Origin of the sequence: Mycolicibacterium iranicum (assembly GCF_014190915.1) — a bacterium.
In the GTDB taxonomy this organism is placed as follows: Bacteria; Actinomycetota; Actinomycetes; order Mycobacteriales; family Mycobacteriaceae; genus Mycobacterium; species Mycobacterium iranicum_B.
Genome location: NZ_JACHVU010000007.1, coordinates 228,110 through 284,849 on the forward strand (window position 1 = coordinate 228,110; position 56,740 = coordinate 284,849).

At 68.6% G+C, this 56,740-nt stretch carries 57 protein-coding genes, 1 tRNA gene and 1 pseudogene (2 of these 59 cut by a window edge); 26 read left to right on the top strand and 33 right to left on the bottom strand.

From position 1 onward, the window contains the following. Positions 1-40 carry the start of a bifunctional 3-(3-hydroxy-phenyl)propionate/3-hydroxycinnamic acid hydroxylase gene (locus FHR72_RS16960; RefSeq protein ID WP_183470092.1) on the bottom strand. It extends 1,727 nt beyond the left edge of the window, so only the first 40 of its 1,767 coding nucleotides appear in the window; the start codon lies at positions 38-40; its stop codon lies off the left edge, out of view. After that, positions 37-903: an alpha/beta fold hydrolase gene (locus tag FHR72_RS16965; RefSeq protein WP_183470094.1), complete on the bottom strand. Its 867-nt coding sequence runs from the start codon at positions 901-903 to the stop codon at positions 37-39. The genes FHR72_RS16960 and FHR72_RS16965 overlap by 4 nt, the downstream gene beginning before the upstream one ends. A gap of 148 nt (positions 904-1,051) precedes the next feature. Here FHR72_RS16965 and FHR72_RS16970 point away from each other — a divergent pair, with 148 nt between their 5' ends. The 3 genes from FHR72_RS16970 to FHR72_RS16980 all read left to right on the top strand — a co-directional run bounded on the left by FHR72_RS16970 (position 1,052) and on the right by FHR72_RS16980 (position 4,064). Further along, positions 1,052-1,753, top strand: coding sequence for an IclR family transcriptional regulator (locus FHR72_RS16970; protein ID WP_183470096.1), 702 nt, complete (start codon positions 1,052-1,054; stop codon positions 1,751-1,753). Between the two features lie 18 nt (positions 1,754-1,771). Then, positions 1,772-3,385, top strand: coding sequence for an FAD-dependent oxidoreductase (locus FHR72_RS16975; protein ID WP_183470098.1), 1,614 nt, complete (start codon positions 1,772-1,774; stop codon positions 3,383-3,385). A gap of 61 nt (positions 3,386-3,446) precedes the next feature. Beyond that, positions 3,447-4,064 carry a TetR/AcrR family transcriptional regulator gene (locus FHR72_RS16980; protein ID WP_183470100.1) on the top strand — a complete coding sequence of 206 codons (618 nt, stop codon included), beginning with the start codon at positions 3,447-3,449 and terminating at the stop codon, positions 4,062-4,064. Here FHR72_RS16980 and meaB read toward each other — a convergent pair. Further along, a complete protein-coding gene (gene meaB / locus FHR72_RS16985; RefSeq protein ID WP_183470102.1) occupies positions 3,986-4,894 on the bottom strand; it encodes a methylmalonyl Co-A mutase-associated GTPase MeaB in 909 nt (302 codons plus the stop codon). The two genes, FHR72_RS16980 and meaB, sit on opposite strands and share 79 nt — an antisense overlap. 103 nt (positions 4,895-4,997) lie before the next feature. Between meaB and FHR72_RS16990 the strand changes: the two genes are divergently transcribed. Together FHR72_RS16990 and FHR72_RS16995 are read left to right on the top strand one after the other, a co-directional pair. Then, on the top strand, positions 4,998-5,762 hold the full coding sequence (locus FHR72_RS16990) for an SDR family NAD(P)-dependent oxidoreductase (RefSeq protein WP_183470104.1): 765 nt from the start codon (positions 4,998-5,000) through the stop codon (positions 5,760-5,762). A 7-nt stretch (positions 5,763-5,769) separates the two neighbouring features. Beyond that, entirely contained in the window at positions 5,770-6,510 is a 741-nt protein-coding gene (locus tag FHR72_RS16995) for an SDR family oxidoreductase (RefSeq protein ID WP_183470106.1), read from the top strand. Positions 6,511-6,737: 227 nt separating this feature from the next. On the opposite strand, the gene FHR72_RS17000 is transcribed toward FHR72_RS16995, so the two are convergent. Genes FHR72_RS17000 through FHR72_RS17015 form a run of 4 tightly spaced genes read right to left on the bottom strand, consistent with a single transcriptional unit; the run spans position 6,738 to position 10,808 of the window. Further along, positions 6,738-7,502: an enoyl-CoA hydratase/isomerase family protein gene (locus tag FHR72_RS17000; protein ID WP_183470108.1), complete on the bottom strand. Its 765-nt coding sequence runs from the start codon at positions 7,500-7,502 to the stop codon at positions 6,738-6,740. A gap of 3 nt (positions 7,503-7,505) precedes the next feature. Continuing rightward, positions 7,506-8,594 carry an acyl-CoA dehydrogenase family protein gene (locus FHR72_RS17005; protein WP_183470110.1) on the bottom strand — a complete coding sequence of 363 codons (1,089 nt, stop codon included), beginning with the start codon at positions 8,592-8,594 and terminating at the stop codon, positions 7,506-7,508. Then, positions 8,581-9,396, bottom strand: coding sequence for an acyl-CoA dehydrogenase family protein (locus FHR72_RS17010; protein ID WP_183470112.1), 816 nt, complete (start codon positions 9,394-9,396; stop codon positions 8,581-8,583). Before FHR72_RS17010 ends, FHR72_RS17005 begins: the two co-directional genes overlap by 14 nt. After that, positions 9,396-10,808, bottom strand: a complete 1,413-nt coding sequence (locus tag FHR72_RS17015; RefSeq protein WP_183470113.1) for a class I adenylate-forming enzyme family protein — start codon at positions 10,806-10,808, stop codon at positions 9,396-9,398. The genes FHR72_RS17010 and FHR72_RS17015 overlap by 1 nt, the downstream gene beginning before the upstream one ends. 112 nt (positions 10,809-10,920) lie before the next feature. On the opposite strand from FHR72_RS17015, the gene FHR72_RS17020 reads away from it, so the two are divergent. Beyond that, complete coding sequence (locus FHR72_RS17020; RefSeq protein WP_183470115.1) at positions 10,921-11,250, top strand: 2Fe-2S iron-sulfur cluster-binding protein; 330 nt, start codon at positions 10,921-10,923, stop codon at positions 11,248-11,250. On the opposite strand, the gene FHR72_RS17025 is transcribed toward FHR72_RS17020, so the two are convergent. The 4 genes from FHR72_RS17025 to FHR72_RS17040 form a co-directional block, all read right to left on the bottom strand. Then, positions 11,238-12,293 (bottom strand): CaiB/BaiF CoA transferase family protein, encoded by a 1,056-nt coding sequence (locus tag FHR72_RS17025; protein WP_183470117.1) that lies wholly within the window; start codon positions 12,291-12,293, stop codon positions 11,238-11,240. The two genes, FHR72_RS17020 and FHR72_RS17025, sit on opposite strands and share 13 nt — an antisense overlap. Further along, positions 12,290-13,246, bottom strand: a complete 957-nt coding sequence (locus FHR72_RS17030) for an LLM class F420-dependent oxidoreductase (RefSeq protein ID WP_183470119.1) — start codon at positions 13,244-13,246, stop codon at positions 12,290-12,292. Before FHR72_RS17030 ends, FHR72_RS17025 begins: the two co-directional genes overlap by 4 nt. Positions 13,247-13,334: 88 nt before the next feature. Beyond that, the gene (locus FHR72_RS17035; RefSeq protein WP_183470121.1) at positions 13,335-13,736 is read right to left on the bottom strand and encodes a cobalamin B12-binding domain-containing protein; all 402 of its coding nucleotides are present in this window, start codon (positions 13,734-13,736) and stop codon (positions 13,335-13,337) included. Further along, positions 13,736-15,325, bottom strand: coding sequence for a methylmalonyl-CoA mutase family protein (locus FHR72_RS17040; protein ID WP_183470123.1), 1,590 nt, complete (start codon positions 15,323-15,325; stop codon positions 13,736-13,738). Before FHR72_RS17040 ends, FHR72_RS17035 begins: the two co-directional genes overlap by 1 nt. A gap of 133 nt (positions 15,326-15,458) precedes the next feature. Between FHR72_RS17040 and FHR72_RS17045 the strand changes: the two genes are divergently transcribed. From FHR72_RS17045 to FHR72_RS17075, 7 genes are read left to right on the top strand one after another with little or no spacing between them, the layout of a single operon-like run. Next, positions 15,459-16,364: an SDR family oxidoreductase gene (locus FHR72_RS17045; RefSeq protein WP_183470125.1), complete on the top strand. Its 906-nt coding sequence runs from the start codon at positions 15,459-15,461 to the stop codon at positions 16,362-16,364. Next, the gene (locus FHR72_RS17050) at positions 16,361-17,887 is read left to right on the top strand and encodes a class I adenylate-forming enzyme family protein (protein WP_183470127.1); all 1,527 of its coding nucleotides are present in this window, start codon (positions 16,361-16,363) and stop codon (positions 17,885-17,887) included. The genes FHR72_RS17045 and FHR72_RS17050 overlap by 4 nt, the downstream gene beginning before the upstream one ends. Beyond that, on the top strand, positions 17,884-18,192 hold the full coding sequence (locus FHR72_RS17055; protein WP_183470129.1) for a hypothetical protein: 309 nt from the start codon (positions 17,884-17,886) through the stop codon (positions 18,190-18,192). Before FHR72_RS17050 ends, FHR72_RS17055 begins: the two co-directional genes overlap by 4 nt. A gap of 2 nt (positions 18,193-18,194) precedes the next feature. Further along, positions 18,195-19,535: an MFS transporter gene (locus FHR72_RS17060; protein ID WP_183470131.1), complete on the top strand. Its 1,341-nt coding sequence runs from the start codon at positions 18,195-18,197 to the stop codon at positions 19,533-19,535. 13 nt (positions 19,536-19,548) lie between these two features. Then, positions 19,549-21,009, top strand: a complete 1,461-nt coding sequence (locus FHR72_RS17065; protein WP_183470133.1) for an adenylate/guanylate cyclase domain-containing protein — start codon at positions 19,549-19,551, stop codon at positions 21,007-21,009. 29 nt (positions 21,010-21,038) lie between these two features. Continuing rightward, positions 21,039-21,878, top strand: coding sequence for a putative hydro-lyase (locus FHR72_RS17070; RefSeq protein ID WP_183470136.1), 840 nt, complete (start codon positions 21,039-21,041; stop codon positions 21,876-21,878). Further along, positions 21,875-23,203 (top strand): MFS transporter, encoded by a 1,329-nt coding sequence (locus FHR72_RS17075; RefSeq protein WP_183470138.1) that lies wholly within the window; start codon positions 21,875-21,877, stop codon positions 23,201-23,203. The genes FHR72_RS17070 and FHR72_RS17075 overlap by 4 nt, the downstream gene beginning before the upstream one ends. Before the next feature lie 4 nt (positions 23,204-23,207). Here the strand turns inward: FHR72_RS17075 and FHR72_RS17080 are convergent, their stop codons facing one another. Genes FHR72_RS17080 through FHR72_RS17105 form a run of 6 tightly spaced genes read right to left on the bottom strand, consistent with a single transcriptional unit; the run spans position 23,208 to position 29,322 of the window. After that, on the bottom strand, positions 23,208-24,020 hold the full coding sequence (locus FHR72_RS17080; protein ID WP_183470140.1) for an SDR family NAD(P)-dependent oxidoreductase: 813 nt from the start codon (positions 24,018-24,020) through the stop codon (positions 23,208-23,210). Next, positions 24,017-24,427: a nuclear transport factor 2 family protein gene (locus FHR72_RS17085; protein WP_183470142.1), complete on the bottom strand. Its 411-nt coding sequence runs from the start codon at positions 24,425-24,427 to the stop codon at positions 24,017-24,019. The genes FHR72_RS17080 and FHR72_RS17085 overlap by 4 nt, the downstream gene beginning before the upstream one ends. A 10-nt stretch (positions 24,428-24,437) precedes the next feature. Next, positions 24,438-24,857, bottom strand: coding sequence for a Zn-ribbon domain-containing OB-fold protein (locus FHR72_RS17090; protein WP_183470262.1), 420 nt, complete (start codon positions 24,855-24,857; stop codon positions 24,438-24,440). Between the two features lie 8 nt (positions 24,858-24,865). Next, positions 24,866-26,074 carry a thiolase family protein gene (locus FHR72_RS17095; protein WP_183470144.1) on the bottom strand — a complete coding sequence of 403 codons (1,209 nt, stop codon included), beginning with the start codon at positions 26,072-26,074 and terminating at the stop codon, positions 24,866-24,868. A gap of 12 nt (positions 26,075-26,086) precedes the next feature. Beyond that, on the bottom strand, positions 26,087-28,309 hold the full coding sequence (locus FHR72_RS17100) for an acyl-CoA dehydrogenase family protein (protein ID WP_183470146.1): 2,223 nt from the start codon (positions 28,307-28,309) through the stop codon (positions 26,087-26,089). Continuing rightward, a complete protein-coding gene (locus FHR72_RS17105; protein ID WP_183470148.1) occupies positions 28,306-29,322 on the bottom strand; it encodes an NAD-dependent epimerase/dehydratase family protein in 1,017 nt (338 codons plus the stop codon). Before FHR72_RS17105 ends, FHR72_RS17100 begins: the two co-directional genes overlap by 4 nt. Before the next feature lie 72 nt (positions 29,323-29,394). Between FHR72_RS17105 and FHR72_RS17110 the strand changes: the two genes are divergently transcribed. After that, a complete protein-coding gene (locus FHR72_RS17110) occupies positions 29,395-30,021 on the top strand; it encodes a TetR/AcrR family transcriptional regulator (RefSeq protein WP_183470150.1) in 627 nt (208 codons plus the stop codon). A gap of 18 nt (positions 30,022-30,039) precedes the next feature. Here FHR72_RS17110 and FHR72_RS17115 read toward each other — a convergent pair whose 3' ends face one another. Continuing rightward, positions 30,040-31,302, bottom strand: a complete 1,263-nt coding sequence (locus FHR72_RS17115; protein ID WP_183470153.1) for an amidohydrolase family protein — start codon at positions 31,300-31,302, stop codon at positions 30,040-30,042. Positions 31,303-31,328: 26 nt separating this feature from the next. On the opposite strand from FHR72_RS17115, the gene FHR72_RS17120 reads away from it, so the two are divergent. Then, a complete protein-coding gene (locus FHR72_RS17120; protein WP_183470155.1) occupies positions 31,329-32,180 on the top strand; it encodes an AraC family transcriptional regulator in 852 nt (283 codons plus the stop codon). A 3-nt stretch (positions 32,181-32,183) separates the two neighbouring features. Here the strand turns inward: FHR72_RS17120 and FHR72_RS17125 are convergent, their stop codons facing one another. Continuing rightward, positions 32,184-32,819: a TetR/AcrR family transcriptional regulator gene (locus FHR72_RS17125; protein WP_183470157.1), complete on the bottom strand. Its 636-nt coding sequence runs from the start codon at positions 32,817-32,819 to the stop codon at positions 32,184-32,186. Between the two features lie 95 nt (positions 32,820-32,914). On the opposite strand from FHR72_RS17125, the gene FHR72_RS17130 reads away from it, so the two are divergent. Continuing rightward, complete coding sequence (locus FHR72_RS17130; protein WP_183470159.1) at positions 32,915-33,187, top strand: WhiB family transcriptional regulator; 273 nt, start codon at positions 32,915-32,917, stop codon at positions 33,185-33,187. Between the two features lie 6 nt (positions 33,188-33,193). On the opposite strand, the gene FHR72_RS17135 is transcribed toward FHR72_RS17130, so the two are convergent. Beyond that, entirely contained in the window at positions 33,194-34,075 is an 882-nt protein-coding gene (locus FHR72_RS17135) for an alpha/beta fold hydrolase (RefSeq protein ID WP_183470161.1), read from the bottom strand. Positions 34,076-34,271: 196 nt separating this feature from the next. Here FHR72_RS17135 and FHR72_RS17140 point away from each other — a divergent pair, with 196 nt between their 5' ends. Beyond that, a complete protein-coding gene (locus tag FHR72_RS17140; RefSeq protein ID WP_183470163.1) occupies positions 34,272-34,523 on the top strand; it encodes a hypothetical protein in 252 nt (83 codons plus the stop codon). 342 nt (positions 34,524-34,865) lie between these two features. Beyond that, the gene (locus FHR72_RS17145; RefSeq protein WP_183470165.1) at positions 34,866-35,477 is read left to right on the top strand and encodes a hypothetical protein; all 612 of its coding nucleotides are present in this window, start codon (positions 34,866-34,868) and stop codon (positions 35,475-35,477) included. A 53-nt stretch (positions 35,478-35,530) separates the two neighbouring features. Here the strand turns inward: FHR72_RS17145 and FHR72_RS17150 are convergent. Beyond that, positions 35,531-35,613: transfer RNA gene (locus FHR72_RS17150), tRNA-Leu, on the bottom strand. 157 nt (positions 35,614-35,770) lie between these two features. Between FHR72_RS17150 and FHR72_RS17155 the strand changes: the two genes are divergently transcribed. From FHR72_RS17155 to FHR72_RS17165, 3 genes and pseudogenes are all read left to right on the top strand, one after another. Next, positions 35,771-36,172, top strand: coding sequence for a hypothetical protein (locus FHR72_RS17155; protein ID WP_183470168.1), 402 nt, complete (start codon positions 35,771-35,773; stop codon positions 36,170-36,172). Further along, positions 36,169-36,513 carry a DUF3817 domain-containing protein gene (locus tag FHR72_RS17160; RefSeq protein WP_183470170.1) on the top strand — a complete coding sequence of 115 codons (345 nt, stop codon included), beginning with the start codon at positions 36,169-36,171 and terminating at the stop codon, positions 36,511-36,513. Before FHR72_RS17155 ends, FHR72_RS17160 begins: the two co-directional genes overlap by 4 nt. 55 nt (positions 36,514-36,568) lie before the next feature. Beyond that, positions 36,569-37,675: pseudogene (locus FHR72_RS17165) on the top strand (acyltransferase family protein); the annotation flags it as partial. A gap of 26 nt (positions 37,676-37,701) precedes the next feature. Here FHR72_RS17165 and rdgB read toward each other — a convergent pair. Genes rdgB through clpS form a run of 11 tightly spaced genes read right to left on the bottom strand, consistent with a single transcriptional unit; the run spans position 37,702 to position 45,201 of the window. Next, entirely contained in the window at positions 37,702-38,310 is a 609-nt protein-coding gene (rdgB, locus tag FHR72_RS17170) for an RdgB/HAM1 family non-canonical purine NTP pyrophosphatase (RefSeq protein WP_183470264.1), read from the bottom strand. Further along, positions 38,307-39,089 carry a ribonuclease PH gene (gene rph / locus FHR72_RS17175; RefSeq protein ID WP_183470172.1) on the bottom strand — a complete coding sequence of 261 codons (783 nt, stop codon included), beginning with the start codon at positions 39,087-39,089 and terminating at the stop codon, positions 38,307-38,309. Before rph ends, rdgB begins: the two co-directional genes overlap by 4 nt. Before the next feature lie 49 nt (positions 39,090-39,138). Then, positions 39,139-39,912: a cyclic nucleotide-degrading phosphodiesterase gene (locus FHR72_RS17180; RefSeq protein ID WP_183470174.1), complete on the bottom strand. Its 774-nt coding sequence runs from the start codon at positions 39,910-39,912 to the stop codon at positions 39,139-39,141. A 58-nt stretch (positions 39,913-39,970) separates the two neighbouring features. Next, on the bottom strand, positions 39,971-40,807 hold the full coding sequence (murI, locus tag FHR72_RS17185) for a glutamate racemase (protein ID WP_183470176.1): 837 nt from the start codon (positions 40,805-40,807) through the stop codon (positions 39,971-39,973). Then, positions 40,804-41,481, bottom strand: coding sequence for a rhomboid family protein (locus tag FHR72_RS17190; protein WP_183470178.1), 678 nt, complete (start codon positions 41,479-41,481; stop codon positions 40,804-40,806). Before FHR72_RS17190 ends, murI begins: the two co-directional genes overlap by 4 nt. Next, positions 41,478-42,452 (bottom strand): cysteine synthase, encoded by a 975-nt coding sequence (locus tag FHR72_RS17195; RefSeq protein WP_183470180.1) that lies wholly within the window; start codon positions 42,450-42,452, stop codon positions 41,478-41,480. Before FHR72_RS17195 ends, FHR72_RS17190 begins: the two co-directional genes overlap by 4 nt. 9 nt (positions 42,453-42,461) lie before the next feature. Further along, a complete protein-coding gene (locus FHR72_RS17200; protein WP_183470182.1) occupies positions 42,462-42,743 on the bottom strand; it encodes a MoaD/ThiS family protein in 282 nt (93 codons plus the stop codon). A gap of 11 nt (positions 42,744-42,754) precedes the next feature. Continuing rightward, the gene (locus FHR72_RS17205; RefSeq protein WP_183470184.1) at positions 42,755-43,177 is read right to left on the bottom strand and encodes a M67 family metallopeptidase; all 423 of its coding nucleotides are present in this window, start codon (positions 43,175-43,177) and stop codon (positions 42,755-42,757) included. A gap of 43 nt (positions 43,178-43,220) precedes the next feature. Further along, positions 43,221-44,246, bottom strand: a complete 1,026-nt coding sequence (locus tag FHR72_RS17210; protein WP_183470186.1) for a P1 family peptidase — start codon at positions 44,244-44,246, stop codon at positions 43,221-43,223. A gap of 60 nt (positions 44,247-44,306) precedes the next feature. Beyond that, entirely contained in the window at positions 44,307-44,891 is a 585-nt protein-coding gene (gene aosR, locus FHR72_RS17215; RefSeq protein WP_183470188.1) for an oxidative stress transcriptional regulator AosR, read from the bottom strand. Positions 44,892-44,898: 7 nt separating this feature from the next. Then, entirely contained in the window at positions 44,899-45,201 is a 303-nt protein-coding gene (gene clpS / locus FHR72_RS17220) for an ATP-dependent Clp protease adapter ClpS (protein WP_183470190.1), read from the bottom strand. A 53-nt stretch (positions 45,202-45,254) separates the two neighbouring features. Between clpS and FHR72_RS17225 the strand changes: the two genes are divergently transcribed. The 3 genes from FHR72_RS17225 (at position 45,255) to FHR72_RS17235 (ending at position 50,196) form a co-directional block, all read left to right on the top strand. Beyond that, a complete protein-coding gene (locus FHR72_RS17225; RefSeq protein WP_311736175.1) occupies positions 45,255-46,619 on the top strand; it encodes a nicotinate phosphoribosyltransferase in 1,365 nt (454 codons plus the stop codon). Between the two features lie 6 nt (positions 46,620-46,625). Further along, a complete protein-coding gene (locus FHR72_RS17230) occupies positions 46,626-48,632 on the top strand; it encodes an ATP-dependent DNA helicase (RefSeq protein WP_183470192.1) in 2,007 nt (668 codons plus the stop codon). 106 nt (positions 48,633-48,738) lie between these two features. After that, the gene (locus FHR72_RS17235) at positions 48,739-50,196 is read left to right on the top strand and encodes a neutral zinc metallopeptidase (protein ID WP_183470194.1); all 1,458 of its coding nucleotides are present in this window, start codon (positions 48,739-48,741) and stop codon (positions 50,194-50,196) included. Between the two features lie 6 nt (positions 50,197-50,202). Here the strand turns inward: FHR72_RS17235 and glgP are convergent, their stop codons facing one another. After that, complete coding sequence (gene glgP, locus FHR72_RS17240) at positions 50,203-52,833, bottom strand: alpha-glucan family phosphorylase (protein WP_183470196.1); 2,631 nt, start codon at positions 52,831-52,833, stop codon at positions 50,203-50,205. A gap of 210 nt (positions 52,834-53,043) precedes the next feature. Between glgP and FHR72_RS17245 the strand changes: the two genes are divergently transcribed. Both FHR72_RS17245 and glgB read left to right on the top strand, forming a co-directional pair. Next, positions 53,044-55,134, top strand: a complete 2,091-nt coding sequence (locus tag FHR72_RS17245) for an alpha-1,4-glucan--maltose-1-phosphate maltosyltransferase (RefSeq protein ID WP_183470197.1) — start codon at positions 53,044-53,046, stop codon at positions 55,132-55,134. 3 nt (positions 55,135-55,137) lie between these two features. After that, positions 55,138-56,740, top strand: partial view of a 1,4-alpha-glucan branching protein GlgB gene (gene glgB / locus FHR72_RS17250; RefSeq protein WP_183470199.1) — the 5' portion only. It continues 638 nt past the right edge of the window; 1,603 of the gene's 2,241 nt are visible here — the first part of the coding sequence; the start codon lies at positions 55,138-55,140; its stop codon lies beyond the right edge, outside the window.

Consider the following 56,740-nt stretch of genomic DNA (forward strand, 5'->3'; position numbering starts at 1 on the left):
CCTCCTTGGCGCCGGGGCCGCCGGGGTTGCCCACCGTCATGCGCGCCCCAGCAGGAAATCCAGATGCAGCCTGTCGAAGGTCTTGGGATCCTCGTACTGAGGCCAGTGCCCGCAGCCAGGCATCACCTCGAAGCGCGCCCCGGGGATCATCGAGGCGATCCGGCGGCCCTCCTCGACATCGGCCGTCGGGTCGTCGCTGGTCCAGACCACCAGGGTGGGCGCGGTGATCGAGCCGTATTCGGCTGCGCCGAGAAGGTTTCGGGCACGGATCTGCGGGTCCTGCAGCGCCATGATGTCGCGCATGGCATCGGCGAAGCCCGGTTGCTGGTAGACGCGTTGCCGGCTGGCCACGATGTCGTCGTAGTCCTTCGACTTGTCCGCCATCAGCCATTTGATGCGGGCCTGAACCGTCTCCCATGTCGGGTTCTCGGCGGCCGCCATCGACAGGGTGATGATGCGCTTCATCACCTCCGGGTCGGCCTGCGATCCACCGGCCGTGTTGAGCACGAGGCGCTCGACGCGGTCAGGATGATCCGCGGCGATCCGTGCCGCGACCCAGCCTCCGAGCGATTCGCCGCTGATGTAGGCGCGCGGCGCGTCGATCGCATCGAGAAAGTCGACGAGATGTCTGACGTAGTGCGGTATTTCGAGCGGGTGACCGGGCTTGTCGGTGTAGCCGTGACCCAGCATGTCGATCGACCAGGTGGAGAAGTGCTCGGCGTGCGCCTCCAGGTTGCGGACATACGCCTCGGCGTGACCGCCGGACCCGTGCAGGAACACCAGCGCGGGCTTGGCCGGGTCGCCGGCGTGCAGATAGCGGGTGCGGACGCCGCCGGCATCGAGGTAGCCCTGCGAGAACGCGACGCCCTGCAGGTCGCTCCACACGCTCTCGAACTCCGTCACCACTGCACTCCTTCCCGGGAGGCGTTGAAACCCAGCCGCGAGAATCGTATTCTCATTTTTTGTAAGCACTTTGCTCACTTATCGCACATCCATGTGCACTATAGTCAGAGCATCACTCTCGCGACAGCGTCTGTCAAGGAAGGTCTCCATGGCTGATCCCGGAAGCACGCAGTCGGGTTCCGGCGCCCCCGGATCGCAGACCCTGGCCCGCGGACTCAACGCCCTACAGTTGGTGGCCAACGCTCCGACAGGCCTGACCGTGGCCCAGGTGGCCGAGGACATCGGTGTGCACCGCACCATCGCGTACCGCCTGCTCAGCACACTGGCCCAGTACCGGTTCGTGGCCAAGGGAGAGGACGGTCGCTACCGTTCCGCGGCGGCACTGGCGGTCCTGGGCGCATCGTTCGACAACAACGTCCGCCAGCTGTGCGTGCCCACGCTGCGTGGTCTGGCCGACGAACTCGGCACCACGGTGTCACTGCTGGTCGCCGAGGGCGATCAGCAGGTCGCTGTGGCGGTGATGGTGCCCAGCAACGTCTACTACCAGTTGGCTTTCCATGAGGGCAGCCGCTATCCACTGGACCGCGGCGCGGCCGGAATCGCCCTGCTCGCCAGCATGCCCCCGCGGCCAGGCGAGCGGGACCTGGTCCGCCAGGCGCGCCAGCAGGGATGGGTCATCACCCACGGGGAGGTCGAACCCAACACCTACGGCCTGGCCGTGCCCGTCCGGCGCCGGCCACCGTCACCCCCCACGTGCATCAACCTGATCTCCCACCGTGAGGACGTCGTCCTGGACGGACGGGACTCGGTGATCAAGGCAGCCAATGAATTGTCGGCGATTCTGAGCTGACGCAGGAAGGAGACAGCGGTGACCGACTGGGACCACGAGGTCGATGTCGTCGTGCTCGGCAGCGGAGGCGCGGGTCTGACCGCGGCGCTGGCCGCCGCCGTCAACGGCGCCACCGTCGAGGTGTACGAGAAGGCGTCGACGATCGGCGGCACGACCGCGGTGTCGGGCGGGATCGTCTGGATCCCCGCCCACGAGCGGTCCGCCGACGGTGACCTGACCCCCGATGACGCCATGGCCTACCTGCGCGCGCAGTCGCTGGGGTTCATGGACGACGAGCTGGTCGAGACGTTCGTGAGCACCGGTGCTGCGATGCTCGACTTCGTCGAGGCGCACAGCGATCTGGTGTTCGAGGTGGCCGCCGGCTTCCCCGACTACAAACCCGAGCTGCCCGGCGGCAAGCCGGGCGGCGGACGGTCCCTGAACGCCAAACCGTTCGACCTGTCGCTGCTCGGCGAATGGAGCGACAGGATCTCGGCGTTCCCCGCAGACTTCAGCAACGTCGGAATCGACGCCGAGACCCGCGCCCGCATCCATGCCTCCGTCGACAGCGAGTCCGGCGACTTCTGCGTCGCGGGAACGGCGTTGATCGCCGGTCTGCTGAAGGGTCTGCTCGACCACGGCGTCACGCCGCACACCGGGGCCCGGGCGACGGATCTGATCGCCGATGCCCTGGGGATCACCGGCGTTCTGATCCGCCAGGGTGACAACGAGATCCGGGTGCGTGCGCACAGGGGCGTCATCCTGGGCACCGGCGGTTTCGAGTGGGACCGCCGCCTCGTCGAGGCCTACCTGCGCGGACCGATGCGGGGCGCGGTGTCCCCGCCGAACAACACCGGCGACGGGCTGCGCATGGCCATGGCCCACGGCGCCGACCTCGCCAACATGGGCGAGGCGTGGTGGGTGCCGATCGTGCAGATTCCCGGCGACACCTTCGACGGGCATCCGCGCAGCCGCAGCGTGCGACTCGAGCGCACGCGGCCACGCAGCATCATCGTCAACCGTGCGGGTAGGCGGTTCCTGAACGAGGCCGGCGAATACAACTCGATGGCCGGGCCGTTCCACTTCCTGGACCCCAAGCTCGGGTATGCGAACGACCCGGCGTGGATCGTCTTCGACTCGCTGCACCTCAAGCACTACGGCTTTCTCGGCGTCGACCCGGACGGACCCATCCCGGACTGGTTCTGCCAGTCGGCCGACCTCGACGAACTCGGCGAGAAGACCGGCATCGACCCGCAGGGGCTCGCGGCCACGCTCGCTGCGTGGAACACGAACGTCGCCGACGAGCAGGACCCCGAATTCGGCCGTGGCGCAAGCGCATACGACGGGTACTGGGGTGACGACAAAGCATCGACCGCCGCGGGCCGGACCCTCGGCCCGATCGACACGGCACCGTACTACGCCGTGCCGGTCTCCGTCGGCGCCATGGGCACCAAGGGTGGCCCACGCACCGATCGCGACGGCCGGGTGCTGCACGTCAACGGGACCGCGATCACCGGGCTTTTCGCAGCCGGCAACGCGATGGCGGGCGCCACCGGCAAGGCCTACGGCGGGGCGGGGGGCACCATCGGTCCGGCCATGGTGTTCGGCTACCGCGCGGGCTACACCGCGGCCACCGGAACGTCGCTGTCTTGACGGGTTCGCCTCGGTAGCCGATCGGCAACCCACGGTGGTGGGGTCGGCTACCCTCGTCGGTGTGACCACACCGGAGAGGTTCGGGGCGATCGCGCGCACGGCGGCCCAGACCCGCGTGTTGGACGCGGCGCTCAAACTCATCGCCGAATTCGGTGTCAGCGGTACGTCCCTGCAGATGATCGCCGATGCGATGGGGGTCACCAAGGCCGCGGTGTACCGGCAGTTCAAGACGAAAGAAGAGATCGTCATCGCGATCACCGAGCGGGAGTTGAGCCGGCTCGAGGATGCCGTCGAGGCTGCCGAGGCGCAGGGCCACGGCGTCCGGTCGCGCGAGATCCTGCTCAACCGGATGCTGGATCAGGCGATCGAGCGGCGCGGGGTGGTCAGCGTGCTGCAGTTCGATCCGGTCATCATCCGTCTGCAGGCAGAGCACGAGCCGTTCCAGCGGTTCGTCGAACGGCTCTACGCCGCGCTCCTAGGCACCGAGGCGGGGGTGGAGGCCCGGGTGCACGCCGCGATGCTGTCGAGTGCCATCAGCGTGGCGGTCATGCACCCGCTGGTCGCGGACCTCGACGCCGAAACCTTACGCGCACAACTTCTTCAGATGTCGCGGCGGATGCTCGACCTCCCGGCCGACGACTCCGCGTCGACGACGAAGAGCCGTTCGGCGGCGGTGTAGGCGTCCTGACCGCCGTCGGCGACCGACGCCGCCAACCGGTCCAGCTCAGGGTGGGTGCGCAGCAGCGTCTGCGCCAGCGACAGGATCTGCGAGCGCGCCCGTGCCGTCCGGCGATCCGCGCTGTCGGCCCGGTGGTGGGCGTCGATCACCTCGACCAGTTCGGCCAGTCCCACCCCTTGTGCGGCAACGAGTTTGAGGATCGGCACCGCGGTCTCGGCCCGCAGGTCGCGCACCGTCTGATCGGCGCCGTCGCGGTCCGCCTTGTTCACCACGACGATGTCGGCGACCTCGAGCAGCCCCGCTTTGGCCGCCTGCACCGCGTCGCCGGCACCCGGGTTGAGGACCACCACCGTCGGATCGGCGACCGCGGCGATCTCGATCTCGGACTGCCCGACCCCGACCGTCTCCAAAATGATCACGTCGTACCCGAGGGCCGACAGCAGCCGGATCGCAGCGGGCACCGCCGCGGCGAGACCGCCGAGGTGGCCACGCGTTGCCACCGAGCGGATCAGGACGTCGGGATCGTTGATGTGCGCGGACATTCGGATTCGATCACCCAGCAGCGCCCCGCCGCTGTACGGCGACGACGGGTCGACCGCCAGCACCGCGACCTTCATACCGGTGGCGCGGTAGGCGCCCACGAGCGCACCGACCGTGGTGGACTTGCCCGCGCCCGGCGGTCCGGTGATGCCGACCACCCGGGCGGGGTCCACGGCGGCCAGGGCGGCGAGCACCTCGCTGCGGCGCGCGCTCTCCACGAAACTGAGCAGTCGGCCGGTCGCGCGCGGTGACCCGCCGCGAGCAGCGTCGATGAGCTCGTCGATGGTCACCTCAGACAGATTACGCAGGCGATTCCCCTCCTGTGCGGCCGGCCGTTCCGATATCGAGAATGTTATTCTCTGTGCAAGAGAGCCACAGTTTCAAGGAGGGTCCATGGATATCGCCGGAAACTCAGCCCTGGTCGTCGGTGGGGCCGGCGGACTCGGCGAAGCGACAGTGCGACGGCTGGTGAGCGCCGGCGCCAAGGTCGTGGTCGCCGACCTCGCCGACGACAAGGGCAAGCAACTGGAATCCGAACTCGGCGTTCGGTACGTGCGCACCGACGCGACGAGCGAGGAGTCGGTCAACGCCGCCATCGCGGAGGCGGAAGCCCTGGCCCCGCTGCGGATCTCGGTCGACACCCACGGCGGCCCCGCCAGCGGTGGTCGCCTGATCGGCAAGGACGGGTCGCCGCTGGACCTCGAGGGATTCAAGAAGACGATCGAGTTCTACCTGACCGCTGTCTTCAACGTGCTGCGGCTCTCGGCGGCGGCGATCGCCAAGACCGATCCGCTCGACGAGGGCGCCCGCGGTGTCATCGTCAACACCGCCTCGATCGCAGGCTACGAGGGGCAGATCGGCCAGCTGCCGTACTCGGCCGCCAAAGGCGGGGTCCTCGGCATGACGCTGGTGGCCGCACGTGACCTGTCCCCGTTGGGAATCCGCGTCGTGACCATCGCGCCGGGCACCATCAACACGCCCGCCTACGGCAAGGCCGCCGACCAGCTCGAACAGTACTGGGGACCGCAGGTGCCGTTTCCGAAGCGCATGGGCCGCTCCACGGAATACGCGCGCCTGGCGCAGAGCATCATCGAGAACGACTACCTCAACGGCGAGATCATCCGCCTCGACGGAGCGCTGCGGTTCCCCCCGAAATGACCGGGAAGTGACCCTCGCGGGCAAGACGGCGTTCGTCGCCGGCGCCAGCCGCGGTATCGGCGCCACCGTCGCGGCGGCGCTGGCACGCGCCGGCGCGAACGTCGCCGTCGCGGCTCGGTCCGAGCACGAGGGCAGGCTCCCAGGCACCATCGGCTCGGTGGCCCAACGCATCACCGCCGACGGCGGGCGGGCTCTCCCCGTCGTGTGCGACGTCACCGACGAAGAGTCCGTCGACGCCGCGGTGGCCACCACGGTCGCCGAGTTCGGCGGCCTCGACATCCTGGTCGCGAACGCTGGCGTGCTGTGGCTGGGGCCCGTCGAATCGACGCCGTTGAAGCGTTGGCAGCTGTGCCTCGACGTCAACACTACGGGGGTGTTCCTCGTGACGAAGGCCGCGATCCCCCACGTGCGCGCCCGCGGTGGCGGGTCTCTGATCGCGATCACCACGACGGGCGTGGCGATGACCGACCACGGCGCGAACGCCTACTGGGTGTCGAAGGCGGCGACCGAGCGGCTCTATCTGGGGTTGGCCGCCGATCTGCGTACTGACAACATCGCAGTGAATTGCCTCAGCCCGTCACGGGTCGTCCTCACCGAAGGCTGGCAGGCCGGCGGCGCAGGCATGCAGATCCCACCCGAGATGGTCGAGCCCCCAGAGGCCATGGGCGACGCTGCGGTTTTCCTTGCCGGGCAGAACGCTTCGGGCATCACCGGCACGATCCAGCGCTCCGAGGAACTCGCTCGCTAGGCCTGCACCGCGAGGCTGCTCTGCGGGCCTGCACCGGCCTGCACCGCGAGCGCGCGTGTCTGCACGCCGACACGCCGCACCGTCCGTACTTTTCAGCGCGGTCGCGGCGTCGCGAGCGCGCGCCAAATGCCACCTGCAACGGCGCGCCGCTGTGCAGACCCGCGCGCTCGCGGTGCAAGGTTCCCAGTGCAAGGTTCCCAGTGCAAGGTGTAGTGCAAAGGGGCCAGTCAGTTCTTGGCGATCAGGCCGTCGACGATCTTGTTGAAGTCCGCCGTCCCGAACGACACGTATTCGGCGAGGTTGGCATAGTCCAATGACGCCATCACCGAGCGCTCGAGCTGGATGTTCATCAACCGCTTGGTGGCCTCGACGGCCTGCTGCGGGAGCGCCATGATCTTCTCGGCGCACGCGATCGCATCGGTGACCGGTTCCGCGACAACGTGATTGGCCAGCCCGAGCTCCAGAGCGCGGGGCGCCTTGATGCGCACACCGGTCAGCGCGAACTCCTTGGCCTGCAGCAGGCTGATCTGCGAACCCCACACCAGCGGACCGCCGTCAGCGGCGACCAGCCCGATCTGGACGTGCGGGTCGGCGAAGTGCGCGGTCTCGGCCATGTAGACGATGTCCGACAGCGCCGCGAGGCTGCAGCCCAGCCCCACCGCCGGGCCGTTCACCGCGGCGATGACCGGGATGCGGCAGCGCACCATGCCGATGACCAGATCGCGGCCGTGCTTGATCGTCTTCTGCCGCAACGCCTCATCGCGTCGGAGTTCGTCGAGGTAGTTGAAGTCACCGCCGGCCGAGAAGGCCCGCCCCGCGCCGGTGATCACCGCGGCGCGTGCGCCGACGTCCTCGTTCAGTGCCTCCCAGATCCGCGCCAGCCCGACATGCAACGCGTCGTTGACGGCGTTGAGCGCGTCGGGACGGTTGAGCGTGATGATGCGCAGACCGCCTTCGGCGCGGACGTCGATCTCTTCTGGCATGTCGTACATGGCTCAGCCTCCCAGTCCGAGGATGCGTTGGGCGATGATGTTCTTCTGGATCTGCGATGTCCCGCCCATGACGCTCTGGGCACGGCTGTACATGTAGGCGCCGAACAGCTCCTCGTCGCCGGTGCCCACGGTCTTGAGGGCCGCGTGCCCCACGGACTGCTCGACCCAGGTCATCAACAACTTGTCGAGCGATCCCTGGGGGCCGTGGGTGAGCCCGTCGAGTTGTTCGGACAACCGCCTGCGGACGTGCAACCGCAACATCTCGGTCTGTACCCATGCCCAGAGCAATTCCTCGGGCGGCGTTTTGTCGACACCGGATGCCATCTGGCGCACAGTTTTTCCGTACCGGGCCGAGAAGCCGAGCGTCGAGGGTTCCCGCTCATGGCTGACCACCGTCATGGCGAGCTTCCAGCCCTCGCCCGGGGCGCCGACCATGTTTTCGGCGGGCACCCGCGCACCGTCGAAGCTGACCTGCCCGAATTCCTTGGTGACACCGCTGATCATCTTCAGCGGCCGCTGTTCGATCCCGGGCTGGTGCATCGAGACGATGAACGCCGAGATGCCCTTGTGTTTGGGCACGTCCTTGTCGGTGCGAGCCAGGACAAGACACCAGTCCGCGACGTCGGAGTAACTCGTCCAGATCTTGTGGCCGTGGATGACGTAGTCGTCCCCGTCCCGGACAGCGGTCGTCGTCAGTGACGCCAGGTCGGACCCGGCGCCCGGCTCGGAGAAGCCCTGGCACCACCGTTCGCTGCCGTTGATCATTCCGGGCAGGAACCGTTGCCGGAGTTCCTCGCTGCCATGGTGACTCAGCCCCACGACCAGATAGCCCAGACTCGGTCGCGCCGGCGCCCCGGCCTTGGCGATCTCCTCGTCGACGATCACGTCGTAGACCGGCGGTAGATCCTGGCCGCCGTACGCCGTGGGCCACGACGTGCCGAAGAACCCGGCCTGGAAGAGCGCCTGGTGCCACTCCCCCGCCTTGGCCCAGTACGCGTCGCCCGACGTCGGGAACTTGCCCTTCTGCTCGATCAGCCAGCCGCGCAACCGATCCCGGAATGCGGCTTCGTCGGATGAGTCACGAAAGTCCAATGGTCAGCTCCTCCAGCTTGGCCGGCCAGGCTTCGGTTGCGGCCAGCACTCGGCGCAGGTAGATGTGCGCCAGACACTCCCAGGTGTTGCCGATCCCTCCGTGGACCTGAATCGACGTTTCGCACACCGTCATCGCGGCGCGCGCACAGTAGATCTTCGCGATGCGCGCCGCCTCGACGGCTTCTGCCACCGGGAGTTCGTCGACGGCCCACGCGGCGTGGCGCGACACGCTGATCGAACCCTCGATGAGTGCCAGGCTTTCGGCGAGCAGATGTGCCACGGCCTGGTAGGAGCCGATCGCCGCACCGTACTGCTCGCGGACCTTGGCGTACTCGGTGGCCAGAGCATGGGTGCCCCGGGCGGCGCCGACGATGTCGGCTGCGGTCGCAGCCAGGGCCAGCGCGTACCAGCGCCCCGAGTCCTCCTCGGAGAGCTCGCTCAGCTCGGCCGGGGACTCGACCACGCCGGTGAGGCTCCCGGTCAGGTCAACCGACTGTGGCGCCGTGTCGGCGACCGCCACGTCCCGTCCGAGGCGGCGCTGCAGATCGTCGGAGAGCACGGGGCCCAGGTAGGGCACGTCGACCAGGCCGCGACCGAACTCCTCGGCCACGATCGCGACCTCCACGGCTGAGGCGCCGTCGGAGCGCAGAGTCCGGAATCCGGTGGCGTCGACGGCCTTTTCGAGGCGCGCCAGCCGCCCGGAGTCATCGAGGTCGGCCACCGAGCCGGGGCCGAGGTCTCCGGCCACCTCCGCGGCGGCATCACGCAGCTGTCGCTGCTCACTGGTCAATCGGACGTCCATCAGATCTCTCCGCTCTTCGCGTGAGCGCTCATCTCGCGCTCCCGTAACACTCGCCGCAGCACCTTGCCCGAGGGCAGGCGCGGGATGTCGTCGACGACGACCACCCGGCTCGGTCGCTTGTAGGACGCGAGGCGCTCGGCGACCAGGCCGGCGAGCTCCTCGGGGTCGACGGCGCAACTCGTGGTGACCGCGGCGACGATCGCTTCACCGTCGGCCGCGGGGACCCCGAAGACCGCGCAGTCCGCGACCGCGGGATGTCCGTGCAGCACGGCCTCCACCTCGGCCGGTGCCACCTGGAATCCGCGGACCTTGATCATCTCCTTGGTGCGGTCGGTGATCCGCAACCATCCGTCCGAGTCCATCGACCCCACGTCGCCGGTGCGATACCAGCCGTCCGAAAACGCTTGCGCCGTCCACTGTTCGGGTAGATACCCGGCCATGGCCGATGCCGAGCGCACCTGGATCTCGCCCTCCTGCCCCGGCCCCACGACCTCGCCGGTCTCCAGCGAGACGATCCGCAGCCCGACCCCGGCCACGGCGCGACCGACGGTGTCCAGCCGGGCGTCCTGCAGGTCGTTGCAGGAGATCACGGGCAGTTCACTGGCCCCGTAGGCCGTCACCCACGAGACGCCGGTGCGGGCGGACACCGCCTCGGCGACACTGCGTGTCACCGGAGTGGCACACCACATGATGTAGCGCAGCGAGGAGAGGTCGTGGTCTTCCAGCTTGGGATGGCGGGCCAGCGCGAGTGCGATCGGCGCGACGGCCATCTCGATGGTGATGCCGTCGGACTCGATGTGGCGCAGCATGGTGTCGATGTCGAAGCGGCGGTGGAGCCGGATCCAGGTACCGGTGTCGAGCGCCATGATGATGTTCAGCAGGCCGAGGATGTGCGAGGGCGGGGTCATGACCTGCATGCGGTCGTCGGCGGTCAGTCCCAGCGCATCCCGCCAGTGCCTGATCGCCACAGCCAGGGACCCATGGGTGTGACGCACCGCCTTCGGCATCCCGGTGGTGCCGGAACTGAAGACGAATACCGCATCGGTGTCCGGATCGACCGCTGCGGCGAGACCGCGCCCGGGGGTGATCTCCTCGTCGAGCGACACCATCGGCATGGCCTCGGCGAGCACCGGGTGATCTCCGATCGCATGGGTCGGCCCCGTCAACCCCAGCGCATGGTCCACCTCGGTCCGCTTCCACGCCGGGCTCAGGAGCACCGCCGCGGCACCGAGGCGCCAGATCGCGCGCAGTGCAATGACGAACTCGGGCCGGTTCGACGACATCACCGCGACGCGAGACCCCGTCCCGACGCCGCGGGCTGCCAGTTCGGCGGCCATACCCCCGGACAGCGCGTCGAGTTCGGCGAGGGTGTACTGCCGCTCCTCGAAGGCGAGCGCAGTCGGCTCACTCACGTTGCGCGCGCCCCTTCCGGAAGTAGTGGATGATGTTCGCGAGAGGATTACGGTTTGTCCAGGAGAATAGTATTCTCCTATTATCAGAATGACAATGTCGAGAGAGGGTCATATGACCGACCCGCAGACACCGGGAACGGGGTCCGCAGTGACCGAGGCAAGTGCGCCGGGGACCATCACCGTCAAGCTCGACGGCAGTACGGCGTCGGTCGCGCAACGATCCGGCGAGACGCTGCTCGAAAGTGCCCGCCGCGCGGGCATGGGCCCGCCGTTCTCGTGCGAAGCAGGCAACTGCGGTACCTGCATGGCGCTGCTGACTGACGGCACGGCCACCATGCGGGTCAATGACGCGCTGACCGAGGACGAGGTGGCCGAGGGTTACGTGCTCACCTGCCAAGCCGTCCCCGACACCCCGGCTGTGACGGTCGATTACGACCAGTGAACCGACGCGCCGGCGTGCTCATCGAGCGCCGGCGCCGGCCGGTACTCGGGCTCGTAGCCTGCGATCTTGATGGGGCTTCCCACCAGACGGAAAGCTCCTGCGGTGACCAATGCCTCCGGAGTCGCCCGGAGCGCCTCCGGCAGTGTCCGCACCGCGGCGACCGGAAGCCCCAGCGGCCGCAACCGCTCCTGCCAGTTCACCGCGGTGTCGGTTGCCAGGACAGCGCTGACCAGTTCGAGCACCTCGTCGCGACGGGCCGCGCGTTCGGCCAGCGTCGCGAAGCCCTCGATACCCGCCTCGGCGGCGAACGCCGACCAGAACGCGTCATGGGTGATGAACAGAGCCAGGTACCCGTCGGCGGTCAGGAACAGCTGCGCCGGAACGTAGAACGAGTGCGCGCCATGGGGATACCGTTTCGGCTCGACTCCGTCGTTGAGGAACGCCGCCGCCCGATAGTTCAGCTGCGAGAGCATCACATCCTGCATGGACACGTCGACCTGTCCGCCGCGGCCCGAGACGATCTGGGCCAGCAAGCCCAGCGCCGCGGTGAGACCCGTCGAATTGTCCACCGACGAGTACCCCGGCAGCGTGGGCGGACCTTCCGGATCGCCCGTCATCGCCGCCACGCCCGTCGCCGCCTGGATCACGTAGTCGAACGCGGGATCGTCGCCGCCGTCGAGCCCGAAACCCGTCAGCGCGACGCACACGATCGCCTCGTTGAACTCTTTGAGCGACTCGTAGGTCAAGCCCAGCCGCTTGATCGCCGACGGCTTCATGTTGACCAGTAGCGCATGCGAATTCGCGACCAGGTCACCCAGTTGCTGCCGCCCTTCGGCCGAGCGCAGGTCGAGCAGCACACTCTGCTTGTTGCGGTTCAGGCTCGCGAAGTAGCTGTCGCTGACCTGCCGGGAGATCTCGCCGCCCGGCGGCTCGATCTTGATGACCTCGGCGCCGAGGTCGGCCAGCATCATCGTCGCGTACGGCCCGGCCAGCATGACGCCGACTTCGAGAATCCGGATGCCCGCCAGCGGGCCTGCGCTCATCGCACGGCCTTCGCGAGCTCGCCGATCACCTCTCGCGTCCGGTACTTCGATGCGACGAGCTCGTCGCGCGTCTCGCCGATCGGGAGCAGGCGCACCGACAGGTCCGTGACACCGGCGTCGGCGAACTGCTTGAAACGAGCCAGGATGGCGTCCTCGTCGCCGGCCGCGCACAGGTCCCCGACGTTGCGGGCATCGCCCCGGTCGAGCAGCTTCTGATAGTTCGGCGAGGTCTCGGCTTCGGCGAGGATGCGGTTCGCGCGCTCCTTGGCCGCGTCGATCTCCGAGTTCGCGCACAGGCACACGGGGATACCCGCGACGATGCGCGGCGCGGGGCGGCCCGCCTCCGCCGCAGCCTTGGTGATCTTCGGCGCGATGTGGTCACCGATCGCCTTCTCGTCAGCCATCCACAGCACGGTACCGTCGGCGCGCTCGCCGGCGATCTGCAGCATGACCGGGCCCAGCGCCGCCACGAGCACGGGCAGCGGTTGTTCTGCCCCCAACACCGTCGGGTTGTGCACGGTGAACGACGCGTTCTCGACGTCGACGTCGCCCGGACCGGACAGCGCCGCGTTGAGCACGTCGAGATAGTCGCGGGTGTAGGCGGCCGGCTTCTCGTACGGGATGCCGAGCATGTCGCGCACGATCCAGTGATGCGACGGGCCCACGCCGAGCGCGAGGCGCCCGCCAGCCATGGCGTGCACCGACAGAGCCTGCCGGGCGAGGGCGATCGGATGCTGGGCCTGCAACGGGACCACCGCGGTGCCGAGCTCGATGCGTGACGTGTGCGCGGCCATCAGCGCGACCATGGTCAGGCAGTCGAAGTCGTTCGGCACCTGGGGCATCCACGCGGTGTCGAGACCGGCGGACTCGGCCCACTCGATGTCGGACACCAGCTTGGCGACCTTGCGCGCCATGTCGCCGCGCTCGGCCCCGATCATCACGCCGAGCCTCATGTTCGATCCAACTCCTTCACCGAGAGTGCGCTCAGATCGCGCCCGAGGCCCCGGTGGCGCTCTGAGCGCACTATCGGCGATCGTGCGATCACGACTGGTCCACCTTTTCGGTCAACGCGCGGACGTCGCGGACGAGGTCGTCGAGCGACGTGCCGGTCGGGAAGACCGCCGCCGCCCCGGCGTCGAGGAGCTTCTGCACATCGCCCTGGGGGATCGTGCCTCCGACGACGACCGCGATGTCACCGGCGTCGGCGGCCCGCAGCGCCGCGACCGTTCTCGTCGTGAGCGTCACGTGCGCCCCGGACAGAATCGAAAGGCCCACCAGCGCAACATCTTCCTGCAACGCGATCGACACGATGTCCTCGATGCGCTGCCGGATGCCGGTGTAGATCACCTCGAAGCCGGCGTCACGCAGCGTGCGGGCGACGATCTTGGCTCCCCGGTCGTGACCGTCCAGACCCGGTTTGGCCACCAGAACACGCGCGCTCACTAGAAGACCACCGGCTGCTGGAATTCGCCCCACACCGATTTCAGAGTCGACACCATCTCTCCTACTGTGCAGTACGCGTTCGCGCAGTCGATCAGGTTGTGCATGAGGTTGCCGTCGCTCTCGGCGGCACGGGCCAGCGCGGCGAGCGCCTCCTTGACAGCGACGTCGTCGCGGTCGGCCTTCACCTTGGCCAGCCGTTGCAACTGCTTGTCCCGGCCCTCGGCGTCCAGCTCGTAGGTGGCGAGGTCGGGCGCGGGTTCGTCGACGACGAACTTGTTCACACCGACGACGGGCCGCTCGCCGGACTCGACCTCCTGGTGGATCTTGAACGCCTCGTCGGCGATCAGGCCCTGCAGGTAACCGTCCTCGATGCAGCGCACCATGCCGCCGTGGGTCTCGAGGTCGTGCATGATCTCGATGATCTTCTCTTCGGTGGCGTCGGTGAGCGCCTCGACGAAGTAGGAACCGCCCAGGGGGTCAGCGACTTTCGTGACGCCGGTCTCGTACGCGAGGATCTGCTGGGTGCGCAGCGCGAGCGTGGCCGATTCCTCGCTGGGCAGCGCGAACGGTTCGTCCCAGGCGGCGGTGAACATCGACTGCACGCCACCCAGCACGGCGGCCATCGCCTCGTAGGCCACGCGCACCAGGTTGTTCTGCGCCTGCGGCGCGTAGAGGGAGGCACCGCCGGCCACACAGCCGAAGCGGAACATGGACGCCTTGTCGGTGGTGGCACCGTAGCGTTCCCGCACGATCGTGGCCCAGCGCCTGCGCCCGGCGCGGTACTTGGCGATCTCTTCGAAGAAGTCGCCGTGGGTGTAGAAGAAGAACGAGATCTGCGGGGCGAACTTGTCGATCGTCATGCGGCCGCGCTCGACCACGGTGTCGCAGTAGGTGACGCCGTCGGCGAGGGTGAACGCCATCTCCTGCACGGCGTTGGCCCCCGCGTCGCGGAAGTGCGCGCCCGCCACGGAGATCGCATTGAACCTCGGCACCTCGGCCGCACAGAACTCGATCGTGTCCGCGATCAGGCGAAGCGACGGCTCCGGCGGCCAGATCCACGTCCCGCGGGAGGCGTACTCCTTGAGGATGTCGTTCTGGATGGTGCCGGTGAGCTTCTCGCGCGGCACCCCCTTCTTCTCGGCGGCCGCGACGTAGAACGCCAGCAGGATCGCTGCGGTGCCGTTGATCGTGAAGCTGGTGCTGATCTTGTCCAGAGGGATGGAGTCGAAGAGGATCTCGGCGTCGGCGAGCGTGTCGACCGCGACGCCGACCCGGCCGACCTCCTCGCCGAACTCCTCGTCGTCGGAGTCGTACCCGCACTGCGTGGGCAGGTCGAGGGCCACGGACAGACCGGTGCCGCCCTGGTCGAGCAGGTAGCGGTAGCGGCGGTTGGACTCCTCGGCGGTGCCGAACCCCGAATACTGCCGGAACGTCCAGGTCTTGCCGCGGTAACCGGACGCGAAGTTCCCCCGCGTGAAGGGATACTCGCCGGGTGGCGGCGGATCGGCTGCACGGTCGCCCGGGCCGTACACGGGTTCCAGCGGGATGCCCGACGGGGTCTCCACCCGGGGACTGACATGCTCGCTCATCGATGGATAACGTACTTGCAAAAAATGAGAATGCCAATACCGTCTGAGGGAAAGCTGCACGCAGCGATACGTGCGACACCCCGTACGGGCGGCCCGACGCCCCGGTACACAGCGATTATGGGATTCCCCTAAAATGAGAACGGCACTATCTGGCGCCGATGAGGAGGGCCGACGTTTGCCTGAGCACAACCAGAGCGACGCGACATCGTTCACCGACCGCACCCTCGTGGTCTCGGGGGGCAGTCGCGGCATCGGACTCGCGATCGCGCTCGGCGCCGCGCGCCGGGGCGCCAACGTCGTCCTGCTCGCCAAGACCGCCGAGCCCCACCCCAAGCTGCCCGGCACCGTGCACACCGCCGTCGCCGAGGTCGAGGCGGCCGGCGGCAGGGGCGTCGCGGTGGTCGGGGACGTCCGTAAAGAGGAAGACGTGGCGCGCGCCATCGACACCGCGGTCGACCAGTTCGGCGGGGTGGACATCGTGGTGAATAACGCCAGTGCGATCGCCACCGAGCCCACCGAGGCGCTGTCGGCCAAGAAGTTCGATCTGATGATGGACATCAACGTCCGCGGCACGTTCCTGCTGACGAAGGCGGCGCTCCCCTACCTGAAGAAGTCCGCCTCGGCGCACGTGGTGACGCTCGCCCCGCCGATGAACATGAATCCCCAGTGGCTCGGCGCACACCCGTCCTACACGCTGTCCAAGTACGGGATGACGCTGCTGACCCTGGGCTGGGCCCAGGAGTACGGCGCGGAACCGGATGCCGCCCTCGGGTTCAGCTGCCTGTGGCCGGAGACCTACATCGCCACGTCGGCGGTGACGAACATGGCCGACGGCGGCGAACTGGTCGCATCGTCGCGCAGCCCTGAGATCATGGCCGACGCCGCCGTGGAGATCCTGTCCCGGCCCCCCGCGGCGGTCAACGGCCGGTGCTTCATCGACTCGGAGGTGCTGACCGAGGCCGGCGTGACCGACCTGTCGCGCTACGGAGGCGGCGACGATCCCATCCTCGACATCTTCGTCGACGAGCGCACCTCATGAGCATCTCGCTGCTGCTGGAGATGGCGCTCGACGCCGGCGCCGACCGCACGGCCGTCGTCTCGGACGAACTGCGCCTCACCACCGCCGACGTCAGTGCCCTGGCCGACGGCGGGGGCGGGCTGATCGCCGCGTCGGGCGCCCGGCATGTCGCCTACGTGGGTACCGGCGGTGCACTCCTGCCGCTGCTCCTCTTCGCCTCGGCACGTGCGGCCATCCCGTTCACGCCGCTGAACTACCGGTTGTCGGCCGACGGTCTGCGGGCGCTGCTCGATCGGCTCCCCGACCCACTGGTGGTCGTCGATGACGAATACCGCGAGGCTGTCGGCGACGGGTACCGCACGATGGGGTCGACCGAATTCCTCGACGCCGCGCGGACCGCCGAACCCGCCGCCGAGTTCGCCGACCCGGATTCGGTCGGGGTCGTGCTGTTCACCTCCGGCACCACCTCGAAGCCGAAGGCTGTCGAGCTGACGCACACCAACCTGACCAGCTACATCATGGGCACCGTCGAGTTCGCGTCGGCCGAACCCGACGATGCCGCACTGATCTGTGTACCGCCGTACCACATCGCAGGCGTCAGCGCGGCGCTGTCGAATCTGTACGCGGGCCGAAAGATGGTGTACCTGAGGCACTTCGACGCCGACACGTGGGTGCGGCTGGTCGCCGAGGAAGGGGTCACCTCCGCCACCGTGGTGCCGACGATGCTCGACCGCATCGTCTCGGTACTGGAGGCGACGGGGACGACACTGCCGACGCTGCGCACGTTGGCCTACGGCGGATCCAAGGTGCCCCTGCCGTTGGTCCGCAAGGCGCTGTCGCTGCTGCCGACCGTCGGCTTCGTCAACGCCTACGGGCTCACCGAGACCAGCTCGACGATCGCCGTGCTCACGCCCGACGATCACCGCGCCGCCCTCGCCGGCGCCGACGAAGCGGCCGCCCGCAGGCTCGGCTCTGTCGGTCAACCCGTCCCGGGTATCGAGGTCGAGATCCGCGGCGAGGACGGATCGGTTCTCGGCGCGGGTGAGACGGGCGAGCTGTTCGTGCGCGGCGAGCAGGTGTCCGGCAAGTACACCGACATCGGCTCGGTTCTCGACGAGCAGGGCTGGTTCCCGACCAAGGATGTCGCCTACCTCGACGAGGAGGGTTACCTCTTCATCGGCGGGCGCTCCGACGACACGATCATCCGGGGTGGGGAGAACATCGCCCCGGCCGAGATCGAAGACGTCCTGGTGGAGCATCCGGACGTCCGTGACTGCGCGGTGGTCGGGGCCGACGATCCGGAGTGGGGTCAGATCATCGTCGCCGTCGTGGTCACCCACGCCGACGCCGAGCCGGACGTCGAAGACCTGCGGGCTTATGTGCGAGCGCAGCTTCGCGGGTCCCGGACCCCCGACCGCGTGGTGTTCCGGGACGAACTGCCCACCAACGCGACCGGCAAGGTGCTGCGCCGTGAACTCGTCAGCGAACTGAACCAGGACCGATCGCCGGCACAGCCGGCCGCGACACAAGGAGCCCCCGCATGATCAAGAACGGCACGCGACTGCAGAGCCAGGTCTGCGACACACAGGTGATCGTGGTCCGAAGCGCGGACAGCCTCGACGACCTGCGGGCGGGCGGGGCCCCCATGGTGCAGATCGGCGCCGAGGGCGGGGCGGATTCGAACCTCACCCTCGACGAAAGCCTCGCCGACGGGAACCTGATGGGTAAGCGCTACGTCGACGACGGGGGCGCCGAGGTTCTGGTCACCAAAGCCGGGAAGGGCACGCTCAGCATCGGGTCGACTCCGCTGGCCCTCAAGGAAGCCAAGCCGCTGCCCGCCTCGGACTGAGCATGGCCGACGGACGCCCGGGCGGGGAGCAGACACCGGCGGTGTCGCCGCGACGGGTCGCGTTCGCCAGCTTCATCGGCACGACCGTCGAGTTCTACGACTTCCTGATCTACGGCACCGCCGCGGCCTTGGTCTTTCCGAAGCTGTTCTTCCCCAACGCTTCTCCGGCCGCCGGGGTGCTGCTGTCGTTCGCGACGTTCGGCGTGGGCTTCTTCGCCCGCCCGCTGGGCGGAATCGTGTTCGGGCACTTCGGCGATCGTCTCGGGCGACGCCGGATGCTGGTCTACTCGCTCGTGGGCATGGGGGTGTCCACGGTCCTGATCGGGCTGCTGCCGACCTACGCCCAGATCGGTATCGCCGCACCGGTGCTGCTCACACTGCTGCGCCTGGCGCAGGGATTCGCGGTGGGTGGCGAGTGGGGCGGCGCGACACTGATGGCCGTCGAACACGCCTCGGCGGGCCGGCGAGGGTTCTACGGGGCCTTCCCACAGATGGGCGCGCCGGCCGGCACCGCGGCGGCCACCCTGGCGTTCTATGTCGCCGCCACGCTGCCCGACGATCAGTTCCTCTCGTGGGGCTGGCGGCTGCCCTTCCTCGTCAGTGCGATTCTGATCGTCATCGGTCTCGTCGTGCGCCTGACCGTGACCGAGAGCCCGCATTTCGCCGACCTGGAACGCCGTGCCCGGGTCGCCCGCACGCCGATCGTCGCGGCGTTCCGGCGGCACTGGCGGGAGATCCTGCTGGTGGCCGGCGCCTACCTGTCCCAGGGCGTGTTCGCCTACATCTGCGTGGCGTACCTGGTGTCCTACGCCACCTCCGTCGCCGGCATCCCCCGGGACTGGGCGCTGTTCGGAGTCTTCATCGGTGCGGTCGTCGCGGTGGCGACCTATCCGCTCTTCGGTGCGCTGTCGGACCGGGTCGGTCGCAAACCGCTGTTCCTGGCCGGGGTGGTGGCGATGGCCCTGGCCGTGATCCCGACGTTCGCGTTGATCGACACGGGCGAACCGGCACTGTTCGTGCTCGCGCTGGTGCTCGTCTTCGGCCTGGCGATGGCCCCGGCCGCAGGAGTCACCGGGGCGCTGTTCTCGATGGCGTTCGACGCCGACGTCCGCTACAGCGGCGTCTCGATCGGCTACACCCTCTCGCAGGTGATGGGCTCGGCATTCGCGCCGACCATCGCCACGGCGCTCTACGGCGCCACCGGGTCGAGCAACGCGATCGCCGCGTATCTGATTGCGGTGTCGGTGGTCTCGGCGATCGCGGTGTGCTTCATGCCGGGCGGGTGGCGAGCGGCCTCGGCGGCAACCGAGTCCGAAGCGGCGCAGATCCGGGCGGGCGGCTGATACCTTCGGCCGTGTGAGGCCACGCCGCCTGCTGATCCGGTACGCAGCAGGTCTGACGTCGGCGTACCTGCTGACGGTGGCCGAGGTCGTCGCCATCGTCGTGGCGCTGGCGGGGCGCAGCGTCATCACTGCCGGCAACGTGATCACCCTGGTCGCCGTCACCCTCGTCGGGGGCGCGACCGTCGCGGTCGGTGCGGTCGTCATCGTCAGACCCTCGCTGCGGTGGCTCAAGGAAGGTCGCAGACCCAGCCCTGACGAGGTCAGGACCACCGCGAAGACCTCGATGCGTCAGACCGGCATCACGCTGGCGCCGTGGCTGGTCACCGCCGCGGTCCTGGTACCGCTGAACCTGCGGGCCGACGCCACGGTGTTCGTCGTGTTGACCACCGCCCTGCTGTTCGGAGCGATCGCGACCGTGGCGACCGGTTTCCTGTTCACGCTGCGCACCCTGCGGCCCATCCTGGCGGGGGTGCCCGCCGACGCCGAGCATCGGGCCGCCCCGGGCGTTCGGGCCCGCCTGCTGATCATGTGGCTGGTGTGCACGGCGCTGCCCGGGTCGGCGATCGCGGTGCTGTTGATCCTGCGGTCGCGCGGCTGGTTGCTCGACGAGTCCACCCCGATCGAGTTCGCGTTGCTGATCCTGGCCCTGGTCGCGGTGATCCTCGGGTTGCGCGCGATGCTGCTGGTGTCGATGTCCATCTCGGATCCGGTCAACGAAGTGGTCGCCGCGATGGCCGATGTCGAGAAGGGCACCATCGACCGGAGCATCGACGTCTACGAGTGGTCGGAGATCGGGCGGCTGCAGAGCGGATTCAACCGGATGGTCGCGGGACTCCGCGAACGAGACCGGCTCCGCGACCTCTTCGGCCGCCACGTCGGGGAGGAGGTGGCCCGTCGCGCGTTCGAACAGGTGACCGCCGACGAGTCCACCGGCGACGAGCGCGAGGTGGCGGTGCTGTTCATCGACCTCGTGGGCTCCACCCGATTGGCCGTCGACCGGGAACCGCACGAGGTCGCCGCGATACTCAACGACTTCTTCTGCATCGTGGTCGACGAGGTCGACCGACGGCACGGCCTGGTCAACAAGTTCCAGGGCGACGCCGCGTTGGCCGTCTTCGGCGCTCCGCTGCGCGTACCCGACCCGGCGTCCGCGGCGATGGCCACCGCACGGGTGCTGGCCTCCGCACTGCGCAGACTGCCCGTGGACTTCGGCATCGGGGTGTCGGCCGGACCGGTCTTCGCCGGGAACATCGGCGCCGAGAACCGCTACGAGTACACCGTGGTCGGCGACGCCGTCAACGAAGCGGCACGACTTGCCGACCACGCCAAGGATTTCGACGGTAGAACGCTGTGCTCGGGCACTGCGTACGACACCGCCGGTCCGGACGAACAGACGTGCTGGAGCGCCGACGGCGACACCGCACTGCGCGGACGGACCGAACGCACCCGACTCTTCACGCCGAAGAGACGTTAGGTTCCGCATCGACCGGGGAATGCACGCGTATGCGGTCCGCCGTGACACTCCCCGCGACACCTGCGGTGGAGGCTCGTGCGCGGATCCGCACCGGCGCCCACACCGGGCCGACCAGTGGCCTGGCTCCCGGCTTCGCCCAGGCCAACCTGGTGGTGCTCCCCCGAGCCCACGCGTGGGACTTCCTGCGGTTCTGCGTGCGCAACCCGGTGCCGTGTCCGGTGCTGGAGGTCACCGAGACGGGGTCCCCGCACCCGGCCGCGCTGGCCGCCGAGGCCGACATCCGCACCGACATCCCCCGCTACCGGGTCCTGCGCGACGGCGTCTGCGTGGACGAACCGACCGACATCTCGCGCTACTGGAGCGCGGACATGGTCGCCTTCCTGCTCGGCTGCTCCTTCACGTTCGAATGGGCCCTGGCCGCGGCCGGCATCCCGCTGGCACACCAGGAGCAGGGGGTGAACGTGCCGATGTACGTCACCGACCGCGCCTGTGTGCCGGCGGGACCGTTCACCGGGCCGATGGTCGTGTCGATGCGTCCGCTGAAGCGATCCGACCTCGGCCGTGCCGTGGACGTGACGTCCCGCTTCCCGGCCATGCACGGTCCTCCGGTGCACATCGGTGATCCGGCCGTGCTGGGCATCGGCGATCTCGGGGCCCCCGATTTCGGCGACCCCGTGCGGCTCGGCGCCGATGACGTCCCCGCGTTCTGGGCCTGCGGGGTGACCCCACAAGTCGTTGCGCAACAAGCGAAGCCGCCACTGGCGATCTTTCACGCGCCGGGCCACATGTTCATCACCGACCATCCGCACGACCACTACGACAGTGCCTCGCGCGCGCCGATCGCCGAACCGTCAGGAGAACACCCATGACCGTCGGACACGAAACCCGTCCCACCGGCGCCCAACCCGGAGCCGTCAGCAAGGCCGTGCGGGGCGCCTCGATCGGCAACGCCGTCGAATGGTTCGACTTCGCGATCTACGGCTTCCTCGCCACCTACATCGCCGAGAAGTTCTTCCCCCCGGGCGACGAGACCGCCGCGCTGCTCAACACGTTCGCGATCTTCGCGGCGGCCTTCTTCATGCGGCCACTCGGCGGGTTCTTCTTCGGTCCGCTCGGTGACCGGATCGGGCGTCAGCGGGTGCTCGCGATCGTGATCCTGCTGATGTCGGGCTCCACGCTGGCGATCGGCCTCGTTCCCAGCTACGACTCGATCGGCGTGTTCGCCCCCATCCTGCTGCTGCTCCTGCGATGCCTGCAGGGCTTCTCGGCCGGCGGCGAATACGGCAGCGGTGCATGCTTTCTCGCCGAGTACGCGCCGGACCGGCACCGCGGATTCGTCGTGTCGTTCCTGGTGTGGTCGGTCGTGGTCGGTTTCCTGCTCGGCTCGCTCACCGTCACCGGGCTGGAGACGTTCCTGTCCGAATCGGCGATGGACTCCTACGGCTGGCGGATCCCGTTCCTCATCGCCGGACTTCTCGGGGCCGTGGGCCTCTACATCCGCCTGCGGCTCGGCGACACCCCGGAGTTCGAGGAACTGCGCGACTCCGGCGAGGTATCCACGTCGCCGCTGAAAGAGGCCGTGACCACGTCGTGGCGACCCATCCTGCAGATCACCGGGCTCGTGGTGATCCACAATGTCGGCTTCTACGTCGTGTACACCTTCCTGCCCAGCTACTTCACCAAGACCCTCGAGTTCAGCAAGACCGATGCGTTCTTCTCGATCACGGTGGCGAGCCTGGTCGGCATCGTCCTGATCCCACCGCTGGGCGCGCTGTCGGACCGCATCGGACGCAAACCGCTGTTGTTCGCCGGGTCGATAGGTTTCGCGGTATTCGCCTATCCGCTGTTCCTCCTGCTCAACACGGGATCGCTGACTGCAGCGATCGCCGCGCACGCGGGCCTGGCGGCGATCGAGTCCGTCTTCGTCTGCGCCTCGTTGGCGGCGGGGGCCGAATTGTTCGCCACCCGTGTGCGTTCCAGTGGTTACTCGATCGGCTACAACGTGTCGGTGGCGATATTCGGCGGCACGGCCCCGTATGTCGCCACGTGGCTGGTCTCTCGGACGGGGAACGAACTCGCCCCGGCGTATTACGTCATCGCCGCCGCGATCGCCACCTTCCTCACCGTCCTCACGATGCGCGAGACCGCGGGCAGACCCCTGCGCAAGCTGGTGTCCGACGAGGCCCGCCGCTGAACCGTCAGTCCCCCATCGAGGCCGCGCTGGCCTGCTGGATGAACCGCACCGCATCGCTGCGAGAGATCGAACCCATCATCTGGGCGGCGGCGCGCAGGTCGTCCCCGACGATCCACGTGGGTCCGTTCGCCAGGTTGTCGAACGCCTCGGCCACCGCGTCGTCGGCCGACGCGGTGTCCTTCGGCCGCTCGTCCATCGAGGCGATCTGGCCCCGCGACAGCTCGAGTCGGCGTAGCGCCGGGGTGTCGGTCTTGCCCAGGATCACGCCCAGGACGTCGACGCCCTTGTCGTGCAGCTCGGTCCACAGTGCCTCGGCGAACACCATGTCGAAAGCCTTGGTGGCACCGTAGGCGACCATGTTGGGTCCACCGGCGAACCCGGCGCCCGACCCGAGGATGACGACGGCGCCGCGCCCCCGCGTCACCATGCCCTGTGCGTAGTGGTGGCTCAACTGCATCGGCACCAGACAGTTGCGGCGCACCATCGACTCCGCCGCGGTAATGGGTTGGGAGAGGAAGGGTTTGAACTCCGGATCGGCGCCGGCGCAGTAGACCAGCATGCCGATCTCCAGATCCCGCGTCGCCTCGATCACCTCGTGCGCCGCGGTGTCGGCGACGAGGTCGAGCGCCAGCACCCGGGTGCGCACACCGTGCCGCCGCTCGATACCCGCCGCGAGGTCCGCCAAGACGGCTTCGCGGCGGGACAGCAGCACGAGGTTGACCCCGCGTCGCGCCAACGTCTCGGCGAACGCCGCGCCGAGACCGTCGGACGCGCCGGCGATCAGCGCCCATGGGCCGTACCTGTCGGCGAAGGTCATCCGGCACCGACCGTCCGGACCAGGACCGTGGTGAAACGGCGCCGGTGGATGCGCCAGCCGATGTCGGTGCGGACCAGTTCGTCGTCGTAGAAACCGGCGGCGTTGACGCCGGACGCGTTGTCCTGCGACATGATCAGGGCGTCGATGTAGGCCCGCGCGGTCGCCGTGTCGCCGGAGACGACGGCAACGGTATTGGTGATGCGGTGCAACGTGAACCCGGCCATATCGTGGGCCGCGGTCATGAAGTCGACAACGGCATCCACCCCGTGCCAGGTGCCGATCTCGCCGTAGTCGAGTTCACAGTCCTCGGTGAACACCGTCCGGAAGAGCGGCCAGTCGCGGCTGTCGATACCTGTGGCGTACCGGACCTGCACATCGCCGATCGCGCGCCGATCCTGCTCGCTCATCGTCTACTCCTCACGTGCGCTCAGCCGGCTCGTACCGCAGCATCGTCACGTCGTGCTCGGGGTAATCGCAGAACACCGGCTTGACGCGCATGCCGATCGTAATGTCGTCGGGGTCCACGTTGACCAGTTCGGTCGAGAACCGCGGGCCCTCATCCCATTCGACGATGGCCAGAAGCTGGGGCACGGCATCGGCGAAGTGCGGACCGACGGGGCGCCGGGCGACGGTGAAGGAGTACAGGGTGCCCATCCCCGAGATCTCGCGCCACTCCAGGTCGTCGGCGAACGTCCGTGGGGCGCGCACCCGCGGATAGAAGACGTACGACGCCGAGGACGGCGAGTACTGGATCTTCACCCGGCGCTCGGCCAGCGCGTCCCAGAAGGGCGCCGTGGTGGGTGTCTTGACGGGCATCGGCCGGTCGAAGGTCGGCATGCTCATGGTCAGTCTCCCTCCAGCACAAGGGTTGTCTGCTCGGACAGGATTCCTCCGTTGCCGGAGACGAAGGCCCGGTGGCAGTCCGCGACCTGGGCCGCCCCCGCGCGCCCCATGATCTGCCGGGTGGCGTCGCAGACATGGTGCATTCCGCCTGCGTTGCCGGCCTGACCGAAGCCGAGCTGGCCCCCCGCGGTGTTGAGCGGGAAGTCGCCCCGGAATGTGAGGTCGTGCCGGGAGACGAATTCCATGCCCTTGCCCTTCTCGCAGAAGCCCGCATCCTCCAGGCTCAGCAGCACGGTGATGGTGTAGCAGTCGTAGATCGACACCATGTCCATCTGCTCACGGGTGAGGCCCGACATCGCAAAGGCGGTCTCGGCCGCCCGCACGATGGGCGTCTGCAGCAGGTCCTCGGCGTAGGTCGGGGTCTTGTAGGGCACCTGCTCGCCGAAACCCTTGATCCACACGGGCCTGTTCCTGCTTCGCGCCGCGACCTCGGCGCTCGCCACGACGACTGCGGCACCACCGAGGCACGGCATCACGATCTCGAGCATGTGGAGCGGATCGGCGATCACGGGGCTGGCCAACACGTCCTCGATCGTGAGCGGCTTGTCCTTCCAGACGGCCCCGTCGGTGTGGTTGGCGTTGACCCGTTGGTCGACGACGATCTTGGCCATCGCCCTCTCGTCGTAGCCGTAGACGGAGGCGTAGCGCTGGGCGACCTGGCCGTAGGGCCCGTTCTGGCCGAGGTTGCCGTAGGGGATCTCGAATTCCGCCTGCGGAGAACCGAACTGGTTGCTCGACGCCCCGAAGAACATTGCGTCGATGAGCGGCTTGGGCTTCTTCTCCGAGGTCGGGGTCAGGTACCGGGCCGGGATCGCGCACAGCACCACATCGCAGATGCCCAGCTCGATCGCGGCGGCGGCACGCCAGACCATGCCGACCGCACTCGCCCCGCCGAGATCCACCAGCTCTGCGAAACCCGCTCGCACACCGAGGTATTCGGCGACCGTGGACGGGACGAATATCTCCGACTCGCTCAGGTGCGAGGTGACGATGCCGTCGACCGACTCGCCGGGCAGTCCGGCATCCTGCAGCGCCGCGGCGCCGAGCTCGGCCCACTGCTCCAGCGTGAACGGCGCGGGCGTGGCCTTGTTCATCCGCTCCGGCGGCAGCTCGACGTAGCCGACGATTGCGGCGTCACCGCGCAGACCCATGCACTGCTCCTGTCATTGGCGAGGTAGACCCAGGATCATCTGGGCGATGATGTTGAGCTGAATTTCCTTGGTACCGCCGCCGATCAGCTCCGCCGGGAGGTGGAAGTACGGTTCGACGATCGGAGGCTCGGTGTCCTCGACCAGGGCGGCCGGGGCGGCGAGCTCCAGGGTGGCCGTGAAGATGCGGCGCAGCATCACGTTCATCGCCACCTTGGCGATACTGGACGCCGGACCGGCGGCCTGGCCGTCCAGCAGACGCAGCACCTCCCGCACGGCGAGGACCTTGATGGCGTTGGCGTAGGCGTCCGCCTCACCGAGTGCGGCCAGCACCCGGCTGCGGTCGGGGCGCTCCTGGTCGGCGAGTCCGCGCAGGATGCTCGCCCGGTCGAAGTTCACGTATCCGCTGATCGCGACCCGCTCCTGGGCCATCGTCGCGATGGCCAGATTCCAGCCGTCCGTCGGTCCGCCCAACAGCATCTCGTCGGGGACGAAGACGTCCGACAGGAACACCTCGTTGAAGTGCGCCTCTCCCGTGGCCTGCCGGATCGGTTGCAGCTCAATGCCGTCGGCGGACATGTCGACGATGAAGTAGCCGATCCCGCGATGCTTGGCGACATCGGGGTCGGTGCGGGCCAAAAGGGCGCCGTAGTCGGCGGTGTGCGCCGAGGAGGTCCAGATCTTGTGACCGTTGATCCGCCACCCGCCGTCGACCTTCGTGGCGCGGGTGGCCAGGGCGGCAAGGTCGGACCCGGCGCCGGGTTCGCTGAAGAGCTGGCACCAGCCCACTTCGCCTCGCTGCGTCGCCGGGATGAACCGTCGCTGGATGTGCTCGGGCGCAGAGCTGATCAGGCTCGGCAGAATCCATTCCGAGATTCCCAAAGAAGGCCGCACCAGGTCCGGCCGTTTGGCGAACTCCTCGTCGATGATCAGCTGCTGCAGTTGCGTGGCCTCCACCCCCCACGGCCGCGGCCAGTGCGGGGCGATGAGTCCGGCGTCGGCGATCAGCGTCCGCTGCGGCCCGGTGGCCTGATTCGGGTAGTCCCCCTGCCTGCCGGGTTTGTCGTTGCGCAACGTCAGGGCCTCGTCGAGGACCGCCACGACCTCGCGGCGGAATTCGGCGTCGAGGTCCCCGAGTTTGACCGAGACGTCCCGCGTCCGGCTGCGCGTCAGCTCACCCAGTTCCTCGGCGTAGCGCCCGGCGGGCCCGATCGAGGCCGCCAGGCTGGTGGCCCGTCGCCAAAAGAGATGCAGGTCGTGTTCCCACGTGTAGCCGATGGCGCCGAACATCGTGAGGGTGTCGAGCACCAGCCCCGGCGACGGGGCCACCGCCATCAGTGCCGCTCCGGAAGCGGCGATGCGGCGCTGGGCAGCGTCCTCGGTGAGCGACCGCACGGCGTCCCACGCGGCCGACACGGCGAGTTCACTGTTGACCAGCAGCATGGCCGCCTGGTGCTGCAGCGCCTGGAAGGTGCCGATCGGTCTGCCGAACTGTTCCCGGGTGCGCAGGTGGTCGGTGACGGCCTGGACGCACCAGCGGATCGTGCCCGCAGCGACGCACGCGGTCAGGGCCACCGCGACGTCGCGGGCTTCTTCGTCCGAGATGCCGTCGAGCGCAGCGTCGTCCGGGCAGGCGTAGCCGTCGGCCCGCACGACCCCCACGTCGACCGTCTTGTCGGTTCCGTTGCGTCGCTCGACGTCGAGGCCGGGCTCCGACGGATCCAGCACCAGCCAGACGACACCGGCGTCGGTCCGTGCGGCGGCGACGATCAGCTGCGCCGAGCACACCCCGAGGACCGCACCCGAGGAACCGGTGACGGTCCAACCCGCCGGACCGGGGGTCGCTCGGAAGTCGTTGTCGGCGGGCAGGATCACCGCCGCGGAGGCTCCGGCGCTGAAGCGGGCCAGCAGCGCTTCGACGGCCGGGGTGTGCTCAGCGAGCGCGGCGATGGCGCTCGCGGTCACGGTCGGCAGTACCGGGCCGGGCAGCAGGGCGATCGCTGCGGCCTCGAGGACGCACGCGGTGTCCGAGAGCGAACCACCCTGGCCGCCGGATTCCTCGGACAGGTGGACCGCGTGAAAGCCGTTGCCCACGAACTCGTCCCACCAGGACGGGAGCTCGCCGGCAGCGAGCGTGTCGAACGTCCGGCGGGTCTTGTCCACGGGGGCGTTGCGCGCCGCGAACTGTGCGACGGCGTCGGCGAGCTGAGTCTGCTCCGGGGTCAGACCGATCGTCATCGCGCTCCTCCGGCGACTGCGGGGCGACGCCGGTCGCGGAAGAACTCCGCGGCGGCCTTGATCGCCTCGGGCGTGGGTGCTGGATTCCAGCCGAGTTCGCGAACCGCCTTGGAATGGTCCATCGGGGTCATGATGTGCATCAGGCGGATGTTCAGGGGCGTGAACTTCGTGTCGACGCTCCTCCAGCGGGTCAGTGCGGCGTTGACGTGGGCCGCCGCCGCCATCGCCCGGATCGGGACACCGATCTTCGGTGGCGGCACACCGACCGCGGCACAACCGATCTCGTGGATCTCCCGGGTGCTCATGAAGCGTTCGGAGACGATGTAGCGCTCCCCGACCCGGCCGCGTCGACCGGCGAGGATCAGCGCGCGGGCCGCATCGTCGATGCCGACCACCTCGGCGTCGTAACCCTTGATGAAGAACGGGAGCCGGCCCGCCACCGCGGCGGCGAGCATCCCGCCGTGCGGGGTCGGCAGGAAATCACCGGGCCCGTAGGTGTTCGCGACACACATCGCCACCCCCGGCAGACCCCGCTCGGCGCAGTAGCGCAGAACCATCTCCTCGGCCGCGACCCGCGACCGGATGTAATCACCACCGATGTCCGCCCAGTTGTGGACCGTGGTCTCGTCGGCGAGGCCCCCCGCGCCGAGCCCGATCGTGCCGATGGAGCTGGTGAACACGAACCGGTACAGGTCGGTGTCGGCAGCGACGTCGAGGACGTTGCGCAGCCCGTCGACGTTGGTGCGCCACAGCGGGTCCGGGTTCCGCAGCCAGGGTCGCGCGTCGACCACGCAGTAGTAGACGACGTCGCACCCGGCCATCGCCTCGCGCAGCGCCTCGGTGTCGAAGATGTCGCCGTAGCGGACGTCCACGGGCAGGCCGTCGATCCCCCGCGTCGAACTCGTCGGACGGATCAGCACCCGCACATCGCTGTTGCCGTCGGCGACCAGCTGCCGGGTGACTCGGGAACCCAGGAACCCGCTGGCGCCGATCACCAGCTTCGTTCCACCCATCACCGACTCCAGACCGCGCTCGGAAACCCTCAAACGAGACGCTACGTCTCGTCTTGTGGCACACTACGGTCGATGTCCCAGCGTGTAAAGCCGGGCGGCGACGCCCCGCAGGCCCCCGATGTCGTGGGCCGAGATGCTGCGCCCTCGCGGCGGCGCAGTGAGAAGTCGCGCACCGCCATCGTCGGGGCGACCCGAAAGCTGCTCATGGAGCGCGGTTTCGACCGGCTCACCATCGAGGCGGTCGCCGCGCGCGCCGGTGTCGGGAAGCAGACGATCTACCGCTGGTGGCCCAGCAGGCACGCCCTGGTGGCCGACGTCATCCTCGAAGACGCCGACAAGATCCTGCGACCCATCGCCGCCGGGACCGACCTGACCGCCGATGTGTGCGCGTGGTCGACCGCGCTCGCCACCACCCTGACGACCGCACGCGGCAATGCGATGTTGCGGATTCTCACCATCGCGGGCACCGAACACCCGGAAACCGCGACGCGACTGCATGCGGGTTTCACCACTCCCCTGCACGCGACCGTGCGGAACCGGTTCGCTTCCGCCGGTTTTGGCGAGGAACCCGCCCGCGATGCCGCGGACGCGATCGTCGGCGGCATCGTCTATGCCATCCTCAGCGAGGGGCGCACGTACGACCCGCGCCGTGCGGCGTCGATCACCCGGACCGTCATCGCCGGCATGTTCGCGCAATGACGGTCGCGGGCTGACGAATCAGGCTTGGGCGAACTGCTTTTCGTCGTAGAGCCGCGCCCATTCCGCGCGTGGCCGGATCGACACGTCGACGTCGGCGCCCTTGACGCGCAGAGTGCCTGCCGTCGCCTGCTCCTTCGGAGTCAGCTTGAACGGGTCCCAGCCGAAGAACCTGCAGGAGTTCTCCCAGGTGATCTTGTTGATGTCCGAGTCGTCGGCGCCCGCGGCGTTCAGCTCGGCCAGCACCTGCTCGGGAGCGTCCGGCCAGAAGCAGTCCGAATGCGGGTAGTCGCACTCCCAGGCGATGATGTCGATGCCGATCTCGTGACGCAGCTTCAGCGACGTCTTGTCGGTGACGTAGCAGGCCAGCGAATGCTCACGGAAGACATCCGAGGGCAGCTTGTCCCCGAAGTCGCGGCGCAGCCACTTCTGATTGGTGTAGTGCCGGTCGCTGCGGTCCAGATAGAAGGGGATCCAGCCGATCCCACCCTCGGAGAACGCGAACTTCAGATCCGGGTAGTTGCGCATCGCCGGGCCCCACAGCAGATCCTGCGCGCACATCGCCGAGACCTGGGTCGCCAGGATGATCAAGTTGTCGATCGGAGCGTTGGGCGCCATGCTGATCGCGCCGAAGCCCGTGCCGATGTGCAGGCACATCACCACGTTCTCCTCGGACAGGGTGCGGAAGACCGGGCCCCAGTACTCGTCGTCGTGGTAGCTCGGAAGTCCTTCCAGGTGCGGCAGTTCCGGCATCGTCACCGCGCGGCAACCCTTGGCGGCCACGCGGCGGATCTCCTTGCACATGGCCTCCGGGTTCCAGGTCGGCAGCACGGCGATCGGAATGAAGCGGTCGGGGTAGGAGCCGGCCCACTCGTCGATGTGCCAGTCGTTGTAGGCCGACACCATGACCAGCGTGACCTCTTCGCGGTGCATGTTGAGGTGGCGCGCGGAGAAGCCGGTGAAGGTCGGGAAGCACATCGAGGCGAGGATTCCGTTGCGGTTCATGTCGCGGACGCGCTCGTGGACGTCGTAGACGCCGGGACGCATCTCGGCGAACCCCGCAGGGTCGCGGCCCCACTCCTCGGCCGGCCAGGACACCACGGCGTTCAACCCGCTCACACCCTGGGGGCGGCCCTGGTACATCCACTGGTCGACGCCCTTGTCGTCGGTGACGACGATGGGCGCCTCCTCCTTGTACTTGGCCGGGACGTGCCGCAGGAACATGTCCGGCGGCTCCACCACATGGTCGTCAATGCTCACCAGAATCAGGTCGTCGACGTTCATACCTCTCAGTAGTACCGTCTCGAGGCGTGACCGTCTCCGCGTCTTCGGACAGAGTCTTGTCCGTACCGGCCAACATCACCGACACCCCCCGCCGGCGCGTGATCGAACTGCGCCGGGGCGGTGAGGCGCTTGGTGGCAGCTACCTCTACGAAGGCGATGCGCTGATCACCGGGTGGCACTCGCACGAGGTACACCAGATCGAGTACGCCCTGCATGGTGTGGTCGAGGTCGAGACCGATTCGGCGCACTACCTCCTGCCACCCCAGCAGGCGGCGTGGATACCGGCCGGGCTCGAACACCAGGCGGTGATGAATCCGGACGTCAAGACCGTCGCGGTGATGTTCGACAGCACCCTGATCGCCGACGGCGGTGACCGTGCCCGCATCCTGGCCGTCTCCCCGCTGATCCGGGAGATGATGATCTACGCGCTGCGGTGGCCGATCGACCGGCCCAGCGGCGACGACATGTCCGACGGCTTCTTCCGGACGCTGGCGGCACTCGTGTGCGATGCCCTCGATCACGAGGCGCCGCTGAGTCTGCCGACCTCCGACCATCCGATCGTCGCCGCGGCGATGGACTACACGAAGCGACACCTGGACACCGTCACCTCCGATGAGGTCAGCCGCGCGGTCTCGGTGTCGGAGCGCACGCTGCGGCGCCTGTTCGCCGAGACGCTCGGCCTGCCGTGGCGGACCTACCTGCTCCACGCACGCATGTTGCGGGCGATGGCCCTGCTGGCCGCGCCTACGCAAGCGGTGCAGGAGACCGCCACCGCCGTCGGGTTCGACAGCGTCAGCTCGTTCACCCGGGCGTTCACCGCCTTCTGCGGCGAGACACCGTCGGCCTACCGCAAGAGGGTCGCGGGGGCACCCGACTGAGCGTCACTCGCCGATCGGCCGGCGGAAGAGTCCCTCGCGCAGCAACGTGTCGACGGAGTTCTGCCATCGCTCGAGCTGCCCCGGCGAGATGAACGGTTCCGACAGATGCCGGTCGAGGTGCGGCCGCAGGCTGATCGCGCCCAGAGCGAGCACCAGGCCGTTGATGGCGGCCCACATCACGTCGATGTCGGCACGCACCTCGCCCCGCTCGATACGTTGCTGCCACCGTGCGATACCGACTTCGAGCAGATTGTCGAAGAGTCGCTTGCCGATGGGGCTGCCGTCGGCGAGCGCACGCCCCACATACGCGGCGACGTCGGGTTGCTCGGACAGGATCCGGGTGACCCGTCGGCCGATCTCGGCGACGGAGTCGACGGGCGGTTCGGGGATGGGCTGGGCCATCGTGGTGACGAGCAGCTGCATGACGTAGTCGTCGACGGCCTCGATCAGTCCGGCCTTGGTGGCGAAGTGGTGTTGCACCAGCCCCAGCGAAACTCCGGCGGCGGCGGCGACCCCGCGCATCGTCGTGGCGGCCGCGCCGTGTTCACCGAAGCTTCGCAACGCCGCCACGCGGATCCGCTCGATGGTGCGCGGTTCTTCCGCGCTGGACCGGCCTTGCTCAGACACCACACTGGCCACGTTAGACAACGTCCCTCCCAGACGCGCTCGACAATACGCTTGTATTGTCCGCTACAATACAAGCGTATCGTTGCTGGCGGAAGGGAAGGGGTGCCATGTATCCGCTATCTGTCGACGACGAAGCGTGGACCGCGCCCTGCACGCGCGACCCCGATCGCTGGATCACCACGGCCGACGACGGCGCCAAAGCGCTGTGCCGGGCATGCCCTCGCCGGTGGCAGTGCGCGCGGGAAGCGTGCGTGACACCGGGCGCCGTCGGACTGTGGGCCGGCATCGTGCTCCCCGAAGGGGGCCGAAACCGTCAGTTCGCGCTCAAGCAGCTCCGATCGCTGGCCGAACGCAATGGTCTGTCGGTCAGGAAGCGATGAGCCCGGTCAGACGGTCGGTGTGTCCACGCCCGAGGTTTTCGCGGGATTGGTGGTCGTCGAAATGAAGTCGTCCAAGAGGTCGACGACGTCGTTGGGCGTCTCGACGTGCGGGAAGTGCCCGACGCCGGGAAGCACCTCGAGCCGGCACCCGGGTCGGGCGTCGGCGAGCGCGTAGCCGTGCTCGACGGGGATGATGTGGTCGTGATCGCCCCAGATGACCAGGAGCGGCAGCTCGGTGGTCAGGTGCAGCCGGTTCAGCGCGCTGACCGCCTGTCCGCGGTAGTCGACGACGGAACGCAGGGTACGGAGGAAGGCGCTCCGGGTCTGCCCGTCGGACAGCGACGCGTAAGCGCTCCACATCTCCGCGCCCCGCGGGGACTGGATGTTGGCCGAGGACAGCCAGCCGCGCAGCCTGTTGCCGATCCGCACCACCGGCGGCGGCGCGATCACCGGCATCAGCAGTTCGGCCCCGGGAGCTGACAACAGGCGCAGCGTCCAGCCGACATCCTGACCGAGTCCGCCGCTGCTGATGAGCACCAGCCGCTGGCAGTAGTCCGGATGCTGGTAGACGAATTGCATCGCCACCCCACCGCCCAGCGATTGACCCACCACCGTCACGTGCGAGACACCCAGTTCGTCGAGAAGATCCCGCAACCACACCGCGAAAGCGCCGAGCGAATAGTCGCCGCGCGGCTTCGCCGATTGCCCGTGTCCGAGAAGGTCGGGAGCGATCACGCGATACCGCTTCGACAGCTGTGGAAGGACGGCCCGCCAAGTGTCGGAGCTACCCGCCATCCCGTGGAGGAGCAGCAGGGTCTCGTCACCCGAGCCGACGTCGCGGTACGCGACACGGTCACCGTGCAAATCCAGGAACTTCAGGTCGGCCATGAAGTGAAGGGTCCCCCGTCTGTGGTGGATTTAGTCGCCATCGTTGCGAAGGTCTCCCACCGGGTCCGGCGGCGAGCACGCCACCTCACGTTCCGTGACGGAGTTCACTGCCCACCCGGCGAGGTGAACGAGGTTTCACAGATCTACCTCGGGGTAAATACCTGGCTGACCGTCGCTTTGCCCAGAAGGAGAACCCATGGCCGAGATGGCCGAAGGCACCCCCAGCTCCGACGATCCGTTCAACGAGACCGTCGCCACCACCGGGCTCTTTCTGATCATCACTGCGATCATCTCCCTGGCTTTCGCACTGGCGAGCTGGGGGCTGTCGGAAGTGCTGATCGCCGCGTTCGCGGGCGCCATTGCCCTGGTGAGCTTCGCCGCCAGCATCCTCTGCTTCAAGACCGAAGCCACTGAGACCGCGCCGGCGACCGCGGAAGCACCGGTGTAGACGCATCTCACACTGCATCGTCGCCGACAGTTGTTGCGTACGCAACGGCATTGCTGATGCCGCTGTCGGCTACGCTTTATCCCGGACAATGGGTGCGGACTGCAGGGCTACTCCGTAGCCCAACTTGCGCCCGATCGGATAAACATTCGATATCGCTGCCCGTCTCGACATAGCTCGATATTGTTAGCTGTGCGTAGTATTACGGCGTCGTCAATACTGCCGCGGTTGAACATGGAGCCGGTGCGGTGTGGCGCGTCCGGTGTGTGGACCCCGTCCTCGCGAACCGTGCGCCAACGCCGCCCGATCTGCACTCATCCGAGCCCCAGACCGGAAGAGAGTCGCATGGACCTTGCCGGCGCCTATCTCGTGAACACGTCCGACCCCGACGAAGCGGCGGCGATCCTCGCGACCGAGTACGGACCGATGCGGATCACCCGCGCATCACCTGAAACCGCATGGATCCGCATCTGGCGCACCCGGGTGGGCCCCATGACGCTCGACGATGCCGACATCACGTCACACATCCGCGTCGATCTCGATGCGCCCCGGGGGATCGTCCTGTGCCGAATTCGAGCGGGGAGCATCGCGTTCGGCGAGGGCGAGCACCAGAAGTCGTTCGTCCGCGGCGATCTGGTGGCGATCCTCAGCGACGGTGTCCCCTTGACCGGCACCATGAGCCACGCACGGTGCGACCTCGTGTCCTTCGACCCGTCGATGCTGGAAGCCATGGCGACGCAGGACGCCGAGAGCCGGTGTGGCCAACGGGCCAGACGGTTCGCAGTACCCGTCAGCCCGTCCGCGGGCCAACTCGTCGGCGACGTCATCGACCACATCCGTACGTTCGTCGCCAACAATCCGCTCGTCGCGGGGGATGCGCTCGTCGCGACGAGCGCTGCCCGCTACCTCGCAGCGACGACGCTCGCCGCGTTCCCCGGTTCGGCGTTGAGGTTTTGAGGCCGGTCACCGCGACATGCGCCGCGGGACAGCACCATCGGGTCCCCGCTCTGTGCGGGCGGGGGGATTCGAACCCCCACGCTCTTTCGAACACGGACACCTAAAGACCGCGCGTCTGCCATTTCGCCACGCCCGCAACGGGTGCGATCGTATCAATCCCGGCTCCCCGGAGACCCCCGATGGATTGGCGGTGACGGTCGGTGCATCGTCCGCGTCGGGTGGGCCGGACGTTCACGCCGAGTGTGCCGGGCCATGGACGCAACACCTGCCGGTCGGCGCGGTACCGTTGACGGATGTCCACTACGCGGCGTAGGAGGCCGGCGCTCATCCTTTTGGTGATCGCGGCTGCCGCGGGCTGCCTGGCGCTGGCCTGGTGGCAGTGGACCCGCTACGAGTCGACATCCGGAGACTTCCAGAATCTCGGCTATGCGATGCAGTGGCCCCTGTTCGCCGGGTTCTGCTTCTATGCGTACTTCAAGTACGTCCGCTACGAAGACGCCCCGCCGGAGCCCCACCCGCAGGACGCCGTCACCGAGATCCCCGCCGGGTTGCTCCCCGAAAGGCCAAGCGCAGCAGGGTCTTCGGAGGCTCTTTCCGCGGATGCCGATCTCACACTGCGCGAGTACAACGCCTACCTGGCCGAATTGGCCCGAGCTGACACCGACGACCACAGAGCGACAGGAACCGGTACGTGACCGCACCCCAATCCCCGGCCCCCATCACCCCCGTCGAATCATTGCGCAAGGCCCTGACCGGCTACCGGGTTCTGGCCTGGGCGACAGGGCTCTGGCTCATCGCCCTCTGCTACGAGATGGTGATGAAGTACGCCTTCAACGATGACTCACTGGGGTGGATCGCAGTCGTGCACGGCTGGGTGTACTTCGTCTACCTGCTGTTCACGGCGAACCTCGCCGTCAAGGTGCGCTGGCCCATCGCCAAGACCGTCGGAGTACTGCTGGCCGGCACGATCCCCCTGGTCGGCATCATCGTGGAGCACTTCCAGACGCAGAACATCAAGGCCCAGTTCAACATCTGAGAGCCGGGCCTGCGCCCGGGCTCTGGCCGGCATCTCGTCGATACACTCGAAGCCGATGTCAGCCAGCCTCGGCGTGCGCTGCGGCGCCGCCCCGGCGAGCCCAGAGCGCACCACGCCGCCCCGAGATCCCGCCTTCACCGGATTGCGAGCCGTCGCCGCACTCCTGGTCGTCGGCACCCATGCCGCATTCGCGACCGGGTACCTGTCCCACGGTTACCTCGGTGCGATGTACGCCCGTCTCGAGATCGGTGTCGCGATCTTCTTCGCGCTGTCGGGCTTCCTCCTGTTCCGTCCGTGGGTGCGGGCGGCGGCCGCGGGTGACCGCCCGCCGTCGTTGCGGCGCTACGGACGCCACCGGTTCCGACGCATCGTTCCCGCCTACGTGGTGACCGTGATCGCGGCGTTCGAGACCTACACCGTGTTCGCGCCGGGTCCGAACCCGGGGCAGTCCTGGGCGGGACTGTTCCGCCATCTCACGTTCACGCACATCTACTCCCAGGACTACCTGGCCACGATGTTGCATCCCGGGCTGTCGCAGATGTGGAGCCTTGCGGTCGAAGTGTCGTTCTACCTCGTCCTGCCTGCGCTCGCAGCACTGCTCCTGCAGGTGCTGTGCCGTGGCCGTTGGCTACCTGGGCGACTGCTGCTCGGCATCGCCCTGCTCGCCGCGATCTCCCCGCTCTGGATCCTCGGCGTCGGAGTCGGCGACGTCCTGCCGAACTCTGCCGGCATGTGGTTGCCCGCCCACCTCATCTGGTTCGCGGGCGGGATGGCGCTGGCGGTCCTGGAGACCGTCGGCGCACGCTGCGCCGCGCGCATCGCGTTACCGGTCGCGCTGGCGCTGTACCTCACCGTCTCGACGTCGGCGGGCGGCACCCTCGCGGGGGCCGATCCGGCATGGACGCCGGTGGCGAAGTCCGTGCTGTATGCCGCGATCGCGACGCTGGCCCTCGCTCCGATTGCGCTCGGCGGCCGCGATCGCTACGCGCGATTGCTGGCCAGCCGGCCGATGGTGTGGCTCGGTGAGATCTCGTACGAAATCTTCCTGGTCCACGTGGTGGTCATGGCGCTGACGATGCACCTGGTGCTCGGTTGGCCCTTGTTCACCGGTTCCATGCCGGGCCTGATCGCGGCGACGCTGCTCGTCACCATCCCGGTGGCCTGGGTGCTGCACCGCGTGACGAGGCCTCAGACCAGAGCGCGCAACGACGGCAGCAGCGCCGCCAGCGCCCTGCCGCGATGCGAGGACGCGTCCTTCTCCTCGGGACTGAGCTCGGCCGCCGTCCGATCCGATCCGGTCGGCAGGAACACCGGGTCGTAGCCGAAGCCGCCGTCGCCCCGGGGTTCGTGCACGATGCTGCCGGCCCACTCGCCGCGGACCACGTCACTCTGCGACTCCGACGGCCCGTAGACGAGGGCGCACGCCGAGACGAACGCCGCACCACGCCGTTCCTCGGGGATGTCGCGCAGCTGACCGAGCAGCAGTGCCGTGTTGGCGGGGTCGTCACCGTGACGGCCCGACCAGCGTGCGCTCAGCACCCCAGGCATCCCGTTGAGCGCGTCGACCTCCAGGCCGGAGTCATCGGCCACCGCCGGCAATCCTGTCGCGGCGAACGCATCCCGGGCCTTGGCCAGCGCGTTCTCCTCGAACGTGGCACCGGTCTCGGGTGCCTCGTCGAACGGGGGCACGTCGTCGAGCGACCGCAGGGTCAGACCCGTCAGGCCGGCGGCGTCGAGGACGCGCCGCAACTCGGCGAGCTTCTTGAGGTTGCGGGTGGCAACGAGCAGGTCGGTCAGCTTCCGAACGCTTTCTTCGCGGGCTCGCCGGATTCGGGCAGCTTGCCGGGGTAGGGCAGTTCGAGGGCGGTGCGCTGGATCTCGAAGAGCTGATCGCAGGCCGCCATCGCCGCGTCGAGCATCTTGTCGAGCGTGGACCGCGGAAAGGTGGCGCCTTCGCCGGTGCCCTGGATCTCGACGAGCGTGCCCGTGTCCGTGGCGACGACGTTCATGTCGACCTCGGCGCGCGAGTCCTCGGTATACGGCAGGTCGACCCGGATACGGCCGTCCACGACGCCGACGCTCACCGCGGCGATCGCGCAGGACAGCGGCCGGGGATCCGACAGCTTGCCCGCCGCCGCGAGGTAGGTGACCGCGTCCGAGAGGGCGACGTAGGCGCCGGTGATCGCGGCCGTGCGGGTTCCGCCGTCGGCCTGCAGGACATCGCAGTCGATCGCGATGGTGTTCTCCCCCAGCGCGCCGAGGTCGATGCAGGCACGCAGCGAGCGGCCCACGAGGCGACTGATCTCCTGAGTGCGACCGCCGACCCGGCCCTTGACAGATTCGCGGTCCGACCGGTCGTGGGTGGCCGCCGGCAGCATCGCATACTCGGCGGTGAGCCAGCCCTGACCCGATCCCTTGCGCCAGCGCGGGACGCCCTCGGTGACGGAGGCCGTGCACATCACGCGCGTCTGACCGAACTCCACCAGGACCGAGCCCGCCGGATGAGTGGTGAAACCACGGGTGAGGGTGACCGGGCGCAATTCGTCGTCGAGCCGGCCGTCTTCTCGTCTGGACACGCGCCAACCCTATCGGGTCACGCCGACGCCCCGGCGGCAAGATCGCGGCTCAGGACCGGGAGACCTCGAACGTCTCGTTGCAGACCACCGCATGCACGGGTCCGTCGAACTCGGCCTTGGCCTCGCTGATGACGTCCTCGCGCGACGTCCACGGCGGGATGTGGGTCAGCAGCAGTTCGCCGACCCCGGCGCGCGCGGCGGCGCGACCGGCCTCGGTACCCGACAGGTGCAGGCGCGGCGGCCGAGACGGCGAGTGGGTCCAGGAGGCTTCGCACAGGAAGACGTCGGCGTCGCGCGCCAGGTCGATGAGCGCGTCGCAGTACCCGGTGTCGCCGCTGTAGACGAGGGTGGCGCCCGACGGGTCGGTGATGCGCATGCCGTAGGACTCGGTGGGATGGCACACCAGGCGGGGCCGCACCGTCAGAGCACCGATCTCGACGGGCTGGTTGTCGACCCAGTGCCGGATGTCGAAGATGTCGGTGAAGTCGTCGATCTCGCCGCCCTCGGGGGACGAGGCGGCCCCCAGACGGGCCCAGGTGTTCGCCGGGCCGTAGACGACGCCACGCTCCGGAGCCGGGGTCGGGTGGTAACGCCGCCACACGAATAGCCCGGGCAAATCCAGGCAGTGATCGGCGTGCAGGTGCGACAGCAGCACGTGCACCGCGTTGGGATCGGCATGCCGCTGCAGGGCGCCGAGGACGCCGCCGCCGAAGTCGAGAACCAGGGGCGGGGTGTCGGGCGCGGTCACCAGATATCCGGACGCGGGCGAATCAGGACCGACCACACTGCCGGAGCAACCGAGTACGGTGATTCGCACGCTCACTAGCTTGCCATGCCCGGGATCGGCGTGAAGAAAACATCGCCGCATTCGGCGAGGAACGTCATGATCGGCTCTCGGCGTGACGCTGAACAGGCCTGACGCCGTCGAGCGTGGGTCCGAGAAATCGCGCCGCGAGAGCGGTGAACGCCTCGGGATCACCCGTTGCCTCGAACTGCCGGCGCGCCGGTGCAGACGAGCCCTCGCCGTGCGGTTTCAGCAACTCACGTTCGCTGAGCACCCGCAGCAGATCCTTGGCCGTCTCCTCGGCACTGGACACCAACGTCACGTGGTCCCCCATCGCGAGCTGGATCAGGCCCGACAGCATCGGATAGTGCGTGCAGCCGAGCACCAGGGTGTCGACCTCGGCGCGCTGCAGCGGTTCCAGATACCCCTCGGCGAGTCCGAGGACCTGACGCCCGCTGGTGACGCCGCGCTCGACGAAGTCCACGAAGCGAGGGCACGCGACGCCGAACACCTCGATGTCGCGGGCCGCCGCGAAGGTGTCCTGATAGGCGCCGGAGGCGATCGTCGCCGCGGTCCCGATCACGCCGATCCGGCCGTTGCGGGTGGCCGCGACGGCCCGCCGCACCGCGGGCAGGATCACCTCGACGACCGGGATGGGCGCGTACCGCTCCCGGGCGTCGCGCAGACAGGCCGACGACGCCGAGTTGCACGCGATGACGAGTGCCTTGACGCCGCGCCCGGCGAGGTCGTCACCGATGGCGAGCGCGTGTGCGCGGATCTCGGGGATCGTCAGCGGACCGTAGGGACCGTTGCCGGTGTCGCCGACATAAAGGATGTCCTCGTCGGGGAGCTGGTCGATCACCGCGCGCGCGACCGTCAGCCCGCCCACGCCCGAGTCGAAGATGCCGATCGGGCGCGAGGCGTCGGTCGTCATGTGTTCAGCGACGGCGGTCGGACCGGCCGCCGGAGCGCCCGCGTCTTGCGTTCCGGGCCGGACAACAGGTACGCGGCGAGGACGCCGGCGACCGCGCCGCACAGGTGCCCCTGCCAGGACACGCCGAAGGTCCCGGGCAGCACGCCGAGCAGGATGCTGCCGTAGATGAACAGCACCACCACGCCGATGACGATCTCCCACACCTTGCGGGTGAAGAACCCGAAGACGATCAGGAACGTCAGCCAGCCGAAGATCAGCCCGGACGCGCCGATGTGGTTGGTCTCGACGGCCACGCCGTTGTAGCTGGGCGCGCCGAGGTTGCCGATCAGCCACGTGCCCAGGCCGCCGGCGATCCAGATGATCGCCGTCGCGAACAGGAAGCGGGACAGCCCGGCCAGCGTCATCAGGAAACCCAGCACCAGCGCCGGGCCGGTGTTCGCGATCAGGTGTTCCCAGTTCGAGTGCAGCAGCGGGGCGAACAGGATTCCGCTCAGCCCGTCGCTCTCCAGCGGCCGGATCCCGTTGCTGTCGAGGCGATGTCCGGTGACCGAGTCGTAGGCCTCGATGACGTAGAGCAGGGCGACGAACGACAGGATGGTGAGCCCGCCCACCAACCACGCGGGACGCTTCTTCGGCTGCGCGGGAAGCGCGGAGAACCCACCGGTGTTCGTCATGCCCAAAGTTGCCCTTCCAGCGCGTCCTCCGCGTCGTCCAGGCTACCGGCGTACGCGCCGGTCGACAGATACTTCCAGCCCGCGTCACACACGGTGAACGCGATGTCGGCGCGCTCGCCGGCCTTCATGGCTTTGGCGCCCATCCCCAGCGCCGCGTGCAGGATCGCCCCCGTCGAGATGCCGGCGAAGATGCCCTCCACCTGCACCAGCTCACGGGTGCGTTTCACCGCGTCATAGGAGCCCACCGCGAACCGGGTGGTCAGAACGTCGGGGTCGTACAGCTCCGGGATGAAGCCCTCGTCGATGTTGCGCAGCGCGTACACGCCCTCGCCGTAGCGCGGTTCTGCCGCGACGATCTGCACGCCCGGGACGTGCTCGCGTAGATACCGCCCGGTGCCCATCAGCGTCCCGGTCGTACCCAGGCCCGCGACGAAGTGGGTGATCTCGGGCAGGTCGGCGACCAGCTCCGGCCCGGTGCCGTCATAGTGGGCGGCGGCGTTGGACGGGTTGCCGTATTGGTAGAGCATCACCCACGACGGGTTATGGGCCGCAAGCTCTTTGGCGTGCGCGACCGCGGTGTTCGAGCCGCCCTCGGCCGCCGAGTAGATGATCCGGGCGCCGTAGAGCTCCAGGATCTGCCTGCGCTCGATCGAGGTGTTCTCGGGCATCACGCAGATCATCTGGTAGCCCTTGAGCAACGCGGCCATCGCCAACGAGATCCCGGTGTTGCCACTGGTGGGCTCCAGAATGGTCGCACCGGGCTGCAGTCGTCCCTCGCGTTCGGCGTCCTCGATCATCCGCAGCGCGGGCCGGTCCTTGATGGAGCCGGTCGGGTTGCGGTCCTCCAGCTTCGCCCAGAGCCGGACGTGCGGCGAACCGTCCTCCCCGTCGTCCCATCGGGGCGAGAGCCGGGGCAACCCGACGAGCGGGGTGCCGCCGAGCGCGCTGAGCAGTGAGTCGAAACGGGCCACGGGAGGCGCTCAGCCGCCCGCGACGGCCGGCAGGATGGTCACGGTGTCGCCGTCGGAGATCGCCGTGTCCAGTCCGCCGGAGAAACGGACGTCCTCGTCGTTGACGTAGATGTTGACGAACCGGTGCAGCTTGCCCTGGTTCGCGGGGTCGACGAGCCGGTCCGAGATACCCGAGTAGTTCGCCTCGAGATCGGCGATGACGGCCTGCAGCGTGTCACCGGAGGCCGAGACACGCTTCTCGCCGCCGGTGTGGGTGCGCAGGATGGTCGGGATCGACACCGAAACGGTCATGGGGGAACTCCTTACGGTTCTTGGTACTGCTCGACGATGGTGACGGGCTCTTCGGTGACGACACCGTCCACGATGCGGTAGCTGCGCAGCTCGTGCTCATCGGGGTCGCGGGTGGACACCAGGACGTAGTGGGCGTCCGGCTCGGAGGCATAGGAGATGTCGGTGCGGCTCGGGTAGGCCTCGGTCGCCGTGTGCGAGTGATAGATGACGATCGGCGCCTCGTCGGCGTCCTCCATACCTCGCCAAACCCTGAGCTGCTCACCGGAGTCGAAGCGGTAGAACGTCGGCGACCGTTCGGCGTTCACCATCGCGATGAACCGCTCGGGACGGTCGGACCCCTCCGGGCCCGCGATGATGCCGCAGGCCTCGTCGGGATGGTCGGCGCGGGCATGACTCACCATCGCGTCGACCAGGTCGGCACGGATCGTCAGCACTGCGTTCCTCTCCTCGTCGGGTGCGTCTCGGCACGGGTCCGTCTCACGAGAACGCTCCGGGCAACAGTTCACGGTATGTCGGTATTCCGGCCACGGAGTCGGCGGCCAGCACTCCGACCAGAACGGCACGGGCCAGGACGTCGGCCGCGGCCGCCCCGACCGCGGTCACCAGGGGCAGCTCGGGCGTCATCGACGCAGGCGTGGTCGGGTCCGGGTTCACCTCGACCGCACCGGTGGCCAGCGCGAAGACGGTGTCGCCGTCCAGTGGGGTGTGGCAGGGGTTGATCGTGCGCGCGAGCCCGTCCTGGGCGGCGACGGCGACCCGGCGGCACGCCGCCTTGCTCAGCGCGGCATCGGTGGCGACCACCGCGATGGTGGTGTTCAGCGGGCTGAGCTCGGCGTGCCGGGCCGCGTAGGCGGCGCGCTGCTCGGCAGGGGGTGCGGTCAATCCGAACTCCGCCGCGTGCGCTGCGAGCCAGGGCAGGCCGGTGCCGGGATCGACGACGTCGCCCGCCGAGTTCACGACGACGAGGGCTCCGACGGTCACGCCGGAGTCGAGCGTGACCGACGCGGTACCGACCCCGCCCTTCAGGACGCCGGCGCGAGCGCCCACCCCGGCGCCGACGGTGCCGACGCCCACCTCGGTGCCCGCCGTCGCCGCGGCGCTGTAGCCGAACCGGGCGTCGGGGCGGCAGGACCACCCGCCGACCGGTAGGTCGAAGATGACCGCCGACGGGACGATGGGCACCACCCCGCCGTCCATCGCGACACCGCGGCCCTGCTCTTCGAGCCAGGTCATGACGCCGTCGGCCGCGGCGAGCCCGTACGCACTGCCTCCGGTGAGCACGACGGCATCGACGTGACGCACCGAGTTGCTCGGATCGAGGAGGTCGGTCTCGCGGGTGCCCGGCGCCCCACCGCGGCCGTCGACCGCGCCGACGGTTCCCGGCGGCGTCAGGATCACGGTGGTGCCGGTCGCCCACCCCGAACCCAGGGTGGCGTCGGCATCGTTCCGGTGGTGGTGGCCCACCCTGATCCCGCCGACATCGGTGAGGGAACCGGTCCTCACCGCTGCCCTCTGCTCTTCGCGCAAGCGCTCATCGCTGCCCTCTGCTCTTCGCGCAAGCGCTCATCGCTGCCGCCGCATGATGCAGATCACCAGGTACTCCTGCAGCACCGTCAGCCACTGGTACACATCGAGGTGCCCGGCCATCGGGTGATCACCGGGCAGACGCTCGGGACCCTCGGCGCCGATGTCGAGCATCGTGCCCAGTGCCAGCCGGACGTCGTTGACCGCCGACGCCCAGGCGTGCGCGTCCTCTTCGGAGAGTTCGAACTTGCCGCCCCCGGACGGGATCGTGTCGAGGAGCCGTTGCGCCGCTTCACGTTTCGCGTCGAGGATGGCCGGTTCATGCAGGCTGCGCAGCGCGCTGTTGAGACTTTCGGCGGTGCCCGACCCGGCCGGGTGCTCGGTGGCCGGACGGTAGAAGTCCGGCAGCAGCCGCTTCATCGTATCGTCCTGCGGGGGTGTGGAATTGCCCGTGCGCATGCCGGTGATCTCGGCGAGTTCGTCGACGGGAGCCGAGGATTCGCGGTCGTCGAGCATCCCCAGCAGGGACGACACCAGACTGCTCAGCAGTTCGGCCTCGTGGGCGGCCAGGGCCGACCGAAAACGCGGGCCGCCTACGCCCTCGACCCGCTTCCATTTACGCACAGTGCTGTCAGCGGTCCTGTTGCAGTGTCGCCCACAGCCCGGCGGCGTGGAGCTTGGAGACGTCGACTTCCATGGATTCCCGGCTGCCCGCGGACACGACGGCCTTTCCCTCGTTGTGCACCTGGAGCATCAGCTTCGTGGCATGCGGTTCGCTGTACCCGAACAGCTTCTGCAGAACGTAGGTCACGTAGGTCATCAGGTTCACCGGATCGTCCCAGACGATGGTGACCCACGGGGTGTCCGCGGCGGCGTCCTCGCCGACATCACGGTCTTCGCGAGTCCCCGGTCGGGCCTTCGCCGGCGTCACCATGGGCCCCAGAATACCGGGGCCGGACCCATGCTCCGAACCGATACGGTTGGGCTGTGAACCCCCCGCCCCCGCGGTCTCCTGCGCAGCACTCACCGCTGCCGCCGACGGCATTGCTGACCGACAAGTACGAGCTGACGATGCTGGCCGCGGCGTTGCGCGACGGTACTGCGCACCGGAGCTGTTCGTTCGAGATCTTCGCCCGCCGCCTGCCCGACGGGCGTCGTTACGGCATCACCGCGGGCACGGGACGATTCGTGGAAGCCTTGCAGGCGTTCAGGTTCGGCGACGGTGAACTGGCTGCGCTGGCGACGTTCCTCGACCCCGCCACGCTGGACTATCTGGCCGCGTACCGGTTCACCGGCGACGTGGACGGCTACGGCGAGGGCGAGCTCCACTTTCCGGGGTCGCCCGTCCTGTCGGTGCACGGCACGTTCGGGGAATGCGTCGTGCTCGAAACGCTGGCGCTGTCGATCTTCAACCACGACACCGCGGTGGCATCCGCGGCGGCGCGGATGGCGAGTGTGGCCGCCGGGCGCCCGCTGATCGAAATGGGTTCGCGGCGCACCCAGGAGCAGGCCGCGGTGGCCGCGGCGCGCGCGGCGTACCTGGCCGGTTTCGCCGGGTCGTCGAACCTCGAAGCCGAGCGCCGCCACGGGGTGCCCGCGTTGGGCACCAGCGCGCACGCCTTCACGCTCCTGCACACCACGGGGGACGGAACGACGCCGTCGGACTGGGAGAAGGCCGCCTTCCACGCCCAGGTGGAGGCGCTCGGGGTGGACACCACCCTGCTCGTGGACACCTACGACATCACCGCCGGGGTCGCGAACGCGGTGGAGGTGGCGGGCCCGAAACTGGGCGCGGTGCGGATCGACTCCGGGGATCTCGGGGTGCTGGCGCGCCAGGTCCGCGAGCAGCTGGACAGCCTGGGTGCGACGGGCACCAAGATCGTCGTCTCCGGTGACCTCGACGAATTCGCCATCGCCGCGCTGCGCGCCGAGCCCGTCGACCTCTACGGCGTGGGCACCTCGGTGGTCACCGGCTCGGGGGCCCCGACAGCAGGCATGGTCTACAAGCTGGTCGAGGTCGACGGGATTCCGGTCGAGAAGCGCAGCAGCCACAAGGAATCGCATGGCGGCCGCAAGGAGGCGGTACGCATGGCAAGAGCGTCCGGCACGGTGGTCGAAGAGGTGGTCCATCCCTCGGGCCGACCGCCCGACACCCCCGCCGACCTCCAGGTGCGACCGTTGACGATCCCGCTGGTGCGCGGTGGCGACATCGTCGCCGATATGAGCCTCGACACCGCGCGCCGCCGGGTGGCCGACGGCCTGCTGAGCCTGCCGTGGGACGGGCTCGCGCTGTCCAAAGGCGATCCCGCCATTCCCACCCGGATGATCGCGCCTCCGCGCGGCCAGGGCTAGGCACCGATGGAGGTCACTGAGCTGTTGGCCACCGCGGTGGCCGCGCTGGGCGGCGCCGAGCGCACCGGCCAGATCGAGATGGCCCAGGCGGTGGCGCGCGCATTCACCACCGGGGAGCATCTCGCGGTCCAGGCGGGCACCGGAACCGGCAAGTCCCTGGCCTACCTCGTCCCGGCCATCGCGCACAGCCTCAACGACAACCGGCCCGTCGTCGTGTCCACGGCGACCATCGCGCTGCAGCGCCAGCTCGTGGACCGCGACCTCCCCCGCCTCGCCGACTCGCTGACGGGCGCCCTCCCCCGCAGGCCGGTCTTCGCGTTGCTCAAGGGTCGCTCGAATTACCTGTGTCTGAACAAGATTCACAACGGCGCGGCGGGCGGCGAGCCCGACGACGTCCCGCAGGAGGAGTTGTTCTCGCCGGTCGCCGCCAGCGCGCTGGGGCGCGACGTCAAGCGGCTGACCGAGTGGTCGGACACCACCGCCACCGGTGACCGCGACGAGCTGAAACCCGGTGTCGCCGATCGGTCGTGGTCACAGGTCAGCGTGTCGGCGCGGGAGTGCATCGGGGTGTCGCGCTGCCCGTTCGGCACCGACTGCTTCTCCGAGCGGGCCCGGGAGCGCGCGGGCCAGGCCGACGTGGTGGTCACCAACCACGCCCTGCTGGCCATCGACGCGATCGGCGACGCCAACATCCTGCCCGAACACGAACTGCTGGTGGTCGACGAAGCCCACGAACTGGTCGACCGGGTCACCAGCGTGGCCACCGCCGAGCTCTCGGCCACCTCCCTGGGCGTGGCCCAGCGCCGCGCCGCCCGGGTCGTGACTCCGGAACTGGCACAACGACTTGAGGCGGCCGCCGCCACGCTGACCTCGGCGATCTTCGACGCCCCTGCCGGGCGCATCGACGTCCTGGACGACGAACTCGCGAGCTACCTCACCGTGGTGCGCGACGCCGCGCACGCCGCCCGTACCGCGGTCGACACCGCGCGCACCGACCCCAAGACCACGTCGGCGCGCGCCGAGGCCGCCACCGCGCTGGTCGATGTCGCGGACACGGCGTCGCGCATCCTCGATTCGTTCGTGCCCGCGATCCCCGATCGCACCGACGTCGTATGGCTCGAACACATCGAGGACACCAGGTCCGGCAGACGCACGCTTCTGCGGGTGGCGCCCCTGTCGGTGGCAGGGTTGTTGCGCTGCAGGCTCTTCGGGCAGTCCACGGCGGTGCTGACCTCGGCGACGCTGACCATCGGTGGCAGCTTCGACTCGATGGCCTCGGCATGGGGCCTGTCCGGAAAGGCCAGGCAGGACGGGACCGGAGACGACGGGGCCCGGGAGCCGGGGTGGCGGGGGCTCGACGTCGGATCGCCGTTCGACCACGGCACGTCGGGAATCCTCTACGTGGCGGCGCACCTGCCCGCACCCGGCCGGGACGGCACCGGCTCGGCAGAGCAGCTCGCCGAGATCGCGTCGCTGATCGAGGCGGCCGGCGGCCGCACCCTGGGCCTGTTCTCGTCGATGCGCGCAGCCAAGGCCACCGCCGAGGTGATGCGCGGACGCCTGGACACACCGGTGCTGTGCCAGGGGGAGGACAACACCACGGCCCTGGTGCAGCGCTTCGCCGAGGACGAGGCGACCTCACTGTTCGGCACGCTGTCGCTGTGGCAGGGCGTCGACGTCCCCGGTCCGTCGTTGTCGCTGGTGCTCATCGACCGCATCCCGTTCCCGCGTCCCGACGATCCGCTGCTGACGGCTCGCCAGCGCGCGGTCGCGGCGCGCGGCGGCAACGGCTTCATGGCGGTGGCGGCCAGCCACGCGGCTCTGCTGTTGGCCCAGGGCGCGGGCCGGCTGTTGCGCCGCGTCGACGACCGCGGGGTGGTCGCCGTACTCGACTCCCGGATGGCCACGGCGCGCTACAGCAACTTCCTGCGGGCATCCCTGCCGCCGTTCTGGGCGACGACGGACAGCGGTGCTGTGTGCGCGGCGCTGCGACGCCTCCACGGGACGGAATGAACGGACTGCCCCGATAAGGGCGGTCAGCGGCAGGAATTCACTATTCTGACCTGAAGTTCGGCCGACGGCCACCAGGCCGCTGCGCCATTGACGAAAGGCAGCGTGCATGGGCCCGTCGACACATTCGAGGCGGCTACTGGGCGCCACGATCGCCGCGTGCACGGTGCTGATCGGCACCGCATGCTCAACCACGTTGCAGGGCAACGCCGTATCGGTGTTCGACGACCCGTTCCGCGTGGCGGGTATGCCGGCGACCGACGGGCCCACCGGCGTGCGACCGAACGCCGAGGGCCCCGACCGCGACGTCGAGGGCACCGACGGCGGCGAGATCGACGAGTTGGCCGCAAGCGCGATCAGCGACATCGAGGACTACTGGTCGACGGCCTACGAAGAGACCTTCGACGAGCCGTTCAAGCCGGTGGCCGAGCTGATCTCCTGGGACGCCAACGGCTTCGACGGCGAATTCTGTGGGGAGGACACCTACGGACTGGTCAACGCGGGCTACTGCTACGCCGACCGGACCATCGGCTGGGATCGCGGTGAACTGCTGCCCGGATTGCAGCGCGCCCACGGCGACATGGGGGTGGTGATGGTCCTCGCCCACGAGTACGGCCACGCGGTGGCCCGCCTCTCGGGTCTGTCCGGCAAGGAGACCCCCACCCTCGTCGCCGAGCAGCAGGCCGACTGCTTTGCCGGGACCTACATGCGGTGGGTCGCCGAGGACTCGTCGCCGCGCTTCACGCTGAGCACCGGCGAGGGCCTCAACACCGTGCTGGCCGGCGTCATCTCGTTCCGCGATCCACTGCTCAACGAGGATGACCCCGACGTCGGATTCGACGAGCACGGTTCGGCGTTCGAGCGGCTTTCCGCCTTCCAGTTCGGCTTCACCGACGGCCCGTCGGCGTGCGCGGCCATCGACCTGAAGGAGATCGGCCAGCGGCGTGGCGAGCTTCCGGTGCTGCTGCCCGGAGACCAGACCGGTGAGCTTCCGGTCACCGAGGACTCCACCCGCTCGATCGTCGATGCCATGGGAATCCTGTTCTCCCCCAACGATCCACCCGCGCTGAGCTTCGAGGCCGACGAGGCGCAGGCGTGCGCCGACGCCCGGCCCAGCCCACCGGCGTCCTTCTGTCCCGCGACCAACACGATCGTCGTCGATCTGCCCGGCCTCGAAGAGATGGGCGCCCAGGCCGACCCCGAGGACGGCGCCAGCCTCGCGACCGGAGACAACTCCGCCTACTCCGTGCTCGTCTCGCGCTACATGCTCGCCATCCAGCAGCAGCACGGCGGCGTCGCGCTCGACAACGCCGAGGCCGCCCTGCGCACCGCCTGCCTGACGGGGGTGGCGACGGCGAAGATGACTCAGGCCGTGGAAACCCAGGACGGCGAGACGATCGCGCTGACCGCGGGCGACATCGACGAGGCCGTGTCGGGCATCCTCACCAACGGTCTGGCGGCCAGCGACATCAACGGCGACTCGGTACCGTCGGGTTTCTCCCGCATCGACGCCTTCCGGCTCGGTGTGCTCAGCGACGAGGACCGCTGCTTCAAGCGATTCCCGTAGCCGGCATCACGCCAGGGTCACCAGGCCGAGTTCGTTGTCCGCGGCCAGCAGCCGGTGGTGCGGCAGGACTCGGACGGTGTAGCCGACCGAACCTGCGAAGGGCAGCGGCGTCGTCGCCGTGAAGATCTCGTTGCCGCTGTCCGACGTGCCCGTGTGGGTCATCGGCACGCTCGCGGGATCGACGAGGGCGTCACCCCCGTCGACCCGGCCGAGCACCGCCTGCACGGTCACCTCATCAGGACTCAGGCCACCCAGATCGACCTGCGCCGTCAACGTCAGCTCGGAGCCCAGCAGGGGCACGTCGGGAAGTCCGTAGCTGTCGACCTCGGCGATCTTGATCTGCGGCCACGCCTGCTCGACGCGGCGCCGGTAACCGGCCAGTTCGCGCGCCGCCCCGAACGGCACCGCAAATTCCGCTCCGCCCGAGTGGGCCGGTTCGATCACCTCGCGCAGCGATTGCGCCGCCGGCAGGTAGTACTTCTGGGTGTAGTCGCGAACCATGCGCGAGGCCAACACCTTTGGGCCCAGAGCCTGCAGGGTGTGGCGCACCATCTCGACCCAGCGGGTCGGTACGCCGTGCTCGTCGCGGTCGTAGAACTTCGGCGCCACGGCCCGCTCGAGGAGGTCGTACAGTGCGGACGCCTCCAGGTCGTCGCGCCGGTTCTCGTCGATCAGACCGTCGGCGGTCGGGATCTCCCAGCCGTTCTCGCCGTCGAACCACTCGTCCCACCAGCCGTCGCGGATCGACAGGTTCAGCCCGCCGTTGAGCGCGCTCTTCATCCCCGAGGTGCCGCAGGCCTCGAGCGGACGCAACGGGTTGTTCAGCCAGACGTCGCAGCCGTGGTAGAGCTTTCGGGCCATCGACATGTCGTAGTCGGGCAGGAACGCGATCCGGTGGCGCAGGTCTTCGCGGTCGGCGAACCTGACGACCTGCTGGATGAGAGCCTTGCCGCCGTCGTCGGCGGGGTGCGACTTGCCGGCCACGATCAGCTGCACCGGGTGCTTGTCGTCGAGAAGCATCTTCGCGAGCCGGTCGGGATCGCGCAGCATCAGCGTCAACCGCTTGTAGGTCGGCACGCGGCGGGCGAATCCGATGGTCAGCGCGTCGGGATCGAAAGCGTTGGCGATCCAACCCAATTCGGCGTCCGAGGCACCGCGCTCCAGCCAGGACCTGCGCAGTCGCGCCCGGATGTCGTCGACGAGTGCGGCGCGCAGCTGCGAGCGGATCCACCACAGGTGCCCCGGGTCGACCTCCTGCAGCCGCTGCCACGTCTCCGGCTCGGTCAGCGAACTCAGGTCCTCGCTGCCGATGAGTTCGCGCCCCAGCTGCAGCCACTGCGGCGCCGCCCATGTCGGGGCATGCACGCCGTTGGTGATGGACCCGATCGGAACCTCCACGGGATCGAACCCGGCCCAGAGCTCGTTGAACATCTCGCGGCTGACGCGACCGTGCAGCAGGGATACGCCGTTCGCGCGCTGGGCCAGCCGCAGCCCCATGTGGGCCATGTTGAACTTGGACGGATCGTCCTCGGCGCCGAAGGCGACGATGCGTTCCAGGGGGACGCCGGGCAGCAGCCGCGAGCCGCCCCCTGCCGCGCCGCCCGCCGCCGGACCGAAGTACCGCTCGACCATGTCGACCGGGAACCGGTCGATACCGGCGGCCACCGGGGTGTGCGTGGTGAACACCGTCGATGCCCGCACCACCGCCAGTGCCGTGTCGAAGTCCAGGCCCGCCTCGATGAGCTCGCGGATGCGCTCGGCGCCCAGGAATCCGGCGTGGCCCTCGTTCATGTGGAACACCTCGGGCGCGGGCAGGCCTTCGATCTCGGTGAACGCGCGGATCGCTCGCACGCCGCCGATGCCGGCCAGGATCTCCTGCTTGATCCGGTGCTCCTGATCGCCGCCGTACAGGCGGTCGGTCACCGATCGCAGCTCGTGCTCGTTCTCTGGGATGTCAGAATCGAGCAGCAGCAACGGAATTCGACCGACCTGGGCGATCCACACCTGCGCGTGCAGCTGCGCCCCTTCGGGCAGGGCGAGCCGGATCAGCACCGGGGCGCCCTGGCGATCGGTCAGCAGCCGCAGCGGCAAGCCCTGCGGATCCAACGCCGGATAGCTCTCGCGCTGCCAGCCGTCGGCGGTCAGGGACTGCCGGAAATACCCGGAGCGGTAGTGCAGGCCGACGGCGATCAGGGGCAGGCCGAGATCCGAGGCGGACTTCAGATGGTCACCGGCCAGGATGCCCAAACCGCCGGAGTAGTTCGGCAGGACCTCGGCGACGCCGAACTCCATGGAGAAGTACGCGATGCCCTTCGGCAATTCCGCGGAGTGGTCGTCGGCGAGCTGCTGATACCAGAGCGCACGCGTCAGGTAGTTGTCCAGATCGGCGGCCAGCGCGTCGAGGCGGCGCACGAAGGATTCGTCGCGGGCGAGCTCCTCCAGCCGCTTCGGTGCGACCTGACCGAGCATGGCGACCGGGTCCTGGCCGACGTGCTTCCACACGGTCGGGTCGATGGCCTCGAAGAGGTCCTGCGTGGGTTTGTCCCAGGACCAGCGCAGATTGACGGAGAGCCGCTCGAGCGCGGCCAACTGCTCGGGAAGGTGAGCGCGGACGGTGAATCTGCGGAGTGCTTTCACGCGAGTTCACCTTACTGCCGTCCCCGGCGCCGTGGCGGGGGATGGTCAGGTCCGCGATTCTTCGCCGCCATCGATGACCGGCAGGAGGTTGGACCGGACACTACGGTGGGTATAGGCGCGACAGGGCTAGATCGAGCTGTACACGAGACCAGACAACGACGCGCGCGGCATGTGCCGTGCGGCAGATTCGAGTGGTAGGGAGAGTCGCTGGTGACCGCCGGTCGTATCGAGATCGATGACGTCCAGCCCGTGGTTTCCCACGGGCGTTTTCCCGCCAAGGCCGTCGTCGGCGAAATAATGCCGGTGTCGGCCACGGTGTGGCGTGAGGGACATGACGCCGTGGCGGCCACGCTGGTCGTGCGCTATCACGGCACCGACTATCCGGCGCTGGCCGATGAGCCGCCGGGCCGGGTGCGCGCACCGGAGGCGGTGCCGATCCAGGAGGTCGTCAAAACCCGGGAACGGGGCAGGCCCCTTGCGCTGCCGATGGCGACGGGGCGGACGCCCGACGTGTTCCACGGCCAGTTCAGCCCTGATGCGGTCGGGCTCTGGACGTACCGGGTGGACGGCTGGAGCGATCCGATCGCGACCTGGCGGCACAACGTGATCGCCAAGCTCGACGCCGGTCAGAGTGAGGCCGAGCTGGACAACGACCTTCGGGTCGGTGCGCGTCTGCTGGACCGCGCCGCTACCGGTGTCCCGCGCCAGGACCGCTATCCGCTGGCCGAGGCGGCGGCACGCCTGCGCGAGCCCGGGGACCCGTTCTACCGCGCCGGCGGGGCGCTGGCTCCCGAGATCACCGAATTGCTCGACCAGTTCCCGCTGCGTGAGCTGATCACCCGCGGCAAGCAGTACGGCGTCTGGGTGGACCGGCCCCTCGCCCGGTTCAGCTCGTGGTACGAGTTCTTCCCGCGCTCGACGGGCAGCTGGGACCCCTCCGGCAACCCCGTTCACGGCACCTTCGCCACCGCGACCAAGGCCCTGCCGCGGGTGGCGCGGATGAACTTCGACATCGTCTACCTCCCGCCGATCCATCCGATCGGCAAAGTGCATCGCAAGGGTCGCAACAACAGCGTCACCGCCGCTCCCGGAGACGTCGGCTCGCCCTGGGCCATCGGCAGCGACGAGGGCGGACACGACGCGGTACACCCCGACCTCGGCACGATCGAGGACTTCGACGACTTCGTCAGCGCGGCTCGCGACGAAGGCCTCGAGGTCGCCCTCGACCTGGCGTTGCAGTGCGCCCCGGACCACCCGTGGGCGCGCGACCACCCCGAGTGGTTCACGGTGCTGCCCGACGGCACCATCGCCTACGCGGAGAATCCGCCGAAGAAATACCAGGACATCTATCCGCTGAACTTCGACAACGACCCGACCGGTCTCTACGAAGAGGTCCTCCGGGTCGTCAAGTTCTGGGTGTCGCACGGCGTCAAGGTGTTTCGCGTGGACAACCCCCACACGAAGCCGCCGAACTTCTGGGCGTGGTTGATCGGCGAGGTCAAGAACATCGACCCCGACGTGCTGTTCCTCGCCGAGGCGTTCACCCGCCCGGCGCGCCTGTTCGGCCTCGCGAAACTGGGCTACACGCAGTCCTACACGTACTTCACGTGGCGGACGGCCAAGTGGGAACTGACCGAATTCGGAGAGTCGATCGCCGAGCACGCCGACTACAGCAGGCAGAGCCTGTGGGTGAACACCCCCGACATCCTGCACGAGAGCCTGCAGCACGGCGGCCCGGGGATGTTCGCCATCCGGGCCGCGCTCGCCGCGACCATGAGCCCCACGTGGGGGGTGTACTCGGGCTTCGAGCTCTTCGAGCACCGCGCGGTCCGCGAAGGCAGCGAGGAGTACCTCAACTCCGAGAAATACGAGCTGCGCCCCCGCGACTTCGACGCCGCGCTCGCCGACGGGGAGTCGCTGGAACCGTTCATCACCCGGCTGAACGAGATCCGGCGCATCCACCCTGCGCTGCAGGAGATGCGGACGATCACGTTCCACCACATCGACAACGACGCGCTGCTCGCCTACAGCAAGTTCGACCCTGTTTCCGGTGATCAGGTCCTCGTGGTGGTGACGATCAACCCGTTCGGGGCCGAGGAAGGCATCCTCTGGCTCGACATGGGTGCGCTCGGAATGGATCAGCAGGACAGATTCTGGGTACGCGATGAGATCACCGGCGAGGAATACCAGTGGGGGCAGAGCAACTACGTGCGACTCGATCCCGCCCGCGCGGTGGCACACGTGTTGAACATGCCGCAGATTCCCGCCGACCAACGAGCCCACCTACTGCGTAGGGAGTGACACATGACCAAAGCGTCCAAAGTGAAGAAGAAGGTCGACAGCCCACATCTGCGGCCGCACACCGCCGATCTGAACCGCCTTCTGGCCGGGGAGCACCATGATCCCCACTCCGTTCTCGGCGCCCACGAGTACACCGACCACACGGTGATCCGGACCTACCGCCCGCACGCCGCAGAGGTCAACGCGGTGATCGGCGGCACCCGATACCCGCTGCAGCACATCGAGGCCGGCGTCTTCGCCGTCGCGGTACCGTTCACCGACCTGGTGGACTACCGGCTGGAGATCGCCTACGGCGAGGACGACTCCGCGTTCGTCCACACCACCGCCGATGCTTATCGCTTCCTGCCGACGCTCGGAGAGATCGACCTGCACCTGTTCGCCGAGGGCCGGCATGAGCGGCTCTGGGAAGTGCTGGGCGCGCACCCGCGCAGCTTCACCACCCCCGACGGCGAGGTGACCGGGGTGTCGTTCGCCGTGTGGGCGCCCAACGCCAAGGGCGTCAGCGTCACCGGCGACTTCAATCACTGGGGCAACGAAGCCCAGATGCGTGTGCTGGGGTCCACCGGGGTGTGGGAGCTCTTCCTGCCCAACTTCCCTGAAGGGGGCCTCTACAAGTTCCGGGTGCACGGGGCCGACGGCGCCGTCACCGACCGCGCCGACCCCATGGCCTTCGCCACCGAGATCCCGCCGCAGACCGCGTCGCGCGTCTTCCGCAGCGAATACACCTGGGACGACGACGAGTGGATGAGCGGCCGCACGCTGCGCAACCCGGTCTTCGAGCCGATGAGCACCTACGAGGTCCACCTCGGCTCGTGGCGGCCCGGCCTGAGCTACACCGAACTGGCCGACCAGCTCACCGAATATCTGCTGGAGCACGGCTTCACCCACGTCGAGATGCTGCCGGTCGCCGAGCACCCCTTCGGCGGCTCCTGGGGCTACCAGGTCACGTCCTACTACGCGCCGTCCTCGCGCTTCGGCTCCCCCGACGAGTTCCGCTACCTGGTGGACACGCTGCACAAGGCGGGGATCGGGGTCATCGTCGACTGGGTGCCCGCCCACTTCCCGAAGGACGCGTGGGCGCTGGGACGGTTCGACGGCACCGCGCTCTACGAGCACGGCGATCCTCGCCGTGGTGAGCAATTGGATTGGGGCACCTACGTTTTCGACTTCGGCCGGTCGGAGGTGCGAAACTTCCTGGTGGCCAACGCGCTGTACTGGCTGCAGGAGTACCACGTCGACGGCCTGCGCGTGGATGCCGTCGCCTCGATGCTCTATCTCGACTATTCGCGGCCCGAGGGCGGCTGGTCTCCGAATATCTACGGTGGACGCGAGAACCTGGAGGCGGTGCAGTTCCTGCAGGAGATGAACGCCACGGTCCACAAGATCAACCCGGGCGTCGTCACTATCGCCGAGGAATCCACCTCCTGGCCGGGCGTCACTCGGCCGACAAACCTTGGCGGCCTTGGCTTTTCGATGAAGTGGAACATGGGCTGGATGAACGACACGCTGGAGTTCATCAAGCGTGACCCGATTCACCGCAGCTTCCACCACGGCGAGATCACGTTCTCGATGATCTACGCGTTCAGCGAGAACTTCGTGCTGCCCA

Coding starts and splice junctions, on each gene's coding strand:
- FHR72_RS16970 (WP_183470096.1), top strand. CDS start 1,052: ATGGCTGATCCCGGAAGCACGCAGTCGGGTTCCGGCGCCCCCGGATCG.
- FHR72_RS16990 (WP_183470104.1), top strand. CDS start 4,998: ATGGATATCGCCGGAAACTCAGCCCTGGTCGTCGGTGGGGCCGGCGGA.
- FHR72_RS17000 (WP_183470108.1), bottom strand. CDS start 7,502: ATGTACGACATGCCAGAAGAGATCGACGTCCGCGCCGAAGGCGGTCTG.
- FHR72_RS17010 (WP_183470112.1), bottom strand. CDS start 9,396: ATGGACGTCCGATTGACCAGTGAGCAGCGACAGCTGCGTGATGCCGCC.
- FHR72_RS17020 (WP_183470115.1), top strand. CDS start 10,921: ATGACCGACCCGCAGACACCGGGAACGGGGTCCGCAGTGACCGAGGCA.
- FHR72_RS17025 (WP_183470117.1), bottom strand. CDS start 12,293: ATGAGCGCAGGCCCGCTGGCGGGCATCCGGATTCTCGAAGTCGGCGTC.
- FHR72_RS17030 (WP_183470119.1), bottom strand. CDS start 13,246: ATGAGGCTCGGCGTGATGATCGGGGCCGAGCGCGGCGACATGGCGCGC.
- FHR72_RS17040 (WP_183470123.1), bottom strand. CDS start 15,325: ATGAGCGAGCATGTCAGTCCCCGGGTGGAGACCCCGTCGGGCATCCCG.
- FHR72_RS17045 (WP_183470125.1), top strand. CDS start 15,459: ATGAGAACGGCACTATCTGGCGCCGATGAGGAGGGCCGACGTTTGCCT.
- FHR72_RS17050 (WP_183470127.1), top strand. CDS start 16,361: ATGAGCATCTCGCTGCTGCTGGAGATGGCGCTCGACGCCGGCGCCGAC.
- FHR72_RS17055 (WP_183470129.1), top strand. CDS start 17,884: ATGATCAAGAACGGCACGCGACTGCAGAGCCAGGTCTGCGACACACAG.
- FHR72_RS17060 (WP_183470131.1), top strand. CDS start 18,195: ATGGCCGACGGACGCCCGGGCGGGGAGCAGACACCGGCGGTGTCGCCG.
- FHR72_RS17070 (WP_183470136.1), top strand. CDS start 21,039: ATGCGGTCCGCCGTGACACTCCCCGCGACACCTGCGGTGGAGGCTCGT.
- FHR72_RS17075 (WP_183470138.1), top strand. CDS start 21,875: ATGACCGTCGGACACGAAACCCGTCCCACCGGCGCCCAACCCGGAGCC.
- FHR72_RS17080 (WP_183470140.1), bottom strand. CDS start 24,020: ATGACCTTCGCCGACAGGTACGGCCCATGGGCGCTGATCGCCGGCGCG.
- FHR72_RS17085 (WP_183470142.1), bottom strand. CDS start 24,427: ATGAGCGAGCAGGATCGGCGCGCGATCGGCGATGTGCAGGTCCGGTAC.
- FHR72_RS17090 (WP_183470262.1), bottom strand. CDS start 24,857: ATGCCGACCTTCGACCGGCCGATGCCCGTCAAGACACCCACCACGGCG.
- FHR72_RS17095 (WP_183470144.1), bottom strand. CDS start 26,074: ATGGGTCTGCGCGGTGACGCCGCAATCGTCGGCTACGTCGAGCTGCCG.
- FHR72_RS17100 (WP_183470146.1), bottom strand. CDS start 28,309: ATGACGATCGGTCTGACCCCGGAGCAGACTCAGCTCGCCGACGCCGTC.
- FHR72_RS17105 (WP_183470148.1), bottom strand. CDS start 29,322: ATGGGTGGAACGAAGCTGGTGATCGGCGCCAGCGGGTTCCTGGGTTCC.
- FHR72_RS17110 (WP_183470150.1), top strand. CDS start 29,395: ATGTCCCAGCGTGTAAAGCCGGGCGGCGACGCCCCGCAGGCCCCCGAT.
- FHR72_RS17115 (WP_183470153.1), bottom strand. CDS start 31,302: ATGAACGTCGACGACCTGATTCTGGTGAGCATTGACGACCATGTGGTG.
- FHR72_RS17130 (WP_183470159.1), top strand. CDS start 32,915: ATGTATCCGCTATCTGTCGACGACGAAGCGTGGACCGCGCCCTGCACG.
- FHR72_RS17135 (WP_183470161.1), bottom strand. CDS start 34,075: ATGGCCGACCTGAAGTTCCTGGATTTGCACGGTGACCGTGTCGCGTAC.
- FHR72_RS17140 (WP_183470163.1), top strand. CDS start 34,272: ATGGCCGAGATGGCCGAAGGCACCCCCAGCTCCGACGATCCGTTCAAC.
- FHR72_RS17145 (WP_183470165.1), top strand. CDS start 34,866: ATGGACCTTGCCGGCGCCTATCTCGTGAACACGTCCGACCCCGACGAA.
- FHR72_RS17155 (WP_183470168.1), top strand. CDS start 35,771: ATGTCCACTACGCGGCGTAGGAGGCCGGCGCTCATCCTTTTGGTGATC.
- murI (WP_183470176.1), bottom strand. CDS start 40,807: ATGACGACCGACGCCTCGCGCCCGATCGGCATCTTCGACTCGGGCGTG.
- FHR72_RS17190 (WP_183470178.1), bottom strand. CDS start 41,481: ATGACGAACACCGGTGGGTTCTCCGCGCTTCCCGCGCAGCCGAAGAAG.
- FHR72_RS17200 (WP_183470182.1), bottom strand. CDS start 42,743: ATGACCGTTTCGGTGTCGATCCCGACCATCCTGCGCACCCACACCGGC.
- clpS (WP_183470190.1), bottom strand. CDS start 45,201: ATGGTGACGCCGGCGAAGGCCCGACCGGGGACTCGCGAAGACCGTGAT.
- FHR72_RS17230 (WP_183470192.1), top strand. CDS start 46,626: ATGGAGGTCACTGAGCTGTTGGCCACCGCGGTGGCCGCGCTGGGCGGC.
- FHR72_RS17235 (WP_183470194.1), top strand. CDS start 48,739: ATGGGCCCGTCGACACATTCGAGGCGGCTACTGGGCGCCACGATCGCC.